Here is a 57,671-nt window from a genome sequence, read left to right as displayed (position 1 = left end):
TATTTGGTACGCAGCAAATCAGAATCACTGCGACATGTATACGGGTTCCCGTACTCCGCGCCCATTCAGAAGCCATTAATTTAGAATTTGAGACTCCCTTTAGTGCAGAGGAAGCCAGACAAATTTTAAATTCCTCCCCTGGAGTGAAATTGGTCGAAGATTGGGAAACTAATCATTTTCCGATGCCAATTGAAGCAACAGGTCGAGATGAAGTTTTAGTGGGAAGAATTCGTCAGGATATTTCTCATCCCTGTGGCTTGGAATTATGGTTATGTGGCGACCAAATCCGCAAAGGCGCAGCATTGAACGCAGTACAAATCGCCGAGTTGTTAGTAGAGAAAAATCTACTCAAACCATTAGCTATTAGTCATTAGTCATTGGTCATTGGTAAAGTGACAAAGGACAAAGGACAAATGACAAAGGAAAAATGACACTTGAAAGCAATTTGCAGATAGGTTATTACAATAGAGAACCACCAAGATATAAAAACATGGGTAATCAGGAGTGAAAAAAGGGTGGGAGATTTTGGCAATGTTTTAACCGCTATGATTACGCCATTTAAACCAGATGGTAGTGTCAATTATGATGTAGCGGCAGAACTGGCGGCGCATCTAGCTAACAACGGTACAGATACATTGGTAATGTGCGGCACAACAGGAGAATCCCCAACACTAAGTTGGGATGAAGAATACCAGTTGTTTGTCGAGGTATTGCAGTCCGTGGCAGGAAAAGCCAAGGTCATCGCAGGTTGTGGATCAAATTCCACCAAAGAAGCGATCGCAGCCACCCAAAAAGCGTCTAAGATAGGAGTACATGGTTCCTTACAAGTTGTTCCTTATTACAACAAACCGCCACAAGCGGGATTGGAAGCGCACTTTAAGGCGATAGCACAAGCCTGTCCCGACTTACCATTGTTGTTATATAATGTCCCCGGTCGTACCGGACAAAACCTTCAGCCAGAAACAGTTGCCCGGTTAGCTGAGGTTAGCAATATTGTCGGGATTAAAGAATCCACTGGTAATATAGATCAGGCAAGCGAAATTCGTCGCTTGACACCAAAAGAATTCCACATCTATTCTGGTGATGATTACATGACTTTGCCCTTGTTAGCGATCGGGGCAAAGGGTGTGGTAAGTGTGGCTTCTCATCTGGTAGGAAACCAACTACAGCAGATGATCCAAGCTTTTAGTGCCGGGAAAATTGAAGTAGCAAGCGACATTCATCTCCAACTCTTCCCGTTGTTTAAAGCTCTATTTTTAACTTCAAATCCCATTCCAGTGAAAAAAGCACTGAAACTTCAAGGTTGGGAGGTTGGTTCAACTCGTCCGCCGCTATGTGAAGCTGATTTAGAAGTCAGTCAAAAGTTAGAAGCGGTTTTGAAAGAACTTAGTTTAATCTAGCCACCAGCGAGTTAAGCGCAAGATACATATAAACAATGATCATAATTGTTCATAAGTTGCAATTTAAAAATCTGTGCTAGGACTGATAGATATACTATGAATCCTTGAGCTTAGAGTTGATTTTATTGAATAAAAAATTGAAGATTTCAATTTAAAACTTGATTGCTTTCAGACTGACTTAAGAGGCAGATTATGTTGTCTTAAATACAAGTTCGTTAACTATCAACTTAATTAACCACAAGTAACAATCTAAGGAGAAAATGGCTAAAAACGAAGCTAACAATTCCGCCTTGAAAATTATTCCTTTGGGCGGTTTGCATGAAATTGGGAAAAATACCTGTCTTTTTGAGTATGACGATGAAATCATTCTGTTAGATGCAGGATTGGCTTTTCCCACAGAGGCGATGCATGGAGTCAACATTGTTTTACCAGATACGACCTATCTGCGGGAAAATCGTCACAAAATTAAAGGGATGATCGTTACTCACGGTCATGAAGACCATATTGGCGGGATTGCTTTTCATCTCAAGCAATTTGATATCCCGGTGATTTATGGCCCCAGACTAGCAATGGCAATGCTAGAGGGTAAATTAGAAGAAGCAGGAGTCCGCGATCGCACAGAAATTAGAACAGTTCTACCACGTGATGTAGTGCGGATTGGCAAAAACTTTTTAGTTGAATATATCCGTAACACCCACTCCATTGCTGATAGTTTCACTGTTGCCATTCATACTCCCCTGGGTGTAGTCATTCACACAGGGGATTTTAAAATTGACCATACCCCAGTGGATGGTGAAAAGTTCGACTTGCAACGCCTAGCAGAACATGGTGAAAAAGGCGTTCTTTGTTTACTGAGTGATTCCACTAACTCAGAAGTTCCAGGATTCACACCTTCGGAACGTTCAGTCTATCCCAATTTGGAAAGAGTATTTAGTCAAGCACCGGGGCGATTATTTGTCACCACCTTTGCTTCTAGTGTGCATCGCATCAACATGATTTTGGATATTGCCAAGAAGCAGAATCGTGTAGTGACAGTTGTGGGGCGTTCCATGCTGAACTTGATTGCTCATGCCCGTAATTTAGGTTACATCAAATGTGAAGATAATTTGCTGCAACCATTGCACGCGGTTCGTAATCTTCCTGACGAAAAAGTTTTAGTCTTAACTACAGGTTCTCAGGGTGAATTAATGGCAGCAATGACCCGCATTGCTAATAAAGAACATCCTCACATTAAAATCCGCCAAGGAGATACGGTAGTATTCTCTGCTAACCCAATTCCCGGAAATACGATCGCTGTAGTCAACACCATTGATAAATTGATGATTCAAGGTGCGAAAGTGGTCTATGGACGGGATAAAGGAATTCACGTCTCCGGTCACGGCTGTCAGGAAGAACAAAAGCTGATGATTGCCTTAACTCGTCCCAAATTCTTTGTGCCATTTCACGGCGAACACCGGATGCTAGTGAAGCACGCAGAAACGGCTCAGAGTATGGGCATTCCCGCAGAAAACATGATCATCATTCAGAATGGTGATATTGTCGAACTGACTGAAGATGCTATTCGCGTCGCTGGTAAAGTGCCATCTGGTATCGAATTGGTAGATACTACTAGTTCGGGTATGGTAAGTGCCAAAGTGCTGCAAGAACGGCAACGCATGGCTTCAGAAGGGATTATTACGATCGCGGCTGCCATTGATTGGAATGGTAAACTGTTGGCTAAACCAGAAACTCACCTCCGGGGTGTAGTTACAAGTGTAGAGCGATCGCTGTTACAAACCTGGGTAAAACAACGCATTGAAGAAATCCTCACTGTGCGCTGGTCAGAATTTGCTCCTAGCGAAGGCGAAGCAGCAGATATAGACTGGGGTGGATTGCAAGGTACTTTAGAACGGGAATTGCAACGTTCAATCCGTCGGGAATTGCAATGTCAGCCATCTGTGACTTTGTTGATGCAAATTCCTGATGAGCCGCCTGTGAAAGTTGCCGATGGCAGAAGACGCCGGACTCGAACTGCTGCTCAGGTAGCATCATAGAGAATTTAAAGTAAAAATCTTACGCAGAGGCGCAGAGACGTAGAGTTTTTCTAACGTCTTTGCGTTTTGGCGCGAGATACAGTTTCTTGACATAGCTTATAGAAGCCGCAGAGGTTTGTATTTGCTTATAGTTATAGTTATTGGAGGCGATCGCTATGACTAAAACACCAATAAAAATTAGTACTCTTGAAGAATACATCAATTTTGATGATGGCACAGACAAGCAATATGAACTTGAGGATGGGGTGCTGCTAGAAATGCCTCCTGGTACTGGTAAGCATGAGGCGATTATCACTTTACTCTTAATTCGCTTTTTTTTAGAAATTCAAAAAATGGGACTGCCTTTACAACCGCGTCCTAACGGTACAGAAGTTTTGACCAATAAACAACCCAGGCGACCTGATATTTGCGTCATTACCAACCAACAGGCACAAAGTATTGAGAGTACTTCGGCTATCCTCAAAACTGCTCCACCCTTATTAGTTGAGGTGGTCAGTCCTGAATCTGTTGACCGAGACTATAACCAAAAAACCTCTGAGTATGCAGCTATTGGTGTGGTCGAGTATTGGATTGTTGACCCCTTAAAAAATAAGGTGACGGTGTGTTTGCTAGACCACGGTAGTTACAAGCAAACTGTGTTTACTGGAAACCAGCAGATTATTTCTCAAACATTCGCACAACTAACCCTGACAGCCCAGCAGGTGTTTTCAGCTTAGGATTATTGCTATATATCCTCAATGAACCCAGAGATATACTAGAACTAGAGTACATACTGTTAACGGCACTCCAAAGCGGAGATGCTCCCAAAAAGTTAGCTTGTAACCTAAATCCGCAGCAGCTTCTACAGTAATCAGGTTGGCGACTGCACCAAACAAAGTTAAATTCCCTGCCAATGTTGATCCTGCTGCTAGCAACAGCCAAGACTTAGTATCACCTTGAGAAATCAGCGGTTGTAATAAGAGTACAGCCGGGACATTAGAAATCAAGTTAGATAAAACGACAGTTACACCCAGTAAACTCGCAGCAGAGTTTACTGTATGAGTCAATGGTTGGAGCAAATTCAACTTTTGCGTGACTCGCGTCAGGATAAACAATCCAGAAAACATTACCAGCAAGTTCCAATCCACTTTTTGCAAAATGCGCTGGGGTTTAACGCGCCGAGTAATTAGCAACAAGCTAGCAGCAACTAAAGCAGACTGCGCTAAGGGTAAGCCGATAGTAAAGGCAATTAGCAGCCCAATTGTGATGACTAATGTTTTATTAAATAAGGGCTTATAAATTCGTTGGTTGGTGGTGGGTAATATTTGGCAAGGTTTGACTGAGCGGACATCTGGGTAAAGTAGCCACAGTAATATCACCTGAATTACCAACCCTGCTAGAGCAACTGGGGCCAATACACGCAGAAATTCTAGATAGGAGATGCCTGAAAAGGAGCCAATCAGGATATTTTGGGGATTACCGCTCAAAGTTGCTACCGATCCGATATTAGTTGCACCTGCGATCGCTAGTAAATAAGGTATCGGATTTAAACCCAAAGCTTGAGTCAGACTCAAGGTCAATGGTGTAAAAACTAGCGCCAGAGTGTCATTGAGAAAAAAGGCGGAGAGAATACCACTGCCAAAAGTTAAAGCCATCAACAAACCCAGAGGACTGCGAGTGATACTCAATATCACTGATAGCGATCGCTGAAAAAACCCTGCATAAGATAGATTGGCGTTAACTACCATCATGCTCAAGAGAAAAACGATGGTATTGACATCAATAGCCTGCCATGCCTCCTGTAAATTTAGAACACCTAAAGCAATTAAAAAGGCAGAACCGACCAAAGCAATGGTGGCGCGGTTCATCCGTAAACCAGGAATGTAGCCCAATGCTAACCCAAAATAAGTTAGCCCCAAGACGCTGTAGATTGCAAATTGGAGAAAAATCACTTTTTTTACCGAGACTTTGCGACGAACGATGTTTCATAAATATCCGCTCTGCATTTACTGAGAAAACCAATCTGTCTGGCTTTCAGCCGCAGTCGCATCTACAGATTTCTCTCTATTCAGCCAGCAATAAACAGTATGTACTTACGTGAGAAAGTGGGAACACGGAGGGGAAAAATACCTTCTAGGGTATTACTGATGTTTATACTTAGAAAAAAATCTTTTATAAATAGCTTATATTAAGGATTGTAAATGTTACACTAAAACCTATCCAATGATGGATGTCTTTATTAAAATTTAAACTGTGTCAAGTTATGAACAAGATCGTAATATTACACTACCGATCCCCAGAAAATTGCGATTAACTTGACGTAGTAATAAATTAGGTTCTGACTTAAGTGGCTAATCAGGTATTACATTATATCGCAGTCAGAACGCGATTTTTCCGGGAAAGTTCGTTGCCACGTTGTATATATTCATCAAAAAGGTGAATAGCCTCAATAATACAGAGGGTTAATCATGAAGGTATTCGACAATACCACAAAAAGAATTTTTCTGGCTAGCTGGGTATCAATCAATCAAGCAGAGACTAGTGATCATAAAGGAACCCAGCTAAACCGTTCTATTTCCAAGCCTCACTGGGATATTCTCCAACCCTTACGGCAGCGTGTAGAAAACATTCAAGTCCGCGATCGCCAACTAGCTCACCGCTTGTGCAAACTGATTCCATCTCAGTGCCCCTTTGAGCGCGATGTCAAAGTATTTGGGAAAACCCTGTTTCACATTCCGCCGATGTGCAAGCTCAATCCCTTATATGACGAAGTGGTTGGTTTACGTTTCCGAGCGCTGTGTTATCTAGCCGATGAATGCGGCGAAGATGTAACGCAGTACTGTTGAGTGCTGAGTGCTGAGTGCTGAGTGCTGAGTGCTGAGTCAAAAGTGAATAGTTAGGAGTAATAGGTCGGGGATCAACAATATAACTCCTAACTCCTAACTCCTAACTATTTTTTACTATTTTTTTACTATTTCTTTTGCCATTTTTGGATGGCATCCTGAGCATCTTCATAAGCACCTGTGTCTTCTGGCACTAAGGTAGCAGTCGCAATTGCAGCCTTAAGTTCTCCTTGGGCGGCGCGACGCTTGGCCATATCTAAAATTTTCTCACTCCAGCTATTGATCGATTTTTGGGCAGCATCAAAGCCTGGTTGACCTGCTGGTACTCTCTTCGCAACTTCGATTGCCCGATTGTATGTAGATGCCTGTCCAGATTTAATCAAGGCATTAGCTGCATCTAAAAGAGTTTTGTTACTCATATACTGCTTACCCTCTAACCGCCACAGGTTTATTGCTGCTTGTGCTTTGGCGTAGGGGGCTTCGTCTTTGGTGATTAATCGAGCGGCTGCAATAGCGCTGGCATACTGTCTTTGTTTAGCACGACCCTCTGCTAAATCTAAAATCATCTGGCTCCAAATCTTAATATTCTCCTGAGCTTGTTCGTACAGTGGTTCACCGGGTTTTATTTTCCGGGCTGTAGCGATCGCCATGCTCAAATCGCTAGCCTGAGTTTGTCTGAGTGACATTTTCGCCAGGTCTAATACTGCTTGATTCCGCTTTTTCGACTGGGAACTAGAGGCTATTTGGGCGCTAGATTGGTTGTTGAGTCTAACTGGTGGAGTGCGTAGGCGTAGCCCGTCGTAGACATCGCTTGGTAAATTCTCGATCACCTTGGGGTTACTAGCAGTAGCATTGGGTGATGTGTTTGATATTTGCTTAATCCTAAAAGTTTCTTGATTACGCAGAAAAACTACAGCAATTAAACCTGCTACCAGCAAGCTGCCTCCGCCCCACAAGATAAACTGTTTCCAAAAAGGGATACTTGGCTGATTCGATGGCAATCGAGAGACGTAACCTTTAGAGGAATTGGGAATAAATCTTCCTCTCGGATTCGCTCCTAAAGAAGTTTCCGGCATTGGCTGCGAAACTAAGCCGCTAGCTGACTCTTGGACTTGTTTACCCTTGGACTTCTCAACGTTCTGAGCCTTCGAGGAGTTCACAGTAGCTTCTCCCCATCTGCCACGTTCTGCTGAAGTTTTAGGGTAATCATCGAGAGGAGGAGCCGCACGAGCGATCGCAAAAGATTCTTCAGGATAAATCACCGCTTCTGGTTGCAAGTGACTTTCCATTGCCAATTGTGGCAAAATTACTTGCTGCCTTGATGGGATGATCGTGGCAGGATTTTGAACAGGACGCCAATGGTGGTGACATAGTTTTGGCATGAGCAAGCTTAGGTAGCTTTCTAAATCTGCCAAGTTGTTGCCATTGCCAGAACGCAAAGCTTCTAACAAAGCTGCTGTAAAGAATCCGTGACCTAGTTCGCTACTCTCATGGGAAAATTGCTCTGGTTGGCAAGAAAGAATTGTTGCCAGTTGTAGTTCTTGGGCTAGTTCTATGGTTTCTTCCCCAACGGGAGCATCCGCTTGAGTGCCAAAAGCGCGGTTGATATCGAGTAATAGCAATACATTTAGGTCAGTAAGTTGCAGACTTTGCATTAGCGATCGCAATTCTATGCCAGTCTCTTGCACGAGTTCGGGGTTGCCTTCCACTGGCATTAAGTAATCTTTGCCCTTGTAGTTGACTCCATAACCGCTAAAGAATAACCACAGATAGTCTTCCGGTTGCCAACTTGTCGCGGCAAAATCCTCAAGCAGCAGCAGAATATTCTCCTTGGTTGGATAAGTTGATCTATCCCCAATCGGTGGCGAGGTATCTGTCATGACTAGACAGTGTTCGGGGAGAAAACCTGCTTCTGTCACCAAAAAATCATCTAGTGCCTCAGCATCAGCTTGGGCACAACTTAAAGGTTGAAATAACTGATATTGATTGATGCCAATTGCGATCGCCCAGTAATTTGCCATCCCGCTCTTTGTCAGTTATCGTTTGCTGGTCTTAAAATTGCGGTTGGCTTTGTCAAAATAACAAAGCTAACCAGTGTTTTATAGTCTAGGTGATTCTGATCGAATCTTAAGTTAGAATGTAATTTTTATTACGTTAAAAAGTCGGAAAATACCTTTTACCTAATTTCAATAAAAGATCATCACTAAGGAGATAGAAGGTCATGAGCAGAAATCTTGCTCACCTACCATCATCGATCACTCCCTTTTCAGTTATTAGCCAAATTGCCAGAAGAATCCGGATAGTTCCTTTAGTAGTTTTGCTCATATCTACTGTTCCTGCGTGGTTTTTGACGGAAGCGATCGCCCCCCAGGTTGTGCGAGCTTACACCGCTAGAGTTGATTTAGCTATTGACCGTTTGCCGGAAGAAAACTATGAAACCATTCTGCGGAGGGCGGAAGCGGCTGCGAGGGCAGCGGCTCAAAGGAGCTTCGACCAAGATATCTTGGTGACAGATGTTTCCATCATTGTGTCCGTACAAAATTATGGAGCGATCGCACCAGTCTTGACATTAGAAGTTAGTCGTCCCCAATGGCGATCGCGTCCTGATGCTCAAAATTGGGCAACTTACTTTAAAACTGCGCGATCGCTACTTTTCTTTGAAAATACCTCTAATCCAGTTCCAGCAGCTAGTAGTGTGTCAACCCCAAAATGACAGATTGGGCTAGATACAGAAAGAAGTTCCAAGCCAAGGTTCCTTGATTTGGAACTTCTTAACTTATTCCTGACTCAACTGTTGTCTTTGGCGTCAGTGGATGGCCTAGAATAAGAAGGTTGTCAAGAATCGCGATATCTGCTGACATGGCTGTTCCTAAGAAGAAAACTTCTAAATCAAAACGAGATAAACGTCGAGCTACCTGGAGACACAAAGCTGTTGTCGAAGCTCAAAAAGCCCTATCTTTGGGCAAGTCTATTTTGACTGGACGTTCGACATTTGTATATCCAACTGCTGAAGAAGAGGAAGAAGAATCATAATTTTCCAGTCAGGAAAAGCATGAACAGCACCGATAGATTTGATTGGTGACTTTGCCAATGAAACTTCTCACTACTGGATAAATGCTTTTTCTTAGCTTTCCTGATTGCATTATGAATCATAAACACTCTACATAAGCTCAATTAGATCGAAAAAAATTGGTAGTGAGTAATTGGGAACATCCATTACCCATTACCTATCATTCATAAGTAATGATCAAGTCATCATATAAAAAGTAAAACATCTGGTGCTGTTGGCAACTCCACAAAAAAACTTGTAAATACCTTGAGAAAAATAAGTTTTCTCCAACTATGCTAGGAAAATTTTTTCAGAAACCAGGGAAGGAAGAAAGCGAACGCGTTCCTCCTGGTCAACACTTAGCTAAAGGTTTCCCCGTATTAACTTACGGTGCAACTCCCCAAGTCAGCACTGAGGAATGGGAGTTTAAAGTTTGGGGTTTAGCAAAACCTGCTACCTTTAGTTGGTCAGACTTTATGGCGCTACCTCAACACGAATTCACAGCAGACTTCCACTGTGTAACGCGCTGGTCTAAACTCGATGTCAAATGGACTGGCATTAAAGTTACAGATTTTATGGGTCTGGTTGAGTTAGACCCCAAGGCAGCCTACATTATGGAACACTGCTATGGCGGCTACACTACCAATATTTCTGTAGAAGATTTCATCCGCGAAGAAAACTTCTTTGCCTTTAAAGTTTTTGGTGAAGACCTTTCAACTGAACACGGTGGCCCGATGCGGCTAGTTGTTCCCCACCTCTACGCTTGGAAAAGTGCTAAGTGGATTAATGGTTTAGAATTTTTAGCTGGTGAAGAACTTGGTTTTTGGGAGCGCAATGGCTACCATCGCCGTGGTGAACCTTGGGCTGAGGAGCGTTACAGCAACGCTTTTGGGTTTTAAGAGTTAGGAGTTATTGAATTTAGTTAGAGATCAACAATTTTTAAGGTGATGTTGATAGCAGGTAAATAGTCTTAGAATAGCAGTGGCTAACATTGATAACACGAACAAAGCTGATAGTACTAAAAATTAAGGAAAAAACCATGAGACGTTTTACCTTGTTTACGCTACTGTATCTAGCTGCGGGAGTCTGCTTAACTGCGATCGCACTTAAGTACCCTATCATGAACCCAAACCTTAAAGCCATCCTGCTAATAGAGGCAGGAATGCTATACACTTTCTCTATATTCAGTACCTACCCGTTTTGGCGTCAAACCTTACTACAAAGCCAAAATAGACTGCGCCAGCAACCAACATGGAAAAAAAAATTCGTTCCGATCGCACTTTGGCTAGCGATTGGATTAACGATTTTTTCGTCCATCTTTAATGTAGTAGTGAGTCATGACTGGACGACTGAAGCAATCGCACAAGCCTCTTTGGGGCTAATAGTTATTTTGCCAAGTGCAGAAAATCTTTTTCTCAGAAGCCAAACCCAATCATAAAAGCCTACTGCTCTATTTGATCGGTAGGCTTTTATTGCCATTTGAAGTTTGAGTTAACTTATATTGCGATAACCAAATGGCACGCTTGTTTTTACTCTACAAGGAATTTGCTCAAGCACTAAATATAGTTTTTCTGGTCAAAACCAATCTTCAAATTAATGCTTGTAGTCATGTAATTCTATTTTCTGGTGAGCTAGATTTGTGCTGCGAGAAAATAATAGACTTTAACCGAGAAGTTTCTTTATGAGTGGTAATTTGCCTTCATAAGGAGCGTATCGCCATTTTAAATCAAGCCAAAAGGAGTTTTTCAATACACTTTTCTTATGGGAAAAGGTGTCAAAGCTAGCTTTACCGTGATAGTTGCCAATACCGCTATCTCCTACTCCACCAAATGGTAAAGACGAGACACCAACCTGCATCACTGTGTCGTTAATGCAGACTCCACCAGAGGAAGTTTCCTGCAAAACCCGCTTTTGCAGGTTTTTGTCTTGAGAAAATAAATATAACGCCAAGGGTTTGGGTCTAGAGTTAATCAAGGCGATCGCTTCTACAATGTCAGTATATTCAATGATGGGTAGAATAGGTCCAAAAATTTCTTCCTGCATTAGAGGATCTTCCAAAGAGACATTATCAATCACTGTGGGGGCGATATAGCGCTCTGAAGGTTGATTTTCTCCACCGATGATAACTTCACCATCTTTGAGAAAGTCAACCAATCTATCAAAGTGTTTTTGACTGATAATCCTAGCATAATCAGGACTGTTTATAGGATTATCGCCATAAAATTCTTTTAAAGATTTTGCCAGACCATCTATTAAATCTTTTTTGATTTTTTTATTAACTAAAAGATAGTCAGGGGCGATACAAGTTTGTCCAGCATTAATAAATTTGCCCCAAGTAATTCGTCTGACAGTGTGTTCAAGATTAATGTCAGTATCTACGATACAAGGACTTTTACCACCCAATTCTAAAGTCACTGGTGTGAGATGTTTTGCCGCTGCTGCCATAATGATTTTGCCGACGGCTGTACCACCAGTAAAAAAGATATGGTCAAACTTTTCTGCAAGTAGTTTTTGACTTGCTTCCACGCCTCCTTCAACCACTGCAATATAAGCAGGGTCAAAATGTTTGGCAATAATCTTAGCAACAATATCAGACGTATGAGAAGCAATTTCTGAAGGTTTGAGAATTGCACAATTCCCGGCAGCGATCGCACCTATTAATGGTGAGATAATTAACTGAAATGGATAGTTCCAAGGGCCAATAATTAAGACAACTCCTAATGGTTCTGGATAAATTCTCGCTGAGTAGGAAAAAAAGTCCCAAGAAACAGATGCTTTTTTTGGCTTACTCCAGTTTTGAAGATGTTTTATAACATAATCAATTTCCTTAACTACGCTGATTTCTGTAATATAAGTCTCCACTTCTGGTTTATGTAAATCTGCTTGTAATGCCTCAACTATTGCTTGCCCATGCTCAATGATTGCTTGCTTGAGAGTTTTAAGTTGCTCAATCCGAAAAGTGATATCTTTAGTTTTCCCAGTTTGAAAAAACTCTCGCTGATTCTGGATAATTTCGCCAACGTTAGATAATTCAGTGGTGATCATTTGTTTGTCCTCTAAAAAACTGTTTATTTAATGTTAGTGCTGCTAAACAAGCATATTTTTTATTGTTCTAGTTTCAAAATGGAATATTTAGCTAAAAGTAAATATTAGTCAGGTTATAAATTATGAATTATCAGGATAAATAACTCTAAAATTCATAATTTATAATTACTAATTTTTTCATGTTTTGCTGGGTAGAAGCACAATAAATACACTACCTTTACCCAACTCAGAATTAAGGAGAATTATGCCTTGATGTGCCTCGACAATTCGACGAGCAAGGTACAATCCTAAGCCACTACCAGAAGTTTTGTGGCTGCCTTGGCGAAATCGTTCAAAGATAGTGGCTTGTTCTTCAGTAGGAATACCTGGCCCAGTATCCGCTATCTCAATTCTAATGTAATCACCAGAATTGGATTTTCCAGATAACTGAGATTGACTACTGTTGTCGAACTGGCGTTGAGAAGTAAAACGAATAGTAATAGATCCAGAGTTGGTAAATTTGATTGCATTGCCTATGAGATTGGTGAATAGACGATGCAGTTCCAAGCGATCGCCCATCACTGTATTTGACTCTTCAGTAAAGTCCAAATTTAGGGACAGTGCTTTGTCTTGAGCTAGAGGTGATAATTCTCCCATCACTTCTTCTAGCAGTTGTTTCAGATTAACTGGTTGAAATGCCAAACTTTTGCGACCTGCTTCAAAGCGATAAACTTCCAATAAGGTATTCACCATAGAAAGCAGGTTCATATTACTACGGGCCATGATGGCAATTACTTCCTGCATTTGCGGTGATAATGTTCCCAACGCACCTTGCTGAAATAGCATTAACATGCGATCGGCCGCTACCAAGGGAGTGCGTAAGTCGTGGGTGAGGCGGGAGACAAAATCTTCTCGCTGACGAGCAATTTCATCACGTTCATCCATACTATGCTTCAAGCGCAGGAGCGATCGCACTCGTGCCAGCAATTCATCTACTGTTACAGGTTTGCGAATAAAATCATCAGCCCCTAAGTCTAATCCGTGGGCGACGTTGGGCGTATCGTGGGCAGTAATCAGCAATATGGGGATATATTGCGGCAATTTCATCTCTCCACGAATGTGCTTGGTGACTTCGTACCCGTCCATACCTGGCATCATCAGATCCAGTAGAACCAAGTCACAAGGAGAAGCTTTCAATTCTGCCAAGGCTGAAATACCATTTTCTGCGGTGCTAACTGTGTAACCTTCTTCCTCCAAAATAGTTTTGATCAAAAACACGTTATCAGGAGAGTCATCGACAACTAGAATTTTGTCAGAGCGAGAAGATTGTGAAGTCATATAGATGCAAGCTCAAGCTACGGGGTAAAAGTAAATTTTTAGGAAAACTGGTTTATTGGTATAGTTTTCTAGATATTCCCTTTAGATAAACTTCCTCCGAAGAAAAATTGTTTACCAAGAAATTCATATAAATATGTTTTAAAAACTACTTTACTTACCTTTTTAGCAGATAGCCACAAGCTAATTGAATTATGGCTCGTAAATTTCTAGAACTGAATACAGAGGATAGCGGCACAATTTTGGTATCAGTTTAGTAAATAGATATATCAGTAGGTCAGATATTGGCTACTGACGATTTACCTGTAAAAAAAGTAAAAATCAGCTTTGATGCTGTACATTGCAAGAAAATTATAGTCAAATTTGTCAAAATTTCTGGATATTGATTCGACTATGCCAACTTTGCCAGCAGCTAGCAAAAATGCCAGATTTTTCATCAGCTATCGCAGTCAAGATCCAGATTTGAGCCTGGCCCATAATTTTTATGAAGCTATTAAAACTGCTGGACACGAAGCATTTATGGCGGGTGAAAGCATTCGCTTAGGGGAAAAATGGCCTCAGCGCATTGATGAAGAATTAAAACTATGTGATTATTTTTTGTTGCTGTTGTCCGAGCGATCGGCAACTAGCGAGATGGTGACAGAAGAGGTGAGACAGGCTAAAGAGTTACGGGATGGCAGCGATCAGCATAAACCAGTGATCTTGCCAATTCGCGTTAACTTCCCTTGGAGTGCGCCACTGAATTACGATTTGCGGGGCTATTTACAACAGGTTCAGCAGCGAGAGTGGAATTCACCTGCCGATACTCCCAAAATTTTACAGGAAATTTTTAGTTTAGTGGCAATCGGTGATGTAGAAAAATTGGCAGATGGAGAGACGAGTAATGATTTTTTCCCTTCATCACCCTCTCACCCTCTCACTCTCTCACCGCCTCTGCCAGTGGCAGAACCAGAATTACCTGAAGGACAGGTGGATTTGGCTTCGGCGTTTTATATTGAGCGTCCTCCTATCGAATCTCGGTGCTACGAGGCAATTTTGAAGCCAGGATCTTTGATTCGGATCAAAGCGCCCCGACAGATGGGTAAAACCTCACTCATGGCGCGGATTCTTCATCAAGCGTCACAACAAGATTATCTAACTGTGCCTTTGAGCTTTCAATTGGCAGATGGAAAGGTTTTTGCAGATTTGGATAAGTTCCTTCAGTGGTTTTGTGCCAGTGTCGGACGGAGGTTGAGGCTACCCAACAAGTTAGCAGATTACTGGGATGTGATTTTTGGCAGTAAGGATAATTGCACCGCTTATTTCGAGGAGTATCTCTTACCAGAAATCAACCAACCCCTAGCATTGGGATTGGATGAAGTCGATCGGATATTTCAACATCCCGAAATTGCCGCAGACTTTTTTGGGCTGTTACGCGCTTGGCATGAAGATGCTAAAAACCGGGATATTTGGAAAAAACTGCGGTTGGTAGTAGTACATTCCACAGAAGTTTATATTCCAATGAATATCAATCAATCGCCATTTAATGTAGGCTTGCCGATTGAGTTACCAGAGTTTAACGCTCAACAGATTCTTGATTTGGCACGAAGGCATGGACTCAATTGGAGTTTTACCCAAGTTGAACAACTAATGGCAATGGTGGGAGGACATCCCTATCTTGTACGAGTGGCACTTTATCACGTTGCCAGGCAGGATACTACGCTAAATCTGCTATTACAAACAGCACCCACAGAAGCTGGCCCTTATAGCGACCATTTACGTCGGCATTTGTGGAATTTAGAACAGCGTCCAGAATTAGCTGCTGCTATCAAAAAGGTAGTTGCCAATACTAGCCCAGTTCGGTTGGATTCGATACAATGCTTTAAACTACTCAGTATGGGCTTATTACAACAGCAAGGAAATGATGTAACGCCACGTTGTAATTTGTATCGTCAGTATTTTTGCGATCGCTTGAGAGTTAGCTGATGAAAATAGAACAAAACCCAGCTTATGAATATCAAGTTGGTGGCAGTTTACCAGTTGATGCACCCAGTTATGTAAAGCGTCAAGCAGACCAAGATTTGTATGAGGGATTGAAGGCTGGAGAATTTTGTTATGTTTTGAACTCCAGACAGATGGGCAAGTCTAGTTTGCGAGTGCAAACAATGCAACGGCTACAAAAGGAAAACATAGCCTGTGCTGCAATTGATTTAATGAAAATTGGTAGCCAGAATCTTACACCAGAGCAATGGTATACAGGTGTAGTGCGTAGTTTGGTGAGTAGTTTCGAGCTTTCAGGAAAGTTTAATTTACGGAGTTGGTGGCGCGATCAAGATCATCTTTCTCCCGTACAGCGATTGAGTGAATTTATCGAAGAAGTTCTGCTAGTTGAAATTGCTCAACCTATAGTAATTTTTGTAGATGAAATAGATAGCGTTCTCAGCTTAAATTTTTCTAGTGATGACTTTTTTGCTTTAATTAGAGACTGCTATAACCAGCGTGCTGATAAGCCCGAATATAAGCGTCTCACTTTCACATTGCTGGGGGTGGCTACTCCATCAGATTTGATTAAAGATAAAAGCCGCACGCCGTTTAATGTTGGTCGAGCGATTGAACTCAAAGGTTTTCAGTTGCATGAAGTTCAACCTTTAGCTCAAGGATTAGTGGGGAAAGTTAGCAATCTCCAAGTACTGCTACAAGAGGTTTTGGCTTGGACGGGTGGACAACCATTTCTTACCCAAAAACTTTGCAAACTGATTCCTGCTGGTATAGAAGTTGAGGAAGTTGAAGAATTGGTGCGATCGCGCATCATCGAAAATTGGGAATCACAGGATGAGCCGGAGCATTTGAGGACGATACGCGATCGCATTCTTAGGGATGAACAACGTGCCAAACGTTTACTAGAGTTGTATAAGCAAATTTTGCAATTGGGGAAAGTAGTAGCTGATAACAGTTCAGAAAAAATGGAATTGCGGCTATCTGGTTTAGTGGTACAGCAGCAAGGGAAGTTAAGAGTCTATAACAGTATTTATGAATCTGTTTTTGACCAGAGTTGGGTTAATAAAGCATTAGCAGATTTGCGTCCTTATGCTGAAGCTCTGACAGCCTGGATTACTTCCAGGGATGACTCATGGCTATTACGCGGACAAGCATTGGAAGATGCATCAGCATGGGTAGCAGACAGAAGCTTGAGCAATGAGGATTATCAGTTTTTAGATGCAAGCCAAAAATTGGGAAGGCGAAAAATTTTCAGGGAACTTAACCTACAAGGAGCCGAACAAATAAAGAAAGAGTTTTTAGCCAATATTTCCCATGAACTTCGTACTCCCCTTAATGCCACGATAGGTTTCTTGAAGCTGATTTTAGATGGTATGGCAGACAATCAGGAGGAGCAAAAACAGTTTTTGGAGGAAGCTCACCAATCATCCCTATATTTGCTAAATATTATCAATGACATGCTAGATATTGCCAAAATTGAAGCAGGCAAAATGGAGATGGAACTGGGAGCAATCAAGCTGAATGAACTATTCAGTGATGTAGAAAATTCCATGCGCCCTGATGCTGAGGTAAGAAACCTCAGTTTCCTTATGCAAATGCCTGATACCTACGATGAAATTATTGTCCGAGGTGATTATCAACGCCTAAAGCAAGTGATGCTAAATCTAGTTGGCAACGCCATCAAATTTACCCATCAAGGCGGTATAGTTGTCAAGAGCTATGTAGTTAGCAAAAAGGTAATATCTCAAGATCAGCAGTTTCCTGGTATGGTGACAGTGGAGATCGCAGACACTGGTATCGGTGTTTCCCTAGAAAAACTAGACAAACTGTTTCAATTGTTCAGCCGTGTCGATGATTACCCTACTCAGAAATACCGTGGTACAGGTTTGGGACTAGCAATATCCCAAAGACTCATAGAGTCAATGGCAGGCACTTTGAATTTTTACAGCCTGGGTGAAGGACTGGGTTCCACAGTCACATTTACTGTACCGCTATACCAATAACCTATGATTATTTAGCCGTGAATTCAAGAATTCAGCAAAGTTATAAATAAACAATGTTTTATTTATAACTTTGCGATAGCTCTCATTACACAATTTGTACCGACTGAGTATTAATTTCTGTTAAATTAGCCAACCTTACATCATTTGTAAACAATGTTGCATTTAGAAATTTTGCAGTTGCTACAATTATTGCATCAGGAAGCCTAAATCTATATTGTTTGCGAAATGCAATTGTTAAATTCTTAATATTATTATCAATACCAACAACTATAATTTTATTTAAAAAATCAATAATTTGTGTTTCTTCTTCTAGACTGAGACTCGGATAAGATAAGATAGTAATTCAATCTCAGTAATCACTGAAATAAAATATTGTCCTGATGGTAGTTGGTTTACCAAACGACCACCCAAAAAATACAAGACTATATTTGTATCTAATAAAATTAAAGGTTGTGTCAACACCACTCATCCCTAATTTGCTGCTGATATTCCAAAGGGTCTTGAGTCAGTTGAATTACACCCGCATACTGGTTTAAATTAAACTCTTGTTTTTGTTGTGATTGATGAGCTTCTAATATCTTCTCAATTTGCTGCCAGTCCTGATAATCAATCAACACTGCTACCGGATGTATGGTTTCATCAGTCACAATTTTTTTCTTAAAAGGTAGCATGATTTTCTATATCAGATACAACGTTTTACTATTTGATCGTAACTCCAAAACAAAAAATTGATGAGGGCAATGTTACTCTCATCTTTAAGAGCGATATCGGGTAACAAGCCGCTCGATACCTACGCTCATTGCCCAGAGGTGAGACTATCCAAGACTTGCTGAAATTCTGCTGTGGAAGGAATTGCGATCGCACTTTTGAAAAGCATTTTTAGCACAGATGGTTCTTCTATCCCATTGATAAATTCGACAATAGAGCTTGGCACTTCTCCAAACCGCGTTTCTAGAACTGTAATAATGCTTTCTCTCGCATTTTCGACAATTCCTTCTTCTTTTGCTAGCCTTTCAATACTAGTTACGTACCGCATTCTATCTGCCTCCTCGTAACTTCTTACTTCTGTTTTAAAACTAAGTGCCAACTCTTTTGGCAAAACCATTATCCAGTCGATAAACCGAAATAATTCCCGAATATCTTCCCGGCTATATCCCCGTTCGTACAACCGTCTGACTAGGCTTAGTTTCCACTGTAGCCGATTTTCTGGGTTTCGTTGCGTTGCCTTGGTCTTGAGATGCGCCATCACAATTACACCAAAGGGGTTGGTTGTTTGCTCTAGGGTTTCCCACCCTTGCTCATAGTCCAACAGTTTCGCCACAGGAAACTCTAAGCTGACGCGACATCCGCCCAGTTGATAGCTGTAGCTAGAAGGCCGCCAATTCGCTTGTTCATCTGCTAAAACTGCTAAACTAATGACTCGCTTTTTATGGCGGTCAAACAAGCGGTAATTATATGTGTAAATCCGTTCGGCAAATTGGCTGTCATATTGCCCTTGGACTTCCACATGAACCAATACCCAAGCTTCCTCTCCATCCAGTAGCCAAACTTTTGCGACTTTATCAACCAAACGCCGCCCAATTTCTGCATCCGGTTCTAGCTGTTGGAGTTCCGTGTCCAGAAATTCATAAGGTCGCGTCCAGTCGATTTCGGCAAAAGCTTGCGTGAAAAAGAATTCTAGAAAGCGGGGAAAATATAGTTCAATGACTTCTTTCCAAGGACTATCGTAATCAGTAAGTTGCTCAGTCATGAATTAAAACAAAAAGTACCTCTGTGCCATTGGTAAAACTGTCGCAGGTTCACAAATCAGCAACTCACCATCTGCCCTGACTTGGTATGTTTCTGGATCTACTTCAATGTGGGGTAGTGCATCATTCAGCTTCATATCCCGCTTACTCAATTGGCGTGTCCCAGAAACTGCAACTGCTGACTTTTGTAAACCTAGCTGGCTGGGAATTTCTTTCTCTAAAGCTGCTTGGGAAACAAAAGTTAATGATGTGGCATGACGCGCACCTGCAAAACTACCAAACATGGGTCGCATATAGACTGGTTGTGGTGTGGGAATACTGGCGTTAGCATCGCCCATTTGCGACCATGCAATCATTCCGCCTTTAATCACTATCTCTGGTTTCACACCAAAAAATGCCGGACGCCACAAACATAAATCTGCTAATTTTCCTTCTTCCACTGAACCCACATATTGAGCAATTCCGTGAGCGATCGCAGGGTTAATTGTATACTTAGCAACATACCTTTTTGCACGAAAATTATCTGCTTTTTGCTCACTTCCTTGTGGGTTAAGAGTTCCCCGTTGCACCTTCATTTTGTGAGATGTCTGCCAGGTGCGAATTATCACTTCGCCTACCCTTCCCATTGCCTGGGAGTCGGAAGAAATCATGCTGAATGCGCCTAAGTCGTGCAAAATATCTTCAGCAGCAATGGTTTCTCGGCGGATGCGAGATTCGGCAAAAGCAACATCTTCAGCGATCGCAGGATCAAGATGATGGCATACCATCAACATATCCAGGTGTTCGTCTAAGGTGTTGAGGGTATAAGGACGTGTGGGATTAGTGGAAGATGGCAGAACGTTGGCTTGGCTGCAAACTTTGATGATATCTGGTGCGTGTCCTCCGCCTGCGCCTTCGGTGTGGTAGGTGTGGATAGTACGGTTCTTGAAAGCAGCGATCGTATCTTCGACAAATCCGGCTTCGTTCAGGGTATCAGTATGAATAGCTACTTGCACATCATAAGCATCGGCAACGCTGAGGCAAGTATCAATTGCTGCGGGTGTGGTTCCCCAGTCTTCATGAAGCTTTAACCCCATTGCACCGGCATTTACTTGTTCTACAAGTCCTTGGGGCTTACTAGCATTACCTTTGCCCATAAATCCTAAGTTGACGGGAAAAGCATCAGCAGCTTGCAACATTCGGTAAATATTCCAAGGGCCGGGGGTGCAGGTAGTAGCGTTTGTACCCGTAGCTGGGCCAGTACCGCCGCCGATCATGGTGGTAATACCGGAAGCGATCGCAACTTCAATCTGCTGAGGACAAATAAAATGAATATGGGCATCAATACCGCCAGCAGTGAGAATCATTCCTTCACCAGCTAAGGCTTCGGTTCCGGGGCCGATAATAATATCTACATTATTTTGAATATAAGGATTTCCGGCTTTACCAATTTTGAAAATCTTGCCATCTTTAATGCCGATATCCGCTTTGACAATACCCCACCAATCGAGAATTAAGGCATTAGTAATAACTAAATCTACAGCACCATCGGCGTTAGAAATGGGGGATTGTCCCATTCCATCGCGGATGACTTTACCGCCGCCGAATTTTACTTCGTCGCCGTAGGTGGTGAAATCTTGTTCAACTTCAATAAATAATTCTGTGTCTGCAAGTCGGATGCGATCGCCTACTGTTGGGCCATAAGTTTCGGCGTAGGCGCGGCGATCCATTCTGTAACTCATATAAGATCCTTTTTTTAACGCAAAGGGACGCTGAGGGAAGCGCAGAGGTACGCGGAGGTTTTTAGAGGTTTCCGTTGATTTTGGCGTTGAAGCCGTAGACTTGGCGAGTACCAACTAGGGGGATTAGAGTTATTTCTTTTTCGTCGCCTGGTTCAAAGCGGACTGCGGTTCCTGCGGGGATATCGAGGCGCATTCCTCGCGCTTTTTCCCTGTCGAAATTTAAGGCTGTGTTGACTTCATAAAAGTGATAATGGGAACCGACTTGTATGGGGCGATCGCCTGTATTTGACACTTGCAATTTTATAGTTGGACGACCAACATTTAGTTCAATTTCACCTGCTGGTGTGATAATTTCGCCAGGAATCATATATAAATTAAAAAATTAACGAATTGGATTATGTACTGTCACTAACTTTGTGCCATCAGGAAAAGTTGCTTCTACCTGCACTTCATCCACCATTTCTGGTATCCCTTCCATAACATCATCCCGCGTCAATAGAGTTGTACCATAACTCATTAATTCAGCTACAGTTTGCCCATCTCTTGCACCTTCTAAAATGGCAGCAGAAATATAAGCGATCGCTTCGGGATAATTCAGTTTTAAACCCCTTCCTTTACGTCTTTCTGCTAATAAAGCAGCTGTGAAAATTAATAGCTTATCTTTTTCCTGCGGCGTAAGTTGCATTCGTACTTCCTCCCCTGTGGTTCATTCAAATCTGCCACACTCTTGGTATACAATTACCACGATTCAAAAAAGAAACTCGCAGCATCTGCCAAACATCAATAAACCACTTTCTCACCTCAGATGTAGAAGCACCGCGATATCGACACAATAATCCATGTTGTAATCGGCTAACACCCACTTCTCCTTCCCCATGCCATAAATTTCGCGTTTTTTCGACAATTTCTGCTGAAACTGCACCACCAACCCAAACTAGACTACCTACGATTGGTTTTCCAGCCAAGCCGTGGGGACTGTGAAAAATGTCTTCGCTACCGGGTAAGTATTGCCGATCAATCCACAAAGGAACATCTTGTTGCCAAATTTCCGTGTGCGATCGCCATTCCCCTTGCAAGAATTTTTCTCCTCTAGCACTGCGACCAAATCGGGTAATTTCCCAGCCTAACCAACTGGCCCCGGTTGCTAATTCTACCCGTAAATCTTGCCGATAAATCGCGTCGTTAAATAAAATTGTCTCTTGCGGCAACCACTCCAAACAAGCGCCAGCATCAACTTGCATTTGGATGGTTTGTCTAGCTTGTAAGCCATTGTTGCGGTATATCTTGCTTGCAGCCGCCGTGGTGATTAAGGCTTGGGCTTGAGGTTGGAGGTGGATGCTAGAGGATAAGCGATCACCTCCCACCATTCCCCCAGCCGTGTGTAAAATTACGCTATGACAAACTTTTTCCCCTTCTGGATAGAATGGCCGTTGTACCTTCAGAGGCGCTTGTTGGTGATTGTAAATTAATTGAGTTTTACCCTGGCGATCGGCATAGACTAAATTAAGTTTGCCATGCCAACCTTCTGCTATTTGCGGATTACAGGTCATTTATAAATTCAAGATTCAAGTTCACATACCTTATATTTCTTTAATATATTCTCTGCTACTTTCACTGCAATTTATCATGATTTTTCGCCAAGATTACATAATCATCTAATGTATAGCATGACTGATGCTTCTGACCAAAATACTGTTGGAGTATTGGACTCATATATAGTTGTTTTGGTAATTTTTCTCGAGCGAATTTACCAAATTCAGCACCGGATAAAGATGTTCTTGAACCTGTTGAGGTTAGATATTTATACCAGACCAACTCTAATCCAAGTTCTGCCAGAAATTTATCCACTACATTTTTTTCTTGTTCTTGGTTTTCAATTTGGTAAGCATCGTAAATTTTGAATAATTTCTTATCTTGTACAATTAGTAAAATATAGCCGGAAATTTTTAAGCTAGTGGCAAATATTTGCTTGTAAGTATTATGAGCTTCAACCCTCTTGGCTTTATCTATAAAGAAGCAGTGGGAAATTACGATAAAGTCGAAAAAGTCTTTGGGTAGATTATTCGATTGAGTTTTCCAATTAAAAATATCAGTAGTAACAAAGCGAAAATAAGCATTCACCGTGGTTAAACGTGACTCTATATATCGTCGCCAGAACTGAAGTCCACGAAACTGGAAGGCATCTTGTTTTTCTAAAGAGTAGTAAGATATATGCATTTGTGGGATATGAAAGAAACCGCTACTACTTTGGAGAAATAAAGCTAAACCATAAGCAACTGTTCCTGGGCCTGCTGCAATATCAAGGATATTAACCTTACTTGGTAGTAAACCATCCTGGTAAATGAGAAACCAAGCTAAATATATACAATATACATTTTCTAAAAAATACTTCATAAAGTAGACATGAGGAGTTAGACTAAAACGATAGTCCGGGTCTTGTCCAATTTTTAAGTTATTAATATCTTCAAGAGCATCTTCTAGCTTAACAAATAACTGTTTGTCAGGAATCTTACTAAATTCTTCTTTAAGATATTCAACTAAACTTGATTCAAAGTCATCAAATATACGTTCATCAATACCAGTAGATTGCAGTTTATATTCATCGTGCTGTATTAAATTAAAAACTTTATAGATATATTTAACAAATTCCTCATCTGGGATTAATATGAGATCATCTTTTTGCTGGGATGCTTCTGTTATTTGTTTACTTAAAGTTTCTGTTTGTCGTTTGTATTCTTGGGAATAACGTTCAAGTTGAAGTTTATCCGTAAATAGTTTTTCTAACCATGAGAATCTTGCACCTGACTTTTGAATCTCTTGCAATAGTTGGACTGCACGTCGGATATCGCCACGTTTTAAAGATGATTTAAACTGCTGACTTCGCCACCAATTTACGATAGGATTATTCATAACCAAATCCCTCTTTACCTTCCATAATTTCTACACCTGGAAGTTGAGAAACTAACTTTTCCTTAAATTTCATATAGCTTAATTTCTCATCTTCATACCACCAAGAGTATTTTTGCTTAATTTCTTCAGCTTCTTGGCGAGTTGATGCTATGAGAGAACGAGTCTGACTAGCATGAAAAGCTTGAATTACAATCCTATCGGCGATGGCTAGTTTTTCAATAAAAGCAGCTTCATCAGTTGCTAAAGTAGGAAGTAAAGGAGTAATAGTGATAGAAATTTTAGGAAGAAAACCTTTGTAATAATCAATACTTTTTTTTATTTTAGTGATAGCATTTAGTCTAGCTTTAATACTGGGCGATCGCGGTTCAAAATCCTTTCTCACTAATTCGCTTCCTGTAGGAATGCTCATATTAATTCGCAATCGCTTAAATCGTTGTAAATAATCAATATCTCTAGTAATAATTGGGCTACGAGTTTGAATCACCAAAGTTGGAGTTGGATAACCATCATCCCTCACATCAAGCATTACATTTAACAACCGATGAGTCAGTTGATGTTTAGACTCAAGTGGTTGATAAGGATCAGTAACGCTACTCATGTATATTCTAGGAGGAATATAGGGATTTTTTGCATACCATTTTTTTAATTCTTTCGCTAAAACTTCAGCAGCATTTTCCTTAATAATCACCCATTTACCCCAATCTTCGCGCATTTTAGCATTAGGGCTAAATGCAGCAGCATAGCAATAACTACAACCGTATTGACATCCCCTGTAAGGATTTAGAGTAAAATCATAATCACCAATAAATCCGGTAGCTTTTGTTAAGAGAGATTTCGCATTTTGTACATAAACATTAACATCTCCAAACTTTTCTTTGACTAACTTGGTAGGAATGCATTCGCAATAACCTTCATATTTTGATTGTGCCATGTGAATCCTGATATTTCTTGAGAGTGAATTAACGCACCCTACTTCTTATGATTACCATTTTTATTTTTAAATAACTTCTCCAAGATGTACGCTAGTGCGATAGGCCATATAGACAAAACCACTCTCATCACAAAAGCGCTGATATAATTCTTGAAAATTATCAATAAGCTGTTCGTATGCCAAGCCTTTACGCGGAAGGTAAGAAACACTCATTGCTCGTGATGTAGCGCGTAAGTTATTAGAAACACAGTACTGTTCAGCAGATAAATTCCGAACCTGCTCAACTAATGATCCATCAATATCACTAAAACGCCGTTTAAGCTGACGAATAATCAATTTAAACGCTTCTTTTTGAACGATATCTTGATAAATTACAGATTCTTTCATAGTATACTTCTGCAAAAATTTTAGTCCTTCTCCTGCTGCTCTAACCAAGTTACCAAATCAGCAACTTCCGAAAAATCCAACAATGCCTCTCCCAAATTTTCTAACTGTTCAGCAGATAAATTCCGAACCTGCTCAACTAATGATCCATCAATATCACCAAAACGCCGTTTAAGTAGACGACTAATCAATTTAAACGCTTCCTTTTGAACGATATCTTGATAAATTACAGACTCTTTCATAATATCCTCCCGCAAAAATTGCCGAACCAAATCCTTTTCAAACTACCCCAAGCAACCAACGCACAAAATCAGTCGGGTACTGTTCTGACTTTTCACGGTACTCTTCCTCTTCTTTTGACACAAAAAAACAGCCGCCTCCACAAGGGAAGCAGCTATTTTTAAACTTATGTAACTACAAAGTATTAGTAATCGAAGTCGCCGCCGCCAGCACCAGCGCCAGCAGGGGCGCCATCCTTAGGCTCAGGCTTGTCAACTATAATACATTCGGTTGTCAACACCATACCAGCGATGGAAGCAGCGTTTTGCAGAGCAGAACGAGTCACTTTCGCAGGGTCAACAATACCAGCCTCTAACAAATCGACGAATTCGTTTGTTGCAGCGTTGTAGCCAACGTTGAATTCTTTCTCTTTCACGCGTTCAGCGATCACAGCACCATTCTGACCGGCGTTTTCAGCAATCCGCTTCAGAGGTGCAGGTAAGGCGCGAACGACAATCAACGCACCAATCAACTCTTCATCTTTAAGATTGCTCTTTGCCCAAACTTCCAATTCAGGAGCAAGGTGAGCCAGAGTTGTACCACCGCCAGGAACAATACCTTCTTCCACAGCAGCTTTGGTAGCGTTGATAGCGTCTTCTAGGCGCAACTTCTTGTCTTTCATTTCGGTTTCGGTTGCTGCACCAACTTTCACTACAGCAACACCACCAGAGAGTTTAGCAAGACGCTCTTGTAATTTCTCTTTGTCGTAAGAAGATTCGGTTTCATCGATTTGACGACGAATCTGTTCTACACGAGCCTTAACAGCAGCTTCGTTACCTTCGGCAACAATTGTGGTGCTGTCCTTGGTGATGGTGATCCGGCGAGCTTTACCCAGGCTATCCAGCTTGGTGTTATCTAGCTTCAGACCAGCATCTTCGGTGATTAGTTGACCACCAGTTAAAACAGCAATGTCTTCTAGTAGTGCTTTGCGGCGATCGCCAAAGCCAGGAGCCTTAACAGCAGCCACGTTGAGTACACCGCGCAAACGGTTTACAACCAAGGTTGCCAAAGCTTCTTTTTCAATATCTTCGGCGATAATCACCAAAGGACGACCAGCACGAGCTACTTGCTCTAACACTGGTACAAGGTCTTGTACCAAAGCGATTTTCTTATCGGTCAGCAGTATGAAAGGCTCATCAAAAACCGCTTCCATCCGCTCAGGGTCGGTAGCGAAATATGGAGAGATGTAGCCTTTATCAAAGCGCATCCCTTCAGTGATTTCCAACTCGGTGAACATAGATTTCCCTTCTTCTAGGGAAATTACGCCTTCCTTACCCACCTTGTCCATTGCTTGGGCAATCATCTGACCGACTTCTTCGTCATTACCAGCCGAGATCGCACCAACTTGGGCAATGGCTTTGGAATCTTCCACTGGACGGGCGTGTTCTTTGATTTTGTCTACCAAAAAGGCAGTAGCTTTATCAATACCACGCTTCAGGGAAATTGCGTTAGCACCAGCTGCAACGTTCCGCAAGCCTTCTTTGACGATCGCATGAGCTAAAACGGTAGCAGTGGTAGTACCATCGCCCGCAGCATCATTGGTCTTAGAAGCAGCTTGACGAATCAGAGCTACACCAGTGTTTTCAATATGGTCTTCTAATTCGATTTCTTTGGCGATCGTTACACCGTCATTGACGATTTGCGGTGCGCCAAATTTCTTTTCTAGAACTACGTTACGACCTTTGGGGCCAAGGGTAACAGCTACAGCCTCAGCCAGGATGTCAATGCCTCGTTCCAAGGCGCGACGGGCGTTTTCGTTGTAGATAATGCGCTTTGCCATAATTTCTTCTTAGTTGTCCTTTGTCTTTTGTTTTTCGTCATTTGTCATTTGTCCTTTGTCATTGGCTAATGACTAATGACCAATGACTAATGACGACTAAATAACAACTGCTAAAATATCTTTTTCAGAAAGCAGTACATATTCTTCAGTGCCGAGCTTGATGTCAGTGCCGGCGTACTTAGAGTACAGCACCTTATCGCCGACTTTAATTTCCAATTCCTGACGGTTTCCATCGTCATTACGCTTGCCAGGGCCAAGGGCCACTACTTCCCCTACTTGGGGCTTTTCCTTGGCGGTATCGGGCAAATACAGACCACCTGCGGTCTTTTCCTCAGAGGCGCTCACTTTTACGAAAACGCGATCGCCTAAAGGTTTAACTGTAGAAACGCTTAGAGATAAAGCAGCCATAATTTATTTTCTCCAGAGTTTAGCACTCTCAACTCCTGAGTGCTAATTTACCGAAAAGTGGCGTCCAATGGCAAGAATGCCTTGAGTACGGGTTCCCGAACTAGAGAGTCATAGATATACTTAAGTATAAATGCTTAATTATTTCTACCTTTCAGGTTTTGTTCTGTAAGTTACGAAGAGAGTAGGGAGTAGGGAGTTAGGAGTAGGGAGTTAAGAGTTATGAGAATTCTTCCCCATTCCCCACTCCCCATTCCCTGTTCACCACTCCCCAGTCAACTTTATTTGCAAAGCTTGCAAATTGTTATAGAACTGTAATCAGGGAGCCGCTCAATAAGTAACAATACAGTGACAGTGATCCAGTCCAGCCATCAAATCCCCAAAACTACTAAGTCTCTGGAACATAAGACCCTGAGTAATTATGTAGAAAGTTTAGGACTTGCAAAAATTCAGCAGCACATTTTTATTTGCACTGACCAGACAATTGCTGCTCAAAACGAGCTAGTCTGGAATTCTGGGATTACTTAAAAAAGCGACTTAAAGAGTTAAAACTTGATGAGCCGCAAGAAAGTATCCCATTTGTGTCTATAAAACTAAAGCCAGCTGCTTGCGTGTTTCTTGTTCTAGACCCATAATGGTGGTTTACCATGATGGTGTCTGGTATCGCCAAGCAAACCTGGAAGTTACCCTGCGGATCATCCGAGAACACTAAATAGGCAATAAGGTGGTAGAAAAGTACGCGTTTTCAAACCATCCTTTGCCAGAAACTTCCCTAGTTTCTTGTGAACACCTCATAGAGGCTTAACAACCAAAAGATATGGTATAGCAGTAAGCTTTAAGAAAGTGCGGGTTGGTTTTGAGGTAGGGTCATCTTTAAGCCAATACTTACTTGTGAGTCCGAAAGATTATTATTTAATCAGTGTTTTTTACCCCGCCCCTTTCAAAGCGATATATAATAGCGCATTATAGATACTACTGCTATACGTATCCTTGCTGGACTTTTGCTATCTAGCTACTAGTCTATTGAAAGTGCTCGGCATTTTTGAGACTTCGAGACAGCAAAGGCAAGTTAAGTAGGAAAAAGGACAACATCTCGAATAACCCACATAGAGGATAAATATTCAAGACTTTGATGGACCGAAGCGCGACAAGTGCCACTGCTATGAAAGAGCCCAGCATGAAAGATCACAAACGACTTCTATTGATTGATGATGACCCTAACCTCATCTTGCTGGTGAAGGATTACTTGGAATTCCGGGGATATGAAGTTATCACCGCTGAAAATGGACGTGAAGCTCTGGAAATTTTAGAGCAAGATGTTCCAGACATGATCATCTGCGATGTGATGATGCCGGAAATGGACGGATATACTTTTGTGGAACAAGTCCGGCAAAACGAACGCACCAGCTGGATTCCGGTTCTTTTCCTTTCAGCTAAGGGACAAAGTGCAGACCGAGTTAAGGGTCTGAATAAAGGTGCTGATGTTTATATGGTCAAGCCCTTTGAGCCAGAAGAACTCGTAGCGCAAGTTGAATCCTCGCTGAAACAAACTATCCGTTGGAAAGAACACCAAGCAAAAGGAGGCGAAAACGGCTCCCGTATCCAGGTTCCCTTCGATGTGCAATTAACCCCAACTGAACTGAAAGTAGTTCAGTTTGTTGCTAGGGGTTTAGCTAACCGGGAAATTGCTGAAGAACTAAATGTTAGTCAGCGCACGGTTGAAAGCCATGTGTCCAATATGTTGGGCAAAACCAATCTCCATAACCGCACTGAACTAGCGCGGTGGGCGATTGAAAATCAAATGGCCTAAACTCAGTACCGAGTGTTGAGTGCTGAGTGCTGAGTGTTTTTGACTCAGCACTCATAACTCAGGACTCAGCACTCAATTTACCAACCATCTTCTTCAGGGCTGGATTGGTGCAAAACTTCTAAATCCAGTTCATCTAGGTAAGTTAAGGCACTTTCAATCTGGGAAGCAGTACCTCGGAGTTCCAGATCAAAGCAGCTATATTGTGGCACGTTTGCGCTTACCTGAGCATCAGCAATAATGACTGTTACCCCATAGTGAGAAACCAGCCGTGATATGACTGGTTCCTCATGCAAGTCTTTAGGAATGCGAACTTGGATACGAGTTTGGGTGCGTCTATTATCTAAAATATCAGTATTAGATTTTACTTGTTTATTTGGAATTGCCATTCTAGCTTCCTACTCGACTTCTGGGATGAGGGTTTTACTTTACACAATTCTTTTAACACTAGCGTCACTTATCCCACCCAGGCAAGCAAGAAAGTATTTGCCTTGGCAACCATTAATCTAGATGTAGTAAATGTGAAGAATTGCTCATAATTAGTCAATTCTGAGGTTAATTATTATTCTTTAGTGATTTTAGAGCAGATTTAATATAGCCAATCTGTAGGGTTACAACAATTGTTGTAACCCTAATTTATTGTTTATGAAATTTAATAAAGTAACGTGATGAGAGAACACGACCTAGTTTCTTCTTCTAGTCCAGCAATACAGGGATTAGAGGGCATTAGATATCGTTTGCGCTGTGCTTCTACAAAAGAAAAAGTGGATGCTCTTTTAGAAGCATTTCAATATGGGCACAAAGGAATTAATTTAGTAATCCAGGCGTTGGGCGATGGCGTCAGAGAAGTGCGGGAATCAGCTTTGCTGTTATTGTTCTACAGCAGCGAAGCTACTGCTGAACAAGCCCTATGGAATTATCTGCCCTTTGCAAAAATGCAATGCCTACATACCTTGACGGAATTTAATCTAGATTGCTACAAACCTGAACAACATCATCCATATTATTTTGCGATCACAGACTACAATAACACCCTTATTTGCTACTGGGATCTATCTTATAAGCAATCTTTCGTTAATATTTGGCATTTGGAAACAGGTCAAAGTAAGAAAGATTTTGATCTGGCGATGGCTCACGAATTTGGTTTAGGCAAAAGCGGGAAAGTATGTATCATTAGCTTTCAGCACTTTCTCTGGCCATTAGATACAGAAACACAAGAGCCAATTGGCACTTATCCCGATTACCTTATGAATACTGTTCAAACTGCTCCTCATTGCTTGGCTGTCTGCTCAACTAAGCAGCCATTGCTTGCCACTGGCTATACTGTGGGGAAAACAGGAGAGCTAGAGATTTGGGATTATGAAACCTATACTCGTCGCTTCCATCATCAATTTCAGGATTGGGCTTTAGTACCTCTTGGGAATTTGCCTTTGGGTAACTATATATCACCCCTTTTCTTCACTCCTGATGGAAAACTATTGGTTGCATATTTCAAGCAGAGATTGCAGAATCAGCTACACCTCTGGAATACCGAAACAGGAGAACTTATTCAAACATTGGATAATCTACCTCCTATGACAGTGAATGGACTTGCAAATCGCTTTGATGGGCAAATTTTGGCTTGCGGAATCCGGGAAAAAAAGGTGTGTGTCTGGGAATTGATCGGCGATCACATTCTCCATACATCTTCGGGTGTTGCTCCTTGCCTTGTAAGTTCAGATGGTAGAGTTTTAATCTACTGTACAGACAACTAAGAAATAGTTGTTTGGGATTTGGCAATGAACAGAAAATTATGTACATTGCAGGGGCATATAGCACCAATTGCTTATGTTGCCATGAGTAGCGACCGTAACTTCATTGCTAGTTATAGCATTGATAGAACAATTAAAATTTGGGGAGTGCCAGAGTCCCTTAAATACTTGTAGCGACCTGTAAATAACGTCCGAAGTTAAAACACATTATTTACAAATAACTGGTAGTTTATCCAAGAAAAATCTTATGGAGAATTAACTAACATATTTTCAGGATATCAGGGTCACAAGAACAGATGTTAACAGCTTTTATCAAATAGTTTATTACACTTAATTGGTATTAACCCAAGTAGCCAAAGCAGTTGAAGCAATTAGCGATCGCCAGTCATGAATATTTCCAATACCCGTTATAAATTGCACGAGTCGCTCAAAAACCAACTCAAAAACAGCATGGGGAACGGTTCATCAACACACAAATAATGTAATAATACCTAATATTTATCAATCATTATTATTGTTCATAATCCTTAAGCCAAGGATAGTACACAAAGCTATTGCCAAGTTCCCTAAATAACTATTATCCAAATGACCAATCACTCTAATAATTCTTGATTTATCAACAACCCGAATTTGCTCACACAGCACAACAGAATCTTGGCTTAAACCACCGATTCCAGTAGGTACGAACACATGAGAGGCTAAAATAGCACGTCTAATTTTTGAGGTGAATGGTGCGATAATGGTATGGGGACTAACAGAATTTGCCCGATCAATTTGCACTACGACGACAGGTCTAATGCCTGCTTGTTCTGTACCAATAACAAGATTTAGATCACACAAAACTACATCTCCTCTTGAGATATCTACCACTGGATTTCTCCACGCGTCAAGCGTTCTTCATAATCTTCTAAATTAGATAAATATTCTGAAAAATCTGATTCTACTATTTCTAACGACTCGCTAAACTGAAGCCATAGTTCCCAGTTCTTACCGCTATGCTTTATTAATAGGAAGTCGATAAAATCACTTACTTCCTCAACTAAAGCTTCTGGCATTTGCCGGATTTTACCAATGGTTTGGTCTTGTATGCTCATGATAAATATGTTCAGTTTGATTTCTCTTTATCCACAAAAGTCAAAAACCTGGCGATTAGAAATGGCCAGGTCTAAAATTTAAACTAAAATTCAGCACTTTGTGGTGTACGCGGAAACGGAATCACATCACGAATATTTCCCATACCCGTCATAAATTGTACAAGTCGTTCAAAACCCAACCCAAAACCCGCATGGGGAACAGTACCATAACGACGCAAATCAAGATACCACCACAAGTCTTCTGGGTTTAATCCTTGCGCTAATACACGGCGTTCTAATACTTCTAAACGTTCTTCCCTCTGGGAACCGCCGACAATTTCGCCAATTTTGGGTGCGAGAATATCCATTGCGCGGACGGTTTTTTCATCGTCGTTCAAGCGCATATAAAAAGCTTTGATTTGCGCTGGATAATCTGTAACGATCGCAGGCTTTTTAAATAATTGTTCAGCTAGGTAGCGTTCGTGTTCTGATTGTAAATCTAAACCCCAACTTACTGGATATTCAAATTTAACATCAGCTTTTTCTAAAAGTTTGATGGCTTCTGTGTAAGTTAACCGTTCAAACTGATTATTAATAATATTTTCGGCTGTTGCCAGCACGGATTTATCAATGCGTTCATTGAAAAATTCCATATCTTCTGGGCAAGTTTCCAACACATATTTAAAAATGTGTTTGAGAAACGCCTCAGCTAAATCCATATCGCCTTCTAAGTCACAAAAAGCCATTTCTGGCTCAACCATCCAAAATTCTGCTAAGTGGCGGGAGGTGTTGGAATTTTCTGCACGGAAGGTAGGGCCAAAGGTGTAAACGTTAGAAAACGCCATCGCCATCACTTCCGCTTCCAACTGGCCGCTAACTGTTAAATATGTGGGTTTAGCAAAAAAATCTTGGCTGTAATCTACTGCTTGATTTTCTGTGCGGGGAACGTTCTTTAAATCCAAACTGGTAACGCTAAACAGTTCACCCGCGCCTTCGCAGTCGCTAGCAGTGATGATGGGTGTGTGTACCCACAAAAAGCCTCTTTCTTGGAAAAATTGGTGAATTGCTGCTGAACAAGCATTCCTGACGCGGAAAACTGCACCAAAAGAATTAGTCCGCGATCGCAAATGTCCAATGGTTCGCAGAAACTCAAAGGAATGGCGTTTCTTTTGCAGGGGATATGTATCGGGATCAGCTTCGCCGTAAACTTTTATAGACTCGGCTTTCAACTCAATTCGCTGTCCTTTACCAAGAGAAGCCACTAGTACCCCTGTGGCTTCCACAGCAGCACCCGTATTCAATTTTTTCAAGATAGCTTCGTAATCTGGCAAATCCTGATTGATGACGACTTGCAAATTAGCTAGTGATGAGCCGTCATTGACTTCAATAAAAGCAAACCCTTTAGATTCGCGTTTCGTCCGCACCCAGCCTTGCACTTGGAGGGATTCATCAGGTTGGCCACTTCGCAATATTTCTGCAATCCGTCGATTTACCATATTTACCCAGCATAAGACTTTAATATCCAGCCTATGATAACGCCCATTCCACCAAAGCGGACGACTTGCCAGAAAGGTTTTTTGAGGCTACGCCAAGAAAATAGCTGGCTTTCTAAGTTTAGTTCTAGCATTTCCAACTGCCGTTGAATTTGCCGTAACTCTGCTTTGATTTCTGGTGTCTGATATTTATTGTGCTTTAGTTGATCGCGGCGCTGTTGCCATTGTGCCTGTTGTTGGCGATCGCGTTGCACTTGATCGTAACGTTCTTTTAAGGACAGGAGCGATCGCTCTACTTCCTCTAGTTCTTGTTCAAAATCTGGTTCTGGAGTTTCCCCTGGCGGTTGTGATTGTTTAGACGGCTTCATGTACAAGTAGTAAACTAAGATTAAAGGCGAGTCTGCCAATAGTCAAAATTAAAACTATGAGTTTTTGACTCAGCACTCAATACTCAGCACTCAGCACTCATAATTATGTCCCAATCTACCCAGCTGTCTCAAACCAGTCAACTGAATGAACTTAGTACTCTGGAACTAGCTCAAGCCCTGATGGAAAGACTGAGTATTTCCCCTAACGATTGGCATCGCCTCAAGTCTAACCGCAATTCCCGTGCTAATGAACAAGTGGCAGCAGCTATTGTGTATCTTTTAAAGAATCAGCCACAAGAAGCTCAAGCTAGATTAGAACAAGCAATTGGTTGGTTAGATCGCTCTATTTCTGCGCCTCCCTGTCCAACTCACGGAAAAAGCTAAAAGTTAGGAGTGAGGAGTTAAAAGTTTTAAATTCTTAACTCCTAACTTCTAACTCCTAACTCCAAAATACCTTACCGTCGCAGAGATAATCCGCGGCGATTTTCCATTTGTTTACAAAGCCTCAATTCTGTGCCTTTGCGGTTCCACTCTACCTGATCAAAAATTTGATGCAGAAGACATAAACCACGACCATTTTCTGACTCATCTGGTGGAAGATAGTCTGTTGGTTCTTCATTACTTGTAGATGAGGGAGTAAAGCCACTACCCTGGTCTGATATTATCCACCAATATTGATTATCTATTAAGGAAAAACGAACTACAACTGTTTTACTGGGATCAAGATTATTTCCATGTTTAGCTGCATTTACTAGGGCTTCTTGAAGTCCTAACCGCAGTTCTGCTTGTAATTTTACTGGAATTTCTGCCAGCAATAAATCTAATATGGGACAAAGGTAGAGGGTTGAGGCAAAACTAATAGTGCCCCAATAACGTCCAACTGGACGGAGTGAAATAGTAATCACAAGAGAAACCCCATAGCTTTCAGTTAGCTAGACATCAGTTTGCTATTACAGGCACCCTGATAAAACTTGAGGTGGTCATGCTGCCTTCAAACTTGCGTCTTTAAAACTAAATTTTGAAAATGCTAGGGAGCATTGGCTCTATAGTATGAGTTGGGATTATTCAGATATATGGCGGCTGGAATAACTTTGATAATGAAGTCAGCAAATTAAAAAGATGCTGTTAAGTTTAAAGAGCATTTGTATACTCTAGTTAGTTGCCGATTTTTCATTTACACAATCCACTTCATATTTTTAAGAACCTATGCAACTTGAATTTATTTAAACAAAATGAATTTCTATTTTTGGATTAATTCAATTCTAGCATCTTTGGTATGCACTAAACTACAAATTTCAAATTTCAGTTTTTTTAAAGGAATTACTACCCTGGTCTAAATGTGATAGCACAAGAAAGGCAGCAGCTTCAACATGAGCCGTTTGAGGAAAAAAATCGGCAGGTTGCACCCGTGTGATAGTATATAGCCCGTCTTGACAAAGTAATTTCAGGTCGCGGGCGAGGGTGGCTACTTTACAGCTGACGTAAACGATCCGAGATGGTTTCAATTGCCGTAAAGTGTCGATGACAGCGCGATCGCACCCTTTACGTGGCGGATCGAGTATTACTACTTCTGGTATTGTGCCCATTTTTGGAAGCAATTTCTCTACTGCTCCGACTTGGAATGTCACATTATCAATTCCGTTGTGGTGGGCATTCAAAATAGCTTGTTCTACTGCTGCTGATTGCACTTCTAATCCTGTAGCAATACGGACTTTTTTGGCGAGGGGTAAAGTTAAAGTCCCAATACCACAGTAGGCATCAACTAGCAACTCATGCCCTTGAAGATTGAGTTCTGATTGAATTACCTGCAATAGTGCCTCTGCTGTTTCTGTATACACTTGGAAAAATGTATCTGGGCGTACTTGAAATTCCAGTCCAGCAAAATTTTCACGCAGGTGGGGGACTCCAGCGATGCAACGGGTTTCTGATCCAAAGATAGCATTTGTGCGATCGCCATTGCGATTGAGCGACACTCCCACTAACTGCGGATAACGCTTTAACCATTCCTGGGCTTGGGTTTCAATTCCTGATAAATTCCAGTCTTTCACCACCAAAGTCAGCAACATTTCCCCAGTGTGTCGGCCAATGCGTAAACTGAGATGACGAATTTTTCCTTGGTGACGCTGTTCGTCATAAATTTGCCAACCTTGCTGTTGAATATCCTGCTTAACTTCGGCAAGTAAGGGATTTAATCGCGCATCTTGGACTGGACATTGATTTAAGTTAATTAATTGGTGACTACCTTTTTGATAGTAACCAGCCTGTACATGTCCTGTTGCCGATGTGCCTAGAGGATATGTAGATTTGTTACGGTAGCCCAAAGCAGAAGGGGCAGCGAGTACCGGATCTACTGGTGGTTGAACAAAACCGCCAATGCGCTCTATTGCTTGGATAACTTGATTTTGCTTGGCTGCTAGCTGGTAATCATAACTAATATGCTGCCACTGGCAACCACCGCACTTATCCGCCACAATACAGCTAGGTCTAATCCGATGTGGGGATGGTTCTAATAGCTGCTGGAGCTTCCCGTGGCCGTATTTGGGTTTAACATGTACTAAGCGGACAATGGCGCGATCGCCTGGAAGAGTATCTGGGACAAACACAACACGCTCATCAGCGCGTCCCACACCATCGCCTGTATCACTCAGATTAGCGATCGTAACTTCAATTAATTCACCCTGTTGCCAAATTATTTTATTCATTAGTCATTAGTCATTGGTCATTGGTCATTAGTCATTGGGATCAGGTGACAGGTGATAGGGAATAATCTTTACCCTGTAACCTGTTACCTATTCCCTTCTTCAGTCCCCACACCCCTAAATAGATAAATTCAATACATAACTAGCTCCGATCCCTTCACTTGTGTACCTCCAACTCGCTAAACTAACAGATAATATTTCAGGTGATTTCAATCATCATGACTGTAATTAGCCAAGTTATTCTCAAAGCCGACGACGAACTGCGTTATCCCAGCAGTGGCGAACTTAAAAATATCAAAGACTTTTTGCAAACCGGCGTACAACGGACGCGGATTGCGGCTACCTTAGCCGAAAATGAAAAAAAGATAGTTCAGGAAGCAACCAAACAACTTTGGCAGAACCGTCCTGAGTTTATCTCCCCTGGTGGCAATGCTTACGGAGAACGCCAACGCTCTCTATGTATCCGTGATTTTGGCTGGTACTTACGCCTAATTACTTATGGTGTGCTTGCCGGTGATAAAGAGCCAATTGAAAAAATCGGTTTGATTGGTGTGCGGGAAATGTACAATTCATTGGGCGTTCCCGTGCCTGGAATGGTAACAGCGATCAATTGCCTCAAAACAGCCTCTCTTAGCTTACTGAGTGCGGAAGACGCTGCTCAAGCAGCACCCTACTTTGATTACATCATTCAAGCGATGTCTTAATACAAAGTGTGTGCTGGTTCTAGGAATATACTTCCGATCTACTAGAGTGAGTGCAAAATATTAGCACTCGATAGGCATAAGATCCCCAATTTGATCATACCTTCCCCACATTTGGTAGTGGCTGTGGCAAAATCTCTGTCAAGTTACGAACCAGTTGTGGGGAAATTTGATAGATATGGGCATTCGGCATGGGGTATGGGGCATAGGGCATAGGGCATTTTACTAATGACTAATGACCAATGACCAATGACAAATACAAAAAACCGACAGTCCTTGATTAAGGCTGTCGGCAATTTAAGTGTGTTCCCTATTAATGACTCGGCTAGAGTTCAGTTGTCATTAATTATGCTTAGTTAGCGATCGCAAAGAGACGATCCGAATCATCGATATGTGTGATTCTCGTCACTTGATTGTTACATCTAAACTGCATATACCCGAATAATCTCTGATTGACAGCAGATTTATGCAAGTTCAAGAGCTAGAAATTTCACTGAGATTACAAAGTCAAGTTATCTTTAAAGACTAAAGCATTTGGTGTAAGACGGATATCCGTGTATAAAAGCTTCGATTATTGTTGACCTGAAAGCCCTCACTCAGCGCGATAAGCTAGAGTTAGCAGCAGAACTGATTCACAATGTCTTGCAACATACCTAGTTTGGGGTAACGATGGCAACAGAACAAAAACACAGCACTTATTTATCAGAAGCCGAAAGCCGTTTGCGTCAGCTTTCTCCTGAAAAGTTGCGATTAGCAGTTGCGTTTCTGGCTTACTTGCAGGAAACAGAAGAAAACGAAGTTACTGAAAAAGTATTATTAAATATTCCTGATTTTGCCCAATCTTTCCGCGAGATTGAACAAAATGAAGACAAGTTAGAAAATACTGCCTCAAATCAGATTGCCTCAGATGAAGAGGTATGGCAGGCTTATTTAGCTTCTAAACAGAAATGGCAGGAGGTTTACCGTCGCCTTGCAGACTCCTAGATTTCTTTCTATTTCTCAATCACCAAGATGAGATAAACAGCTTTGGTGGAACATCTGGTGTCAGAGACGAAGGTTTGCTAGATTCAGCATTGGCACAACCTCAAGCTACTTTTGGCGGCGAACTTCTCCATCCTACAATTCACGAGCAAGCAGCAGCATACCTATACCATTTAGCGATGAACCATCCGTTTATTGATGGCAATAAACGCACTGCATTTGCGGTTATGGATACCTTCATAACCTTAAACGGCTACAGTTTGAACTTATCCCAAGAGCAAGCTTACAACTTGGTGATTCAAGTAGTTCAGAAAGAAATATCCAAAGAAGAACTATCTGCATTCATGGAACTGCACTTACAGGGCAAGTAAATCGATAGAATAATGCTCTGTCCCCCAGAGTGCATTACTTCCATGACTGCAACCTCAAAACCAGCCTTTTCCCCCCAAGAAATTGCTGCTGAAGGTCTTAAACCAGAAGAATACGCAGAAATTGTCCGTCGGCTAGGCCGTCATCCCAACAAAGCTGAACTAGGAATGTTTGGCGTGATGTGGTCTGAGCATTGTTGTTACAAAAATTCTCGACCCCTACTCAAACAATTTCCCATCGATGGCCCCCGCATCCTGGTGGGGCCTGGTGAAAATGCTGGTGTTGTAGACTTGGGTGATGGACTCCAACTAGCTTTTAAGATTGAATCTCACAACCATCCCTCAGCAGTCGAACCCTTTCAAGGAGCCGCAACGGGAGTCGGAGGTATTCTCAGAGATATTTTTACAATGGGTGCGCGTCCCATTGCCCTATTAAACTCGTTACGCTTCGGTTCCTTAGAAGATCCCAAAACCCAACGGCTGTTTAGCGGTGTCGTGGCAGGAATCTCTCATTATGGTAACTGTGTGGGAGTACCCACCGTTGGCGGCGAAGTTTACTTTGACTCTGCTTACTCTGGTAATCCTCTGGTGAACGTTATGGCATTGGGGTTGATGGAAACCTCAGAAATCGTTAAATCTGGAGCATCTGGCTTAGGCAACCCCGTGCTGTATGTTGGTTCCACCACTGGGCGCGACGGTATGGGAGGCGCGAGTTTTGCTAGTGCAGAATTGAGTGATCAATCCATAGACGATCGCCCTGCTGTACAAGTGGGCGATCCTTTTTTGGAAAAGTCGTTAATTGAAGCTTGTCTGGAGGCGTTTAAGACGGGTGCAGTTGTCGCCGCCCAAGATATGGGAGCGGCGGGGATCACTTGTTCTACCTCAGAGATGGCAGCAAAAGGCGGTGTGGGAATTGAACTAGATTTAGATAAGATTCCCGTCAGAGAAACGGGGATGGTTCCTTATGAATATCTGCTTTCGGAATCTCAAGAACGAATGCTGTTCGTTGCACACAAGGGGCGTGAGCAGGAATTAATCGATATTTTCCACCGCTGGGGACTTCAAGCTGTTGTCGCGGGGACAGTCATCGCTGAACCCATTGTGCGGATTCTCTTCCAGGGTGAAATAGCAGCAGAAATCCCCGCTGAGGCTTTGGCGGAGAATACACCACTGTATAACCGGGAGTTATTGGCAGAAGCACCAGAATATGCGCGTCAAGCTTGGGAATGGACTGCTGATTCCTTACCTCCTTCCACAACTGCTGGAATAGAACTTCCAGGAGGACTGCAAAGTTGGAATGATATTCTGTTAACTTTGCTCGATACACCCACGATCGCTTCTAAAAATTGGGTATATCGTCAGTATGACCATCAAGTACAAAATAATACGGTAACACTGCCAGGTGGTGCAGATGCTGCTGTTATCCGTTTGCGCCCCCTTGAAGAGGACAAGGGGCGGGGGAGCAGGGGGGCAGAGGAGCAGAGAAGAATTCCCAATGTCCAACGCGGTGTTGCTGCCACGGTAGATTGCAATCCTCGTTATGTTTATCTTGACCCCTACGAGGGAGCTAAGGCAGTGGTGGCAGAAGCAGCCCGCAATCTTAGTTGTGTGGGTGCAGAACCTCTGGCTGTGACAGATAACCTAAATTTTGGCTCTCCAGAAAAACCCATTGGTTACTGGCAATTAGCAGAAGCTTGTCGCGGTTTGGCGGAAGGTTGCCGAGAATTAGCAACACCAGTCACAGGCGGAAACGTCTCTTTGTACAACGAAACCCTAGATTCTGAAGGCATCCCACAACCCATTTATCCCACTCCTGTTGTGGGTATGGTGGGCTTAATTCCCGATATCACCAAAATTTGTGGTCAAGGTTGGCAAACATCCGGCGATGTGATTTATCTTCTCGGATTGCCTCTGACATCCCAAATCAGTCTAGGAGCATCTGAATATTTAGCCACTATCCACGATACTGTTGCCGGAAAACCGCCACGGGTAAATTTTGACTTGGAACGCCGTGTGCAGAAAGTTTGTCGTGAAGGAATTCGTAATGGTTGGGTACGTTCAGCCCACGATTCTGCTGAGGGAGGAGTGGCGATCGCATTAGCCGAATGTTGTATTGCTGCAAACCTTGGTGCTGAAATCAATTTAGAAATAGCACCAATGCAATTAAACCGCTTGGATGAAGTGCTGTTTGCCGAAGGTGGTGCCAGAATTTTAGTTTCTGTAGCATCAGCACAACAACAAATTTGGGAATCATACTTACAGGAACATCTGGGTAAAGATTGGCAAAAACTGGGCACAGTTGGTAATTTTGAGGCGGGTTTGGGGGTTTTCACCACTGATAACCAAACCTTAATCAAAGTTAGTATCGAAGATATGAACGATCGCTATTCCCATGCGATCGCCAGACGTATCGCCATCCACACCACTACCCCTAGTTAAAAAAGTGAGGAGTTGAAAGTGAGGAGTTAGGAGTTAGGAATAAAAAGCATAACTCCTTACTCTTTTATTAGCGTCTCTGAGCATAATTACGGTACTGTTTTAATGGATGGTTAAAGATTTGTTAAGAACTCCGCAACCATTTATACAATCCCAGTGACTTGACCCCCCCACCAGGAGCAAAGCTAGCATGATTTCTATTCATTCTGTCACTTCGGATGAATACCCCGACCAGACCAACAACCCAATCAATAGTCATGAAAATCAGTCTGACAAGCCAGAAGAAGCTTGTGGTGTTTTTGGGATCTACGCCCCAGGAGAAAACGTTGCTAAACTGACCTACTTTGGATTGTATGCCCTCCAGCATCGGGGTCAAGAATCAGCTGGTATTGCCACCTTTGAGGGTACAAAGGTACATCTCCACAAAGATATGGGCTTGGTGTCTCAAGTTTTCAATGAATCTGTCTTGGATCAATTGCCCGGTAGCCTTGCTGTTGGTCACACTCGTTATTCCACAACAGGTTCTAGCCGCAAAGTTAATGCTCAACCCGCAGTATTAGAAACCCGTTTAGGTTCATTAGCTCTGGCACACAATGGTAATTTAGTCAATACAGTGCAACTACGTCAAGAGTTGCTTGAGAATAAATGTAACTTAGTCACAACAACAGACTCAGAAATGATCGCTTTTGCGATCGCAGAAGCCATAGATACGGGTGCTGATTGGCTAGAAGGTGGAATTCAGGCATTTCACCGTTGCGAAGGAGCATTTAGTTTAGTTATTGGTACTCCCGTCGGTGTTATGGGTGTCCGCGATCCCAATGGCATTCGACCCTTGGTAATTGGCACTTTAGCTGGTAATCCAGTCCGTTACGTTTTGGCTTCCGAGACTTGTGGTTTAGACATCATTGGAGCCGAATACCTGCGAGATGTAGAACCAGGTGAATTAGTTTGGATTACTGAAGAAGGTTTGGCTTCTTATCATTGGAGTCAAAAATCTGAGCGGAAATTGTGCATCTTTGAGATGATTTACTTTGCCCGCCCTGATAGCGTTATGCACAACGAGAGTTTGTACAGCTATCGAATGCGGTTAGGGCATCAATTAGCTAAAGAATCTGTTGTAGATGCCGATATTGTCTTTGGTGTTCCTGATTCTGGTATACCTGCTGCTATTGGATTTTCCCAAGCGTCTGGTGTTGCTTACGGCGAAGGACTGATTAAAAATCGCTATGTTGGGCGAACCTTCATTCAACCAACCCAAACCATGCGCGAATCGGGTCTGCGGATGAAACTCAACCCCCTCAAAGATGTGCTGGCAGGGAAACGAGTAATCATTGTAGATGACTCGATTGTTCGCGGTACTACCAGCCGTAAACTAGTCAAAACCTTGCGTGAAGCAGGTGCAATAGAGGTACACATGCGAATTTCTTCTCCGCCTGTAACTCATCCCTGCTTCTATGGCATCGATACCGATTCTCAGGATCAACTCATTGCTGCTACCAAGTCAGTAGCGGAAATTGCCAAACAACTCGAAGTAGATAGCCTTGCCTATCTTAGTTGGGAGGGAATGCTAGAAGCGACACGAGAAGACACCAATAGTTTCTGTTCTGCCTGCTTCACCGGAGATTATCCCGTGGCAATTCCTGATCAAGTGAAGCGTTCTAAGCTGATTTTAGAAAAAGTAGTGGTGTAGGAATTGGGGGATTAGGGACATGAGAAGCAATCCCCAGTCCCCAATCCCCAGTCCCCAATCCCCAGACTTAATCTGGGGATGATTCTAATTTTTCTGGCTTGAGTAAGGGGAAAGCGATCGCATCCCGAATACTGGCACAATCAGTTAATAACATCACCAAGCGATCGATCCCAATCCCTAAACCACCAGTAGGCGGCATCCCATATTCCAAAGCGGTGAGAAAGTCTTCATCTACACCTTGGGCTTCTAAGTCGCCAGCAGCTTTCCGCGCCGCTTGTGCTTCTAAGCGTTCTCTTTGATCAATAGGATCGGTAAGTTCTGAGAAGCTATTCCCAGTTTCTCGCCCGACTATAAATAACTCAAATCGTTCTACTAAACCAGGCACAGAACGGTGAGGTTTTGCTAGGGGCGAAATTTCTACAGGATAATCAATTACAAAGGTAGGTTGAATTAAATTGGCCTCTACTTTCTCTTCAAATGCCAAATTCAGTAACTTACCAATTGATTGAGCTTCATCTATACCAGGAATACCAGCATTTTTACTTGCTGTTTTTGCTGCTTCCAAACTTGGGAACGAATTAAAATCCAAACCTGTAAATTCTTTAACTAAATCGTGCATTGTCACCCGTCGCCAAGGTGGTGTTAAATTTATAGGTTCCCCTTGGTAGGTGATTTCTAATGTGCCAAGTACGTCTTGGGCGACAGTAGTAATAATCCCTTCAGTCAACGCCATCATATCGTTGTAATCGGCGTAGGCTTGGTAAACTTCAATCGTCGTAAATTCGGGATTGTGTCGAGTTGAAATTCCCTCATTGCGGAAAACTCGCCCCAATTCAAACACCTTTTCAAAACCACCCACAATCAACCGCTTGAGATGGAGTTCTGTGGCAATTCGCAGATACAACTCCATTTCTAAAGTGTTGTGATAAGTGATAAATGGACGTGCATCTGCACCCCCAGTCTCACTTTGCAAAACTGGCGTTTCAATTTCCAGAAAATCCCGCTGTTCTAAATAGCGGCGAATACCAGCAGTAATTTGAGCGCGACGGCGGAAAGTTTGTCGCACTTCCGGGTTAACAATCAAGTCAACGTAGCGCTGACGGTAACGCTTGGCAACATCCGTTAATCCATGCCACTTGTCGGGTAGGGGCAACAGGGATTTAGTGAGGATAGTATATTGTTTAACGTAGACAGATAACTCGCCCTTTTCAGTCCGTTTAATAGTACCTTTGGCTCCTAGAATGTCGCCTGCATCCGTAAGTTGCTTCAAGTGATTGAAGGCATCGGCATCAATATCTGCCATACCTTCTTGGATGCGATTTTTATCTAGATAAAGCTGAATTGTGCCGGTTTCATCTTGCAAAGTGAAGAAAGCTAATTTACCGAAAACGCGACGTGCCATAATGCGTCCGGCTATGGCAACTTCTAAATCAACTTCTTCACCACTGACTAAATCGGCAAACTTTTCTTGCAACTGCGCTGCATGATGGGTAGATTCCCAACGATAGGCATAAGGGTTAGTCCCTAGCTGCTTGAGTTGTTCTACTTTCTCCAGCCTGGCGGCTCGGATATCTTCTTCCGACATGGTAACGAACTAAATAGGGCAAGATTAATTATAGATGCTGTCAAAGTTGAGAGTAAGAGATAATCGCCTAAAAGTGATGTGCGTAGGCGTAGTCAGCCACAGGAAATATACAATGACACAAACTAGAGTGCGCTTGTGGACTGTAAACGAATATCATCGGACACTAGAAACAGATCGTAAACAAAAAGCGCCTCTTTATGCTAAGGCAGGAATTGCTGACTACTGGATTTTGGATGTGAATCAGCGTCAGGTTTATATTTTCCGCGAACCGGGGTTAGAAGGCTACAATCTTGAATTTATTTTGCAGGAGGATGCAACGTTATCCTTGATTGCTTTTCCAAAAGTTGAAGTCCCGATTAATCAACTGTTTCCATAAGTTTAGCGATCGCCAACTATCCAGAGATTTACGCTTTAGCATTAGTCCGCGAAGGCGGACTTTGTTTGTGTAGCCGCGACTTCCAGTCGCCAGGGTATAAGAATGATGTAGATGAAAATTTCCTATTTGCTAAACCACAGCAAAAAGAAAGCGCTACGCAAAATGATTGCTTTTGCTCTTACTTCTGTCCTATTTTTAGCAAATGCCTAGATGAAATAACTTTCATTTTCAAGTTAGTAAATTGCACGATCGCCTTTACCAACTCTTGCTGCTCTAGTTTCAAATTCAATTTTTCTAATGCTTGATTGAGATTATTACCAGCCCGGAGATTGTGATTAAGTTGGGCACGTTGGGATGAGTTTAACACTGCCTCAATTTCTCTGTTTCTTCTCTGACGTACAGCCTGGATTTCTTGGCGTTGTAAGGGAGTCAGGTCAATCTCCGATGAGGTGGAATAGCTTGCAGTTTTGGTAGTCTGGGCGAAAATAACACCAAAAGTAGTATTGATTTGAACGGGTGCAGCTAAGGCAATTCCCGGCATGAAGAGGACAAGAGCAAGAATATTAGCGAACACAGATAGCCGTTTTATCAAGTAAATTGCCATATTGCCATATTTAGAAATGCCTATTATACAGTGACGGAAGTTTGCTTACTTTTAACAAGTTGCTCAAGCAACTTGTCTGGTTAATTAACCTCCAAAACCAGAAATTAAACGCTTGAGGGCACGACCGGCAACGTCGCCATAGCGCAGTTCTCCACACATAATCTTACCCATGATTTGGGGAGCAGAGGGGTGCTTAACACCAACTTTGTAGCCAATGTTGGAAAACCGATAAAACGCTCCAGCTAACTTTTGCGCCCAAGCCATCTCAGTCCCCAACTCTTCATTAATAGCTTCGCTATATCTTTCTAAAGCGTTAGTGTCATTAGAAAGTGCTTCATTAATGGTTGCGGCTGCGAGCAAACCGCTAAAAATTGAGGGGCGAATGCCTTCTGCTGTCATGGGATCAACCACACAAGCAGCTTCCCCAGCCAAAACAGCATTTTGGGTGTGCAGCTTTTGATTACCATCCCAAATACATAGGGGATGACCATATTGTTTGCTGGTTTTGAGGTCTAAATTCAATGATTTGGCGTACTCATCCAAAATCTTTTTGAAGTCTTGGGGTTGACGGCCAATAAACGTCCCAACACCTATGGAATAACCATCAGCTTTGGGAAAGTTCCAGAGATAGCCGTTTTTGACTAAGCCAAACTCAAAATGAATTACGGGTTGGTTTTCTACAACTCCAGGGATTTCTGCCTCTAAAGCCCCTGTGAGGAAACGTTTCCGTTCTTTGAAACCTAGCCATTTTGCCATCGGCCCTTTAGCACCATCAGCCGCAATTAAGTAGCGACCTGTAACTGGCCCATTGGCTGTGTTAACTTGCCAATAGTCACTTTTAAATTCAATACCCGTTACTTCAGTATTATCTCGTAGTTCAGCCCCTTGCTTCTGTCCTTGCTGTACTAGGAAATGGTCAAAAATATCTCGTCGCACCATCCAGACTGGTTCTTTAGTGGCAGTTTTTGCTTCCACTGGGTCGCCCAATTTCCAGGTAAAGCGAAGGGAGTCGGCTTTCAGAGAAATCGCTGGGCTAAAATCAAAGTCAAACCATTGAGCGATCGCTGGAGATACACCACCGCCACAAGGTTTATATCTTGGCAAGGATTCTTTTTCCAGCACTAATACTGAGCGACCTTGTTTGGCTAAATGATATGCCGCTGTTCCACCAGCTGGCCCAGCGCCGACGATGATACAGTCGTACATAAGGCTGAATTTTTGCTCCTGAATTAGTTTATTTTCTATTGAGATAATTGATCAATTTTTGTTAGATACCTAAGAAATGATAAAGGCTGAAGAATTTATCCATTATCCTTCAGCCTTTATGCTTCAGACTTTAGACTTTAAACAGTCGTAATGTCTTTTTCTTTTTCTGCCAGTAATTCGTCTATTCGGGCAGTGTACTTGTTTGTTAGTTTTTGCAATTTATCTTGCTGATCTCGTGCTTCGTCTTCAGGAATTTCGGCGTTTTTTTCCTGTTTGCGAATGGCGTCTATGGCATCGCGGCGGATGTTGCGAATAGCAACACGACCCTCTTCAGCATACTTAGATGCTATTTTGACGAGTTCTTTACGGCGATCGCTTGTCAAGGGCGGAATATTCAACCGAATCACGGAACCGTCGTTGCTGGGGGTTAAACCGACATCTGACAAAGAAATCGCTTTTTCGACTATATTTAAACTGCTGCGATCGTAGGGTTGAATTAAGATCGTCGTAGCATCCGGCGTGCTAATGTTTGCCAGTGATTTCAAGGAAGTGGGCGAACCGTAATAATCCACCAATACCTTATCTAATAGACTCGCATTGGCTCGACCAGTGCGAATTGAGTTAAAAGATCGTTGAGTTGCCTCAACCGTCTTTTGCATCGTACTCTCAGCTTCAGCTAATTTCACAAGAACCTCCCACAAGGGTACCGATGGATTCTCCCAAGACTGCTCGGTGGATGTTGCCTCGCACCGTTAGGTCAAATACCAGAATTGGGATATTATTTTCTTTACACAAGGCGATCGCAGTACTATCCATCACCCGCAAATCTTTGGCTAAAACGTGTGCGTAGGTAAGGCTATTGTAACGCTTGGCGTCGGGATAAATATGAGGATCGGCATCATACACTCCATCTACCTTGGTGGCTTTAAAAATCACCTCGGCATCAATTTCTGCTGCTCTTAATGCCGCAGTGGTGTCTGTAGTAAAAAAGGGATTTCCAGAACCAGCACCAAAAATTACCACCCGTCCTTTTTCAAGATGACGGATGGCACGACGACGAATATACGGTTCTGCTAATTCTTGCATAGCGATCGCAGTTTGCACCCGCGTCTGTACTCCTATGCGTTCCAGAGAATCTTGTAGCGTCATGGCGTTCATTACCGTGGCAATCATCCCGATATAGTCAGCGGTTGCCCTGTCCATCCCCGCCGACGCTGCTTTGACGCCACGAAAAATATTGCCGCCGCCAACAACTATGGCAATTTGAGTGCCAGTGGCTATCACCTCTGCTAATTCTTGTGCTATTCCTTTGACCACTTCTGGATCAATGCCATAGCCCATGTTGCCCATTAAGGCTTCACCGCTCAGTTTGAGTAAAACCCGTCGGTAATTCGTTCCCATGAAGTTCCGCTTTATCAAAAAAGTTGCAATTGCCTCCAATTTAAGATAGCAGTTACAGGGACTATCTATGTCTAGTTACGCCAAATCAATGTAGTACCTATTGGTTCTGTTTGTGGTATATCTATTTCTTGACCTTTAAACAGAGAAGCGATCGCAGTTCTCAAATAATCCTCTCCCACCGATGATGGGTCTTGGCGATGATTGTCAATTCTACCTTTGTAGCGGACTATACCATTAGTATCTATTAAAAAAGCCATTGGTGTTTTTGTAGCACCAAAACTGCGGGTCACATCTTGCGTAGAGTCCCACAGGTAGGGGAAGTTCAAGTGGTGACGCAGGGCAAAAGCTTTCATATTTTCAAAGCTTGACCGAGTTTCGCGATCGCCATCACTACCATTCATCCCAATTAGTGTAAAGCCTTTTGGCGCAAATTCGGCTTGAATGTTTCTGAGCTTGCCTAGATACCACTCTACATAAGGACAGTGGTTACACATGGAAATGACACCGACTGCTCGGAACTTTTCAAGATAACGCCTGAGATGGTGTACTTGACCATCAATTCCTGGCAGTTCAAAATCTGGTGCGTAGCTCCCAACGGGAGTATCAATTGTTTCTAGTAGATTCATGATTTCTGGCCCGCAGAACTAGGAACAAGAAAAATATTGTTAAATTCAGCGTCAGTTTCCAGTTGCAAACCACCCCTTAGCCGATGCCTCATATTCGCCAATCTTATAGACTTATATTAGCTATCGTAAATTGTGAAACTACTGAATCTATCACTGATGCTAATTCGCTGACATCTCCAAATAGCGAAAATATTACTCACATTACAAAAGTTCTGATTTCTAATACTGACATAATATTAAGTTATGAGTAAATTACCTCTATCAACAAGATGAAAACTCTCTATAACTAGATAAAACTATCAGCTTAATGCTAGTGTTATCAGCCTAGAAGCTTTCGTGGTATAGGTATAGGCTATCACTAGAGCAAAAGATTTATTTTGAAAATCTGATAAATTTTCTTCAAATTCAAAACAATTTTACTTGCGCTTTGCTACTGAAAGGCTTTTACCCTTGTTTTCATCAAAATTCTCATGACAACCTCAACTTCAAACACAGCACTCACTTCTACAAAAACCTGGATTTGGCAGGATTTTCCAATTTGCTATCAAACCCAAGGAACCACTGGGCCAGCTGTTGTCCTCGTGCATGGATTTGGCGCTTCTTGGTGGCACTGGCGGAAAAATATTCCCGTATTAGCGGAAAGTTGCCGTGTTTATGCGATTGATTTGATTGGTTTTGGCGCTTCCGCAAAACCTCAACCTGGTGAACAAATTGCCTACACATTAGAAACCTGGGGACAGCAAGTAGCAGATTTTTGCCGCGAAGTTGTCGGTGAGCCAGCTTTTTTAGTCGGAAATTCTATTGGCTGTATTGTAGCCATGCAAGCAGCAGTAAGCAACCCAGATATTGCCTTGGGAGTTGCTTTGCTCAACTGTTCTTTACGGCTGTTGCATGATCGCAAACGGGTAACTTTACCTTTATCTCGTCGTTACGGAGCGCCTCTACTGCAACGCCTGTTATCTATCAAACCAATTGGCGAGTTCTTTTTTAATCAACTCGCCAAACCGAAAACAGTGCGGAAAATTCTGCTGCAAGCATACTCGAATGCTGAGATGGTGACAGATGAGTTGGTAGATATTCTCACTTCACCAGCAAGCGATGTGGGCGCTGGTGCTGTGTTCCTGGCCTTTACTTCTTATTCTACAGGCCCTTTACCAGAAGACCTTTTACCACTGTTATCCTGTCCGGCAATTATCTTGTGGGGAACGGCTGATCCGTGGGAACCAATTAAGTTAGGAAGAGAATTAGCTAACTTTCCTCAAGTACAAAAGTTTATTCCTTTAGAAGGAGTGGGGCATTGTCCGCAGGATGAAGCGCCGGAGTTAGTCAATCCAATTTTACTCGATTGGATTTGGGAGCGATCGCTGTTAAAAGACTCGGCAAAATTGGAAGCATAATTTGTATCCAGCCACTCTCAAAATGTTCAGAATTTGACTATGACTTCTTCTCCCCACTATATTCCCCAATCTGATCCGCCGCTTCCTCCTTGGGAAAATCTACCAACAATGTATGATTTACCAAGTGACAACCCAGAGGAACCCGGTTTGCCAGACGATTTTCACTTTTTACAACCCTTACTTTTATATTTAACTTTTCAGCCAATTAACTGGAATCCAGAACTAGTTTATAGTGCGGCTGATCTTAATCTCTACTATGATCTCCAGCATCCTTTGTGGTATAAACGCCCAGATTGGTTTGGTGTGGTAGGCGTAGGAAAATTATACAAAGGGGAGGATTTACGGTTAAGTTATGTAACTTGGCAAGAACCAGCAAATCCCTTCGTGGTTGTTGAATTATTATCTCCAGGTACGGAAGATGAAGATTTAGGCACAAGAAGAGAAAGTGCAGCAGATAAACCTCCTAGTAAATGGGAAGTTTATGAACGAATTTTGCGGATTCCCTACTATGTTGTTTTTAGTCGCTATACTAATGAACTTCGGGCTTTCCAGTTAGTCGGTGGTCACTATGAACCGATGAACTTGACTGATGGATATCTACTAATGCCAGAGATAGATTTAAGTTTAGGCTTATGGCAGGGTTCATTTCGAGATATTGAAAGGTTGTGGTTAAGGTGGTTCACTTTGGCGGGAGAATTAATTCCCGTACCCACAGAAGAAGCCGCTGCTGCAACTGAACGAGCGATCATTGCAGAACAAGAAGCTACAGAAGCCAAACAAGAAACTGCTCAAGCTAAACGAAAAGCAGAACAATTAGCAGAACGTTTGCGTCAGTTAGGTGTGAATCCTGATGAACTAGATGAATTATTGTAGCTTTGGGAGTCTTTTATGATACAAAGTATATTTTTTGTTTTTGAGAAATCACCTGTACTGAAACCTTGATAGCGGATTCTGAAACAGCTATCTCATAATGAGATTGGCTCTCAGAAAGATTAATTTTTGAGAGCGATCGCATATTTAGCACTTGAAATACGTATAATATTTTCTTCAGGAAGTCTATAGAAACCTCAGTTTTTCAGAAAAACCATAATGTTACGCTATATCCTTACTATTCCTAAACTCGGTGTCAATTGGGTTACTAGGCGTATAGATAAGGTTCAGCATCAAATCTAAAAGGCGATGCCCTGAACATTCGCAGATATTACCGCAGACACTGGCTATGTTGCGGCTGCTAAAATACCTAAGTATGAGTAGCATGATTAAACTACTCAGGTAAAAATTGTCTATTTGGTCACACAAGACCATCGAAAGATTGTAGAAAAGTGTATTTCCTTGTTTTGATAGTGGTGCTAACCTCAATTTGAAGGATGTTATCAGCCTTTATCTGCTAGAGTTTCTGACTTTCAGCAAACTAAATAATCTATCAACAATAAAATCGCTAGGAGTGCGATGAGATGTCACAGTTTCATATCACAAGGCCAGAAATAGCTGCTGGAACTCTAATCGATAACCGCTATATTATCCAAAAAGTTCTAGGACAGGGAGGATTAGGACGAACTTACTTAGCTTTTGACACTCGTAGATTTGATGAACCTTGTGTTCTCAAAGAGTTTGCACCCATTGGCACAGGGGAGAGTGGACTGGAACAATATCGCAACTTATTTAAAAGAGAGGCAAAAATTCTTCATCAATTGCAACATCCTCAAATTCCCAAGTTTTTGGCTTGCTTTGAAGGAGATGGTCGGCTATTCCTAGTACAAGAGTATGTTGATGGTAAAACATATTCGAGATTGTTAGGAGAACTTCAACGTCAAGGAAGAAATTTCTCTGAAGACGAAGTTATCCAGTGGCTAAAAAATCTGCTGCCTGTTTTGGAATATGTCCACCAGCACAACATTATCCATCGAGATATTTCTCCTGATAACATTATGTTACCCACTGGCAAGGATCTGCCAGTACTGATTGATTTTGGTGTCGGTAAGCAAATTGCTGACGTGAACGAGGGGAGAAGTTCTAACCACCAGGTAACCTTTGTTGGCAAAATGTCCCTCGTCGGGAAAGTGGGATACGCTCCCCGAGAACAGATTAGCTTAGGTTTATGTTCACCCTCTAGTGACCTCTATGCTTTGGGCGTAACAGCTATTGTGCTACTTACAGGTAGAGATCCATCTTTACTAATGGATCAGTATTCACTTGATTGGAACTGGCGTTATTATACCTACGTAACTGATAGTTTTGCTCAAGTACTCGATCAGATGTTGGCAGATAGGCCTAACAAGCGATACCAAACAGCCAGGGAAGTTATCACAGATTTACAGCGTATTGGAGAACCAAAAGTGGCAATGTCTCCTGCAATTATGTTTGATGATTTACCTGCCACGGTATTTAATCCGGAATTTCAGGCTATGTCGGCAATATCGCAGTCATACAACCAACCTGGAGAAACAATTTTTAGTTCACTTAGTTCACCTACTAGTCCACAAACTGGGCGAATTGAACAACAACAACCTTCCCTCCAACCAGCATTTATCAAAAGTTGTCACCAGGGGTTAGCCTACCACATCGGCCCAATGGCAAATGTGATTATAGAAGAAATATTAGATGAAAATCCTTACATCTCGCCTGAACAGTTTATTGAACTTATAGCTAGGCAAATTCCTGACTTTCAAGCAGCTATTGAATTCAGAAAAAGATTATTCTCATAAAGATTTCAAGGGGATAATATTTAATTTTGGATTGTTTAGTCTCCTGTACTTCCCTGAGTGCGTTTGATTCTTTTCATTGCCATTTCTAAACTTAACTGCATCCGTTTAAAGGCTTTAGCTAAATTACCGATTTCATCATTAGACATCTGCTCGAATTCAACTTCCAGATGTCCAGTACTAACTTCTTCGGCTATGCGAGTCATGCGTTTGAGAGGCATAACAACTTGTCGATTCAAGAATAAGTTGACTAATAGGATAGTTGCTATAAATATAGTTGATACAATTAAGATAATTAGTAAGGAAGACTGATTTGCTTTGTTAATGACATTATTTGCAGGTACTGATATAATCTGAGCGCCAACAATCTCATTAAGCTTCCACCCAAATCCATTAGCTGTGCCATAGAGATTAATCATGCTTTGAGGTGCAGCTTCGGGTACACTATGACAGACCAGACAACTTTGTTCAGAAACTGGTAAGGGACGAGCAATATAAAAGATATCCCCAACAGGAATTGAGCGAAATCCACTCACTTCTTTAAGGTCTGATTTATTTCTAAACCTTTCTACAATTTCCGCCTCAAAACCGTCAGCCTTATCTCGAAGATTAGTGGGATTGAGAGTTGCTTCTTTGTAAAAGAACTCACGGTAGTCTTTTGTTTTTCGTAAAATTTCAAAGACCTCTCGTGCTGAGTATGCAGGCACACTTTGCGGCAAAAACTCAGTAGCCAATTTATCGGCTAGCTCTGGATTCACTTGAGTACTAGTGTATTTACGAACAGAACTCATGGTTTCCATGAGCATGAGAGCTGTTGAGCTAATATCTTGTTTAGCATTCTCCCTGAGTAGAGAAGACAGAGCAAATCCACTTAAGCTCAGACCGAATGTCAGAATTACCAGTAGTAGAATTGTAAATTTTTGTTTCAGATTCAGATTCTTTAGCATAATTTTAGATTACCTACAAGTCAAATTATTATGAACAAATATGGCTAAAGTTAACGTTTACTCTAGCATGAGCAATTAACTTTCATATTTTGGTGTAAAGGCATAGTTTAGCTAAAACTATTAGGGTATATCCAACTTTATACTATTAGTAATTATTGAGGTTAATGAAAATGTTCTCTAAGTAACTAAGCTCCAAAAAACTACAACAGCAATTCAAATGGAATTCCTAAAAATTCGTGTTGGCTGTTCTGATACCGTGCCAAAATAAATACCAGCAATTGTCAAATATTACTAATGGTGTGGAATGCAGGAAAGTCTTTATTCGGGGGACGCTACATTATCGAAAGCCAACTAGGTGAAGGTGGAATTGGCATTACTTATCTTGCCAGAAATCAACGGAATCAACAGCGAGTGATTAAAACCCTCAAAGAAGAAATCCTGAATCACCCCGCCTGGATTCTTCACCGAAACAAGTTACGGCAAGACTTTCGTGATGAAGCAGTTCGGCTGGCCGTGTGTCACCATCCTCATATAGTACAGATAGAAACCATCTTTGATGAGGGAAATTTGCCCTGCATGGTGATGGATTACATTGAAGGCGAAGACTTAGGACAGCGCTTGAAGCGGATAGGGGTGCTATCAGAAGTAGAAGCGCTGTTGTACATCCGGCAAATTGGCGACGCTTTGACCCTAATCCATTCTAAAGGACTGTTGCATCGGGATCTTAAACCACGCAACATCATGATCCGCATTGATAAATCAGAAGCAGTGCTGATAGATTTTGGCATCGCTAGAGAATTTATTCCTAATATGATTCAAAGGCATACTGTGTATCGTACCCCTGGTTTTGCCCCACCTGAACAGTATGAATCAGAAGCGCCACGAGGAGAATACATTGACATCTATGCCCTAGCCGCTACTTTGTATAATTTACTTACCGCAGTTGTACCAACAAGTGCAGATGATAGACGTCACAATATCAATTTAGAACCACCACAATATTTTAATCCCAACATCAGCAACAGGGTAAATCAGGCTATTATGTGCGGCATGGATTTGGAGTCAACCTACCGTCCCCAGTCTGTGCAGGAGTGGTTGGATTTATTAGGCCCGGATAGAGGGGAAGATGTAACAGCAACATCATCTACCTTAGTGATAACGCCTAGACTTAAATTACCTCCACCTGTTTTACCACTTGTTGTATTAGATCAGCAGAACTGGCAATGTATACAGACCCTCAAAGGTCATTCTAGTATGGTTCATGCGATCGCCATTAGCTCAGATGGGCAGTTTATTGCTAGTGGCAGTAATGACAACACCATCAAACTTTGGCAAGTAGGCACTGGCAAGTTAGTGCGTCAACTAGGTCGTTGGTCTTCTAGTCATTCCAATATGGTTAATTCCGTCGCCTTTAGCCCAATCTCTTCAAACCTTTCTTATCAAGGTGATTCCGGTAAATCTGCGGGAGTTGTAGACCTGAATCGAAGAATTTTAGCTAGCGGTAGTTGGGATAACACCATCAAATTGTGGGATGTCAACACAGGCAAAGAAATTCGTACTCTCATTGGTCATGCTAATTGGGTGAATTCCGTTGCCTTTAGTCCAGATGGTAAGTTTCTGGCTAGCGGTAGTGCTGATTGTACAATCAAACTGTGGCAGGTACACACAGGTATAGAAACCCAAACTTTCAGAGGTCATTCCGACTCAATTTCGTCAGTTGCCTACTCTCCGAGAACGCCTGCAACTAATAGCAAGGATAGACAGCTGGTGGCCAGTGGCAGTAATGATTACACTATCAAACTGTGGCAAGTATACACAGGCAGAAACATTTGCACATTATTAGGTCATTCCTTCTTCGTCAACTGTATTGCTTTTAGCAAGGACGGAGAAATTATTGCTAGTGGCAGTGGCGACAATACGATTAAACTGTGGCACGTAAATACAGGCAGAGAAATTCGTACTCTCATTGGTCATTCTGATTCAGTTTGGTCAGTTGCCTTTAGCCAGGATGGGCAATTTCTCGCTAGTGGCAGTTGGGACAACACTATCAAACTGTGGCACGTACACAGTGGCAGAGAAATCAGCACACTTACAGGGCATTCCAACTATGTTAGATGTGTTGCCTTCAGTCCTGATGGCCAAACGCTAGTTAGCGGTGGTGATGACGACACTATCAAGATTTGGCGAAGAGGGTAGTAAATAATTCGTAATGACGCTCCTGCGTCGCTAACGTAATTCGTAATGATGTTCTCTACGAGACGTTACGCGTAGATTGCTTCCCTGTAGGGGTGCGCGGACTCGCTAACATAATTTTGAATTTACCCACTCAGCACTCTTCATATATCTCTGTGCTGAGTGTAGTTCGATACTTTTAAATCTATAGATAGAACTGCGATCGCACCAAATTTGCGACAATAATGACGGCAACCGTGATTCTTGAACAATAAATTAATATTATATGGGTTTTGGTATTGGTGATTTATTCTGGATTTTCCTGCTTCTGACTTCTTTGCAACCCCTTTGGCAAAAACGTCAAATAGAATATCGGCGCTTGCGTGCTTTGCAAGAATTCCAGCAGGAACGCGAAAGTCGGGTGATTTTGCTGATTCACCGCCAAGAGTCCATTAGTTTCCTGGGAATTCCCATATCTCGCTACATTACTATCGAAGACTCAGAACAAATATTGCGAGCAATTCGCCTCACACCCGCAGATGTGCCGATTGACTTAATTTTACACACTCCTGGTGGTTTGGTTTTGGCTACAGAACAAATCGCCAGAGCATTAATTCGCCACCAAGCAAAAGTCACAGTCTTTGTACCCCACTACGCCATGAGTGGCGGTACTATGCTTGCCCTCGCCTCTGATGAAATTATTATGGATGCTAACGCTGTCTTAGGGCCAGTTGATCCCCAATTGGGTAATTACCCAGCAGCAAGCATCCTGAAAGTAATTGAAGATAAACCCATCAGTGAGATTGATGACCAAACTCTAATTATGGCCGACCTCTCACGCAAAGCAATACAACAAGTACAGCGGTTTGTACGAACTCTGCTGAAAGACAGTATACCCAAACAAAAAGTTCTGCCAGAAAATATCGAACCGATTATCGAAGCCTTAACAACTGGGCGCGTTACCCACGACTATCCCATCACTATTGAAGAAGCAACAGAAATGGGGCTGCCCGTAACCGTCGGACTGCCCCATTCCATTTATAATCTCATGGATCTGTACCCACAGTCACAAGGAGGACGACCCAGCGTGCAGTACATTCCTATGCCTTACAATGACCGCCGTTCAATTCTACCTACACCCAAAGGCAGACCCTTAGAAGAACCAAATCAGATGACTTGAGTCTTTGAGGTAGGAATTTTTTCTGATGACTAAGGTGTAGATGTCGGTGTAGCTGTCGGTGTAGCTGTCGGTGTAGATGTCGGTGTAGATGTTGGTGTAGATGTCGGTGTAGATGTTGGCGTAGATGTTGGCGTAGCTGTCGGTGTAGCTGTTGGCGTAGCTGTTGGTGTAGCTGTTGGCGTAGCTGTCGGTTTAGCTGTTGGCGTAGCTGTCGGTTTAGCTGTTGGTTTAGCTGTCGGTTTAGCCGTTGGTGTAGCTGTCGGTTTAGCTGTTGGCGTAGCTGTCGGTTTAGCTGTTGGTTTAGCTG

The 57,671-nt window shown here is 42.2% G+C and carries 57 protein-coding genes and 2 pseudogenes (1 of these 59 running past the window's edge); 27 read left to right on the top strand and 32 right to left on the bottom strand.

Translation table 11 applies throughout. The annotated features are described in order from the left end of the window. From ABF638_RS02800 to ABF638_RS02785, 4 genes are all read left to right on the top strand, one after another. Positions 1-374 carry the final stretch of an aspartate-semialdehyde dehydrogenase gene (locus ABF638_RS02800; RefSeq protein ID WP_435020065.1) on the top strand. The gene continues 664 nt to the left of window position 1, outside the view, so only the last 374 of its 1,038 coding nucleotides appear in the window; its start codon lies off the left edge, out of view; it ends in the stop codon at positions 372-374. 141 nt (positions 375-515) lie between these two features. After that, entirely contained in the window at positions 516-1,400 is an 885-nt protein-coding gene (gene dapA / locus ABF638_RS02795) for a 4-hydroxy-tetrahydrodipicolinate synthase (protein ID WP_435020063.1), read from the top strand. A 260-nt stretch (positions 1,401-1,660) separates the two neighbouring features. Further along, a complete protein-coding gene (locus ABF638_RS02790; RefSeq protein ID WP_435020061.1) occupies positions 1,661-3,433 on the top strand; it encodes a ribonuclease J in 1,773 nt (590 codons plus the stop codon). Between the two features lie 155 nt (positions 3,434-3,588). Then, positions 3,589-4,149: a Uma2 family endonuclease gene (locus tag ABF638_RS02785; RefSeq protein ID WP_435020059.1), complete on the top strand. Its 561-nt coding sequence runs from the start codon at positions 3,589-3,591 to the stop codon at positions 4,147-4,149. An 18-nt stretch (positions 4,150-4,167) separates the two neighbouring features. Here ABF638_RS02785 and ABF638_RS02780 read toward each other — a convergent pair whose 3' ends face one another. Further along, positions 4,168-5,364, bottom strand: coding sequence for an anion transporter (locus ABF638_RS02780; RefSeq protein ID WP_435020057.1), 1,197 nt, complete (start codon positions 5,362-5,364; stop codon positions 4,168-4,170). A gap of 516 nt (positions 5,365-5,880) precedes the next feature. Here ABF638_RS02780 and ABF638_RS02775 point away from each other — a divergent pair. Beyond that, positions 5,881-6,258: a Mo-dependent nitrogenase C-terminal domain-containing protein gene (locus ABF638_RS02775; protein WP_435020055.1), complete on the top strand. Its 378-nt coding sequence runs from the start codon at positions 5,881-5,883 to the stop codon at positions 6,256-6,258. A gap of 125 nt (positions 6,259-6,383) precedes the next feature. Here the strand turns inward: ABF638_RS02775 and ABF638_RS02770 are convergent, their stop codons facing one another. Next, positions 6,384-8,276, bottom strand: coding sequence for a caspase family protein (locus ABF638_RS02770; RefSeq protein ID WP_435020053.1), 1,893 nt, complete (start codon positions 8,274-8,276; stop codon positions 6,384-6,386). Between the two features lie 200 nt (positions 8,277-8,476). On the opposite strand from ABF638_RS02770, the gene ABF638_RS02765 reads away from it, so the two are divergent. From ABF638_RS02765 to ABF638_RS02745, 5 genes and pseudogenes are all read left to right on the top strand, one after another. Next, entirely contained in the window at positions 8,477-8,968 is a 492-nt protein-coding gene (locus ABF638_RS02765) for a hypothetical protein (RefSeq protein WP_420758068.1), read from the top strand. Between the two features lie 146 nt (positions 8,969-9,114). Then, positions 9,115-9,288: a 50S ribosomal protein L32 gene (gene rpmF, locus ABF638_RS02760; RefSeq protein WP_012407602.1), complete on the top strand. Its 174-nt coding sequence runs from the start codon at positions 9,115-9,117 to the stop codon at positions 9,286-9,288. Between the two features lie 309 nt (positions 9,289-9,597). Next, on the top strand, positions 9,598-10,203 hold the full coding sequence (locus ABF638_RS02755; protein ID WP_435020050.1) for a sulfite oxidase-like oxidoreductase: 606 nt from the start codon (positions 9,598-9,600) through the stop codon (positions 10,201-10,203). A 140-nt stretch (positions 10,204-10,343) separates the two neighbouring features. Then, positions 10,344-10,742: a hypothetical protein gene (locus tag ABF638_RS02750; RefSeq protein ID WP_435020048.1), complete on the top strand. Its 399-nt coding sequence runs from the start codon at positions 10,344-10,346 to the stop codon at positions 10,740-10,742. Between the two features lie 82 nt (positions 10,743-10,824). Continuing rightward, positions 10,825-10,974, top strand: a pseudogene (locus tag ABF638_RS02745) (IS4 family transposase); the annotation flags it as partial. Here the strand turns inward: ABF638_RS02745 and ABF638_RS02740 are convergent. Next, positions 10,967-12,349 carry an aldehyde dehydrogenase gene (locus ABF638_RS02740; RefSeq protein ID WP_435020046.1) on the bottom strand — a complete coding sequence of 461 codons (1,383 nt, stop codon included), beginning with the start codon at positions 12,347-12,349 and terminating at the stop codon, positions 10,967-10,969. The pseudogene ABF638_RS02745 and the gene ABF638_RS02740 sit on opposite strands and share 8 nt — an antisense overlap. A gap of 177 nt (positions 12,350-12,526) precedes the next feature. Further along, positions 12,527-13,666 carry an ATP-binding response regulator gene (locus ABF638_RS02735; protein ID WP_435020044.1) on the bottom strand — a complete coding sequence of 380 codons (1,140 nt, stop codon included), beginning with the start codon at positions 13,664-13,666 and terminating at the stop codon, positions 12,527-12,529. Between the two features lie 390 nt (positions 13,667-14,056). On the opposite strand from ABF638_RS02735, the gene ABF638_RS02730 reads away from it, so the two are divergent. Further along, the gene (locus tag ABF638_RS02730; RefSeq protein ID WP_435020042.1) at positions 14,057-15,628 is read left to right on the top strand and encodes an AAA-like domain-containing protein; all 1,572 of its coding nucleotides are present in this window, start codon (positions 14,057-14,059) and stop codon (positions 15,626-15,628) included. Further along, complete coding sequence (locus ABF638_RS02725) at positions 15,628-17,643, top strand: AAA-like domain-containing protein (RefSeq protein ID WP_435020040.1); 2,016 nt, start codon at positions 15,628-15,630, stop codon at positions 17,641-17,643. The genes ABF638_RS02730 and ABF638_RS02725 overlap by 1 nt, the downstream gene beginning before the upstream one ends. Positions 17,644-17,728: 85 nt before the next feature. Here ABF638_RS02725 and ABF638_RS02720 read toward each other — a convergent pair whose 3' ends face one another. From ABF638_RS02720 to groES, 13 genes and pseudogenes are all read right to left on the bottom strand, one after another. Continuing rightward, positions 17,729-17,902: a PIN domain-containing protein gene (locus tag ABF638_RS02720; protein WP_435020159.1), complete on the bottom strand. Its 174-nt coding sequence runs from the start codon at positions 17,900-17,902 to the stop codon at positions 17,729-17,731. Positions 17,903-18,098: 196 nt separating this feature from the next. Continuing rightward, positions 18,099-18,290 carry a hypothetical protein gene (locus tag ABF638_RS02715; RefSeq protein ID WP_435020038.1) on the bottom strand — a complete coding sequence of 64 codons (192 nt, stop codon included), beginning with the start codon at positions 18,288-18,290 and terminating at the stop codon, positions 18,099-18,101. Positions 18,291-18,439: 149 nt separating this feature from the next. Beyond that, positions 18,440-19,393 carry a transposase gene (locus ABF638_RS02710; RefSeq protein ID WP_435020036.1) on the bottom strand — a complete coding sequence of 318 codons (954 nt, stop codon included), beginning with the start codon at positions 19,391-19,393 and terminating at the stop codon, positions 18,440-18,442. Positions 19,394-19,396: 3 nt separating this feature from the next. Then, positions 19,397-21,112, bottom strand: a complete 1,716-nt coding sequence (gene ureC / locus ABF638_RS02705; RefSeq protein ID WP_435020034.1) for an urease subunit alpha — start codon at positions 21,110-21,112, stop codon at positions 19,397-19,399. Positions 21,113-21,173: 61 nt separating this feature from the next. Then, positions 21,174-21,479, bottom strand: a complete 306-nt coding sequence (locus ABF638_RS02700) for an urease subunit beta (protein ID WP_435020032.1) — start codon at positions 21,477-21,479, stop codon at positions 21,174-21,176. A gap of 15 nt (positions 21,480-21,494) precedes the next feature. Further along, on the bottom strand, positions 21,495-21,797 hold the full coding sequence (ureA, locus tag ABF638_RS02695; RefSeq protein ID WP_292717587.1) for an urease subunit gamma: 303 nt from the start codon (positions 21,795-21,797) through the stop codon (positions 21,495-21,497). 25 nt (positions 21,798-21,822) lie between these two features. Further along, entirely contained in the window at positions 21,823-22,662 is an 840-nt protein-coding gene (locus tag ABF638_RS02690; protein WP_435020030.1) for an urease accessory protein UreD, read from the bottom strand. A 61-nt stretch (positions 22,663-22,723) separates the two neighbouring features. After that, entirely contained in the window at positions 22,724-24,022 is a 1,299-nt protein-coding gene (locus ABF638_RS02685; RefSeq protein ID WP_435020028.1) for a photosystem II assembly protein, read from the bottom strand. Further along, positions 24,015-24,953 (bottom strand): radical SAM protein, encoded by a 939-nt coding sequence (locus ABF638_RS02680; RefSeq protein ID WP_435020026.1) that lies wholly within the window; start codon positions 24,951-24,953, stop codon positions 24,015-24,017. Before ABF638_RS02680 ends, ABF638_RS02685 begins: the two co-directional genes overlap by 8 nt. Before the next feature lie 66 nt (positions 24,954-25,019). Continuing rightward, complete coding sequence (locus ABF638_RS02675; RefSeq protein ID WP_435020024.1) at positions 25,020-25,340, bottom strand: DUF4351 domain-containing protein; 321 nt, start codon at positions 25,338-25,340, stop codon at positions 25,020-25,022. 20 nt (positions 25,341-25,360) lie between these two features. Beyond that, positions 25,361-25,621 (bottom strand): annotated as a pseudogene (locus ABF638_RS02670) (DUF4351 domain-containing protein); the annotation flags it as partial. Positions 25,622-25,761: 140 nt separating this feature from the next. Next, positions 25,762-27,396, bottom strand: a complete 1,635-nt coding sequence (gene groL / locus ABF638_RS02665; protein ID WP_099099977.1) for a chaperonin GroEL — start codon at positions 27,394-27,396, stop codon at positions 25,762-25,764. A 96-nt stretch (positions 27,397-27,492) separates the two neighbouring features. After that, a complete protein-coding gene (gene groES, locus ABF638_RS02660) occupies positions 27,493-27,804 on the bottom strand; it encodes a co-chaperone GroES (protein WP_094348596.1) in 312 nt (103 codons plus the stop codon). A 1,129-nt stretch (positions 27,805-28,933) separates the two neighbouring features. Here groES and ABF638_RS02655 point away from each other — a divergent pair. Further along, positions 28,934-29,611 (top strand): response regulator transcription factor, encoded by a 678-nt coding sequence (locus tag ABF638_RS02655; RefSeq protein ID WP_012407592.1) that lies wholly within the window; start codon positions 28,934-28,936, stop codon positions 29,609-29,611. Positions 29,612-29,688: 77 nt separating this feature from the next. Here ABF638_RS02655 and ABF638_RS02650 read toward each other — a convergent pair whose 3' ends face one another. Continuing rightward, positions 29,689-29,997 (bottom strand): NIL domain-containing protein, encoded by a 309-nt coding sequence (locus ABF638_RS02650; RefSeq protein ID WP_435020021.1) that lies wholly within the window; start codon positions 29,995-29,997, stop codon positions 29,689-29,691. Between the two features lie 279 nt (positions 29,998-30,276). Between ABF638_RS02650 and ABF638_RS02645 the strand changes: the two genes are divergently transcribed. Together ABF638_RS02645 and ABF638_RS02640 are read left to right on the top strand one after the other, a co-directional pair. Beyond that, positions 30,277-31,362 (top strand): WD40 repeat domain-containing protein, encoded by a 1,086-nt coding sequence (locus ABF638_RS02645; RefSeq protein WP_435020019.1) that lies wholly within the window; start codon positions 30,277-30,279, stop codon positions 31,360-31,362. Positions 31,363-31,386: 24 nt separating this feature from the next. Continuing rightward, entirely contained in the window at positions 31,387-31,533 is a 147-nt protein-coding gene (locus ABF638_RS02640) for a hypothetical protein (RefSeq protein ID WP_435020017.1), read from the top strand. 327 nt (positions 31,534-31,860) lie between these two features. Here the strand turns inward: ABF638_RS02640 and ABF638_RS02635 are convergent, their stop codons facing one another. The 4 genes from ABF638_RS02635 to ABF638_RS02620 form a co-directional block, all read right to left on the bottom strand. Beyond that, entirely contained in the window at positions 31,861-32,229 is a 369-nt protein-coding gene (locus ABF638_RS02635) for a type II toxin-antitoxin system PemK/MazF family toxin (protein WP_435020015.1), read from the bottom strand. Next, positions 32,223-32,453: a hypothetical protein gene (locus ABF638_RS02630; protein WP_435020013.1), complete on the bottom strand. Its 231-nt coding sequence runs from the start codon at positions 32,451-32,453 to the stop codon at positions 32,223-32,225. The genes ABF638_RS02635 and ABF638_RS02630 overlap by 7 nt, the downstream gene beginning before the upstream one ends. Before the next feature lie 83 nt (positions 32,454-32,536). Next, complete coding sequence (asnS, locus tag ABF638_RS02625) at positions 32,537-33,928, bottom strand: asparagine--tRNA ligase (RefSeq protein WP_435020011.1); 1,392 nt, start codon at positions 33,926-33,928, stop codon at positions 32,537-32,539. 2 nt (positions 33,929-33,930) lie between these two features. Next, positions 33,931-34,293 carry a hypothetical protein gene (locus ABF638_RS02620; protein ID WP_435020009.1) on the bottom strand — a complete coding sequence of 121 codons (363 nt, stop codon included), beginning with the start codon at positions 34,291-34,293 and terminating at the stop codon, positions 33,931-33,933. Positions 34,294-34,398: 105 nt separating this feature from the next. On the opposite strand from ABF638_RS02620, the gene ABF638_RS02615 reads away from it, so the two are divergent. Then, entirely contained in the window at positions 34,399-34,677 is a 279-nt protein-coding gene (locus ABF638_RS02615; RefSeq protein WP_435020007.1) for a DUF6439 family protein, read from the top strand. A gap of 71 nt (positions 34,678-34,748) precedes the next feature. Here ABF638_RS02615 and ABF638_RS02610 read toward each other — a convergent pair whose 3' ends face one another. Beyond that, on the bottom strand, positions 34,749-35,198 hold the full coding sequence (locus ABF638_RS02610; RefSeq protein WP_435020005.1) for an ATP-binding protein: 450 nt from the start codon (positions 35,196-35,198) through the stop codon (positions 34,749-34,751). Positions 35,199-35,588: 390 nt separating this feature from the next. Beyond that, positions 35,589-36,995, bottom strand: coding sequence for a 23S rRNA (uracil(1939)-C(5))-methyltransferase RlmD (gene rlmD / locus ABF638_RS02605; RefSeq protein ID WP_435020003.1), 1,407 nt, complete (start codon positions 36,993-36,995; stop codon positions 35,589-35,591). 215 nt (positions 36,996-37,210) lie between these two features. Between rlmD and ABF638_RS02600 the strand changes: the two genes are divergently transcribed. From ABF638_RS02600 to purF, 5 genes are all read left to right on the top strand, one after another. Then, positions 37,211-37,696, top strand: coding sequence for an allophycocyanin subunit alpha-B (locus tag ABF638_RS02600; protein ID WP_069074287.1), 486 nt, complete (start codon positions 37,211-37,213; stop codon positions 37,694-37,696). A gap of 666 nt (positions 37,697-38,362) precedes the next feature. Then, on the top strand, positions 38,363-38,677 hold the full coding sequence (locus tag ABF638_RS02595; RefSeq protein ID WP_435020001.1) for a hypothetical protein: 315 nt from the start codon (positions 38,363-38,365) through the stop codon (positions 38,675-38,677). Then, complete coding sequence (locus tag ABF638_RS02590; RefSeq protein WP_435019999.1) at positions 38,641-39,045, top strand: type II toxin-antitoxin system death-on-curing family toxin; 405 nt, start codon at positions 38,641-38,643, stop codon at positions 39,043-39,045. The genes ABF638_RS02595 and ABF638_RS02590 overlap by 37 nt, the downstream gene beginning before the upstream one ends. Positions 39,046-39,087: 42 nt before the next feature. Next, positions 39,088-41,481 (top strand): phosphoribosylformylglycinamidine synthase subunit PurL, encoded by a 2,394-nt coding sequence (gene purL / locus ABF638_RS02585; protein ID WP_435019997.1) that lies wholly within the window; start codon positions 39,088-39,090, stop codon positions 41,479-41,481. 187 nt (positions 41,482-41,668) lie between these two features. Beyond that, positions 41,669-43,168, top strand: a complete 1,500-nt coding sequence (gene purF, locus ABF638_RS02580; protein ID WP_435019995.1) for an amidophosphoribosyltransferase — start codon at positions 41,669-41,671, stop codon at positions 43,166-43,168. Positions 43,169-43,235: 67 nt separating this feature from the next. On the opposite strand, the gene lysS is transcribed toward purF, so the two are convergent. Further along, positions 43,236-44,753: a lysine--tRNA ligase gene (lysS, locus tag ABF638_RS02575; RefSeq protein ID WP_435019993.1), complete on the bottom strand. Its 1,518-nt coding sequence runs from the start codon at positions 44,751-44,753 to the stop codon at positions 43,236-43,238. 112 nt (positions 44,754-44,865) lie between these two features. Here lysS and ABF638_RS02570 point away from each other — a divergent pair, with 112 nt between their 5' ends. Continuing rightward, on the top strand, positions 44,866-45,129 hold the full coding sequence (locus ABF638_RS02570; protein ID WP_435019991.1) for a Uma2 family endonuclease: 264 nt from the start codon (positions 44,866-44,868) through the stop codon (positions 45,127-45,129). A 178-nt stretch (positions 45,130-45,307) separates the two neighbouring features. On the opposite strand, the gene ABF638_RS02565 is transcribed toward ABF638_RS02570, so the two are convergent. The 5 genes from ABF638_RS02565 to ABF638_RS02545 form a co-directional block, all read right to left on the bottom strand. Next, positions 45,308-45,733: a hypothetical protein gene (locus ABF638_RS02565; RefSeq protein WP_435019989.1), complete on the bottom strand. Its 426-nt coding sequence runs from the start codon at positions 45,731-45,733 to the stop codon at positions 45,308-45,310. An 84-nt stretch (positions 45,734-45,817) separates the two neighbouring features. Beyond that, positions 45,818-46,939 (bottom strand): geranylgeranyl reductase family protein, encoded by a 1,122-nt coding sequence (locus ABF638_RS02560; RefSeq protein ID WP_435019987.1) that lies wholly within the window; start codon positions 46,937-46,939, stop codon positions 45,818-45,820. Positions 46,940-47,076: 137 nt separating this feature from the next. Beyond that, entirely contained in the window at positions 47,077-47,625 is a 549-nt protein-coding gene (gene frr, locus ABF638_RS02555) for a ribosome recycling factor (RefSeq protein ID WP_069074278.1), read from the bottom strand. Beyond that, the gene (gene pyrH / locus ABF638_RS02550) at positions 47,612-48,340 is read right to left on the bottom strand and encodes a UMP kinase (protein WP_069074277.1); all 729 of its coding nucleotides are present in this window, start codon (positions 48,338-48,340) and stop codon (positions 47,612-47,614) included. The genes frr and pyrH overlap by 14 nt, the downstream gene beginning before the upstream one ends. A 71-nt stretch (positions 48,341-48,411) precedes the next feature. Then, positions 48,412-48,966 carry a thioredoxin family protein gene (locus tag ABF638_RS02545; protein ID WP_181927857.1) on the bottom strand — a complete coding sequence of 185 codons (555 nt, stop codon included), beginning with the start codon at positions 48,964-48,966 and terminating at the stop codon, positions 48,412-48,414. Between the two features lie 470 nt (positions 48,967-49,436). Here ABF638_RS02545 and ABF638_RS02540 point away from each other — a divergent pair, with 470 nt between their 5' ends. The 3 genes from ABF638_RS02540 (at position 49,437) to ABF638_RS02530 (ending at position 53,068) form a co-directional block, all read left to right on the top strand. Next, positions 49,437-50,363 (top strand): alpha/beta fold hydrolase, encoded by a 927-nt coding sequence (locus ABF638_RS02540; protein WP_435019983.1) that lies wholly within the window; start codon positions 49,437-49,439, stop codon positions 50,361-50,363. Between the two features lie 39 nt (positions 50,364-50,402). Further along, complete coding sequence (locus tag ABF638_RS02535) at positions 50,403-51,236, top strand: Uma2 family endonuclease (RefSeq protein ID WP_435019981.1); 834 nt, start codon at positions 50,403-50,405, stop codon at positions 51,234-51,236. A gap of 581 nt (positions 51,237-51,817) precedes the next feature. Beyond that, positions 51,818-53,068: a protein kinase domain-containing protein gene (locus tag ABF638_RS02530; protein WP_435019979.1), complete on the top strand. Its 1,251-nt coding sequence runs from the start codon at positions 51,818-51,820 to the stop codon at positions 53,066-53,068. A gap of 35 nt (positions 53,069-53,103) precedes the next feature. Here ABF638_RS02530 and ABF638_RS02525 read toward each other — a convergent pair whose 3' ends face one another. Next, the gene (locus tag ABF638_RS02525) at positions 53,104-54,012 is read right to left on the bottom strand and encodes a c-type heme family protein (protein ID WP_435019977.1); all 909 of its coding nucleotides are present in this window, start codon (positions 54,010-54,012) and stop codon (positions 53,104-53,106) included. Positions 54,013-54,306: 294 nt separating this feature from the next. Here ABF638_RS02525 and ABF638_RS02520 point away from each other — a divergent pair, with 294 nt between their 5' ends. Then, a complete protein-coding gene (locus tag ABF638_RS02520; protein ID WP_435019975.1) occupies positions 54,307-56,208 on the top strand; it encodes a protein kinase domain-containing protein in 1,902 nt (633 codons plus the stop codon). A gap of 262 nt (positions 56,209-56,470) precedes the next feature. Beyond that, positions 56,471-57,364: an SDH family Clp fold serine proteinase gene (locus ABF638_RS02515; RefSeq protein ID WP_181927851.1), complete on the top strand. Its 894-nt coding sequence runs from the start codon at positions 56,471-56,473 to the stop codon at positions 57,362-57,364. Positions 57,365-57,393: 29 nt separating this feature from the next. Here the strand turns inward: ABF638_RS02515 and ABF638_RS02510 are convergent. Then, positions 57,394-57,671, bottom strand: a 278-nt coding sequence (locus ABF638_RS02510) for a hypothetical protein (RefSeq protein ID WP_435019973.1), incomplete at its 5' end; no start/stop codon positions are given.

The organism is Nostoc sp. CALU 1950 (assembly GCF_051172895.1).
Lineage (GTDB): Bacteria > Cyanobacteriota > Cyanobacteriia > Cyanobacteriales > Nostocaceae > Nostoc > Nostoc edaphicum_A.
This window is presented reverse-complemented; position numbering and strand designations above follow the sequence as displayed.

Bases quoted from the DNA above. Each gene is read 5' to 3' on its own strand.
- ABF638_RS02790 (WP_435020061.1), top strand. From the start codon at position 1,661: ATGGCTAAAAACGAAGCTAACAATTCCGCCTTGAAAATTATTCCTTTG.
- ABF638_RS02785 (WP_435020059.1), top strand. From the start codon at position 3,589: ATGACTAAAACACCAATAAAAATTAGTACTCTTGAAGAATACATCAAT.
- ABF638_RS02775 (WP_435020055.1), top strand. From the start codon at position 5,881: ATGAAGGTATTCGACAATACCACAAAAAGAATTTTTCTGGCTAGCTGG.
- ABF638_RS02770 (WP_435020053.1), bottom strand. From the start codon at position 8,276: ATGGCAAATTACTGGGCGATCGCAATTGGCATCAATCAATATCAGTTA.
- ABF638_RS02765 (WP_420758068.1), top strand. From the start codon at position 8,477: ATGAGCAGAAATCTTGCTCACCTACCATCATCGATCACTCCCTTTTCA.
- rpmF (WP_012407602.1), top strand. From the start codon at position 9,115: ATGGCTGTTCCTAAGAAGAAAACTTCTAAATCAAAACGAGATAAACGT.
- ABF638_RS02755 (WP_435020050.1), top strand. From the start codon at position 9,598: ATGCTAGGAAAATTTTTTCAGAAACCAGGGAAGGAAGAAAGCGAACGC.
- ABF638_RS02750 (WP_435020048.1), top strand. From the start codon at position 10,344: ATGAGACGTTTTACCTTGTTTACGCTACTGTATCTAGCTGCGGGAGTC.
- ABF638_RS02740 (WP_435020046.1), bottom strand. From the start codon at position 12,349: ATGATCACCACTGAATTATCTAACGTTGGCGAAATTATCCAGAATCAG.
- ABF638_RS02735 (WP_435020044.1), bottom strand. From the start codon at position 13,666: ATGACTTCACAATCTTCTCGCTCTGACAAAATTCTAGTTGTCGATGAC.
- ABF638_RS02730 (WP_435020042.1), top strand. From the start codon at position 14,057: ATGCCAACTTTGCCAGCAGCTAGCAAAAATGCCAGATTTTTCATCAGC.
- ABF638_RS02725 (WP_435020040.1), top strand. From the start codon at position 15,628: ATGAAAATAGAACAAAACCCAGCTTATGAATATCAAGTTGGTGGCAGT.
- ABF638_RS02710 (WP_435020036.1), bottom strand. From the start codon at position 19,393: ATGACTGAGCAACTTACTGATTACGATAGTCCTTGGAAAGAAGTCATT.
- ureC (WP_435020034.1), bottom strand. From the start codon at position 21,112: ATGAGTTACAGAATGGATCGCCGCGCCTACGCCGAAACTTATGGCCCA.
- ABF638_RS02700 (WP_435020032.1), bottom strand. From the start codon at position 21,479: ATGATTCCTGGCGAAATTATCACACCAGCAGGTGAAATTGAACTAAAT.
- ureA (WP_292717587.1), bottom strand. From the start codon at position 21,797: ATGCAACTTACGCCGCAGGAAAAAGATAAGCTATTAATTTTCACAGCT.
- ABF638_RS02690 (WP_435020030.1), bottom strand. From the start codon at position 22,662: ATGACCTGTAATCCGCAAATAGCAGAAGGTTGGCATGGCAAACTTAAT.
- ABF638_RS02685 (WP_435020028.1), bottom strand. From the start codon at position 24,022: ATGAATAATCCTATCGTAAATTGGTGGCGAAGTCAGCAGTTTAAATCA.
- ABF638_RS02680 (WP_435020026.1), bottom strand. From the start codon at position 24,953: ATGGCACAATCAAAATATGAAGGTTATTGCGAATGCATTCCTACCAAG.
- ABF638_RS02675 (WP_435020024.1), bottom strand. From the start codon at position 25,340: ATGAAAGAATCTGTAATTTATCAAGATATCGTTCAAAAAGAAGCGTTT.
- groL (WP_099099977.1), bottom strand. From the start codon at position 27,396: ATGGCAAAGCGCATTATCTACAACGAAAACGCCCGTCGCGCCTTGGAA.
- groES (WP_094348596.1), bottom strand. From the start codon at position 27,804: ATGGCTGCTTTATCTCTAAGCGTTTCTACAGTTAAACCTTTAGGCGAT.
- ABF638_RS02655 (WP_012407592.1), top strand. From the start codon at position 28,934: ATGGACCGAAGCGCGACAAGTGCCACTGCTATGAAAGAGCCCAGCATG.
- ABF638_RS02650 (WP_435020021.1), bottom strand. From the start codon at position 29,997: ATGGCAATTCCAAATAAACAAGTAAAATCTAATACTGATATTTTAGAT.
- ABF638_RS02645 (WP_435020019.1), top strand. From the start codon at position 30,277: ATGAGAGAACACGACCTAGTTTCTTCTTCTAGTCCAGCAATACAGGGA.
- ABF638_RS02640 (WP_435020017.1), top strand. From the start codon at position 31,387: ATGAACAGAAAATTATGTACATTGCAGGGGCATATAGCACCAATTGCT.
- ABF638_RS02630 (WP_435020013.1), bottom strand. From the start codon at position 32,453: ATGAGCATACAAGACCAAACCATTGGTAAAATCCGGCAAATGCCAGAA.
- asnS (WP_435020011.1), bottom strand. From the start codon at position 33,928: ATGGTAAATCGACGGATTGCAGAAATATTGCGAAGTGGCCAACCTGAT.
- ABF638_RS02620 (WP_435020009.1), bottom strand. From the start codon at position 34,293: ATGAAGCCGTCTAAACAATCACAACCGCCAGGGGAAACTCCAGAACCA.
- ABF638_RS02615 (WP_435020007.1), top strand. From the start codon at position 34,399: ATGTCCCAATCTACCCAGCTGTCTCAAACCAGTCAACTGAATGAACTT.
- rlmD (WP_435020003.1), bottom strand. From the start codon at position 36,995: ATGAATAAAATAATTTGGCAACAGGGTGAATTAATTGAAGTTACGATC.
- ABF638_RS02600 (WP_069074287.1), top strand. From the start codon at position 37,211: ATGACTGTAATTAGCCAAGTTATTCTCAAAGCCGACGACGAACTGCGT.
- ABF638_RS02595 (WP_435020001.1), top strand. From the start codon at position 38,363: ATGGCAACAGAACAAAAACACAGCACTTATTTATCAGAAGCCGAAAGC.
- ABF638_RS02590 (WP_435019999.1), top strand. From the start codon at position 38,641: ATGGCAGGAGGTTTACCGTCGCCTTGCAGACTCCTAGATTTCTTTCTA.
- purL (WP_435019997.1), top strand. From the start codon at position 39,088: ATGACTGCAACCTCAAAACCAGCCTTTTCCCCCCAAGAAATTGCTGCT.
- purF (WP_435019995.1), top strand. From the start codon at position 41,669: ATGATTTCTATTCATTCTGTCACTTCGGATGAATACCCCGACCAGACC.
- lysS (WP_435019993.1), bottom strand. From the start codon at position 44,753: ATGTCGGAAGAAGATATCCGAGCCGCCAGGCTGGAGAAAGTAGAACAA.
- ABF638_RS02570 (WP_435019991.1), top strand. From the start codon at position 44,866: ATGACACAAACTAGAGTGCGCTTGTGGACTGTAAACGAATATCATCGG.
- ABF638_RS02565 (WP_435019989.1), bottom strand. From the start codon at position 45,733: ATGGCAATTTACTTGATAAAACGGCTATCTGTGTTCGCTAATATTCTT.
- ABF638_RS02560 (WP_435019987.1), bottom strand. From the start codon at position 46,939: ATGTACGACTGTATCATCGTCGGCGCTGGGCCAGCTGGTGGAACAGCG.
- pyrH (WP_069074277.1), bottom strand. From the start codon at position 48,340: ATGGGAACGAATTACCGACGGGTTTTACTCAAACTGAGCGGTGAAGCC.
- ABF638_RS02545 (WP_181927857.1), bottom strand. From the start codon at position 48,966: ATGAATCTACTAGAAACAATTGATACTCCCGTTGGGAGCTACGCACCA.
- ABF638_RS02540 (WP_435019983.1), top strand. From the start codon at position 49,437: ATGACAACCTCAACTTCAAACACAGCACTCACTTCTACAAAAACCTGG.
- ABF638_RS02535 (WP_435019981.1), top strand. From the start codon at position 50,403: ATGACTTCTTCTCCCCACTATATTCCCCAATCTGATCCGCCGCTTCCT.
- ABF638_RS02530 (WP_435019979.1), top strand. From the start codon at position 51,818: ATGTCACAGTTTCATATCACAAGGCCAGAAATAGCTGCTGGAACTCTA.
- ABF638_RS02525 (WP_435019977.1), bottom strand. From the start codon at position 54,012: ATGCTAAAGAATCTGAATCTGAAACAAAAATTTACAATTCTACTACTG.
- ABF638_RS02520 (WP_435019975.1), top strand. From the start codon at position 54,307: ATGGTGTGGAATGCAGGAAAGTCTTTATTCGGGGGACGCTACATTATC.
- ABF638_RS02515 (WP_181927851.1), top strand. From the start codon at position 56,471: ATGGGTTTTGGTATTGGTGATTTATTCTGGATTTTCCTGCTTCTGACT.